The organism is Alteriqipengyuania lutimaris (genome assembly GCF_003363135.1).
Lineage (GTDB): Bacteria > Pseudomonadota > Alphaproteobacteria > Sphingomonadales > Sphingomonadaceae > Alteriqipengyuania > Alteriqipengyuania lutimaris.
In genome coordinates, this window is the sequence record NZ_QRBB01000002.1 from 1 (window position 1) to 56,510 (window position 56,510).

54 protein-coding genes are annotated in these 56,510 nt (G+C 62.7%); 28 read left to right on the plus strand and 26 right to left on the minus strand.

What is annotated here, in order from left to right:
* Window positions 1–316: 316 nt before the first annotated feature.
* Together DL238_RS13205 and DL238_RS13210 are read left to right on the plus strand one after the other, a co-directional pair.
* Entirely contained in the window at window positions 317–1,255 is a 939-nt protein-coding gene (locus tag DL238_RS13205; protein ID WP_181883956.1) for an arabinan endo-1,5-alpha-L-arabinosidase, read from the plus strand.
* On the plus strand, window positions 1,252–2,316 hold the full coding sequence (locus DL238_RS13210) for a glycoside hydrolase family 43 protein (protein ID WP_234031103.1): 1,065 nt from the start codon (window positions 1,252–1,254) through the stop codon (window positions 2,314–2,316). Before DL238_RS13205 ends, DL238_RS13210 begins: the two co-directional genes overlap by 4 nt.
* Window positions 2,317–2,333: 17 nt before the next feature.
* Here the strand turns inward: DL238_RS13210 and DL238_RS13215 are convergent, their stop codons facing one another.
* Together DL238_RS13215 and DL238_RS13220 are read right to left on the minus strand one after the other, a co-directional pair.
* On the minus strand, window positions 2,334–3,380 hold the full coding sequence (locus DL238_RS13215) for a family 43 glycosylhydrolase (RefSeq protein WP_234031104.1): 1,047 nt from the start codon (window positions 3,378–3,380) through the stop codon (window positions 2,334–2,336).
* A gap of 160 nt (window positions 3,381–3,540) precedes the next feature.
* A complete protein-coding gene (locus DL238_RS13220; protein ID WP_115492931.1) occupies window positions 3,541–4,329 on the minus strand; it encodes a 2-keto-4-pentenoate hydratase in 789 nt (262 codons plus the stop codon).
* A gap of 168 nt (window positions 4,330–4,497) precedes the next feature.
* Here DL238_RS13220 and DL238_RS13225 point away from each other — a divergent pair, with 168 nt between their 5' ends.
* The 6 genes from DL238_RS13225 to DL238_RS13250 all read left to right on the plus strand — a co-directional run bounded on the left by DL238_RS13225 (window position 4,498) and on the right by DL238_RS13250 (window position 10,502).
* Entirely contained in the window at window positions 4,498–5,523 is a 1,026-nt protein-coding gene (locus tag DL238_RS13225) for a LacI family DNA-binding transcriptional regulator (RefSeq protein ID WP_115492932.1), read from the plus strand.
* 120 nt (window positions 5,524–5,643) lie between these two features.
* Window positions 5,644–6,276, plus strand: coding sequence for an RpiB/LacA/LacB family sugar-phosphate isomerase (locus tag DL238_RS13230; protein WP_115492933.1), 633 nt, complete (start codon window positions 5,644–5,646; stop codon window positions 6,274–6,276).
* A gap of 2 nt (window positions 6,277–6,278) precedes the next feature.
* A complete protein-coding gene (kduD, locus tag DL238_RS13235) occupies window positions 6,279–7,052 on the plus strand; it encodes a 2-dehydro-3-deoxy-D-gluconate 5-dehydrogenase KduD (protein ID WP_115492934.1) in 774 nt (257 codons plus the stop codon).
* Window positions 7,037–8,074: a sugar kinase gene (locus DL238_RS13240; protein ID WP_115492935.1), complete on the plus strand. Its 1,038-nt coding sequence runs from the start codon at window positions 7,037–7,039 to the stop codon at window positions 8,072–8,074. The genes kduD and DL238_RS13240 overlap by 16 nt, the downstream gene beginning before the upstream one ends.
* A complete protein-coding gene (locus DL238_RS13245) occupies window positions 8,061–9,626 on the plus strand; it encodes a carboxylesterase/lipase family protein (RefSeq protein ID WP_115492936.1) in 1,566 nt (521 codons plus the stop codon). Before DL238_RS13240 ends, DL238_RS13245 begins: the two co-directional genes overlap by 14 nt.
* A gap of 3 nt (window positions 9,627–9,629) precedes the next feature.
* The gene (locus DL238_RS13250; protein ID WP_199798061.1) at window positions 9,630–10,502 is read left to right on the plus strand and encodes a rhamnogalacturonan acetylesterase; all 873 of its coding nucleotides are present in this window, start codon (window positions 9,630–9,632) and stop codon (window positions 10,500–10,502) included.
* Between the two features lie 6 nt (window positions 10,503–10,508).
* On the opposite strand, the gene DL238_RS13255 is transcribed toward DL238_RS13250, so the two are convergent.
* Both DL238_RS13255 and DL238_RS13260 read right to left on the minus strand, forming a co-directional pair.
* Window positions 10,509–10,859 (minus strand): cupin domain-containing protein, encoded by a 351-nt coding sequence (locus DL238_RS13255; RefSeq protein WP_234031152.1) that lies wholly within the window; start codon window positions 10,857–10,859, stop codon window positions 10,509–10,511.
* A gap of 83 nt (window positions 10,860–10,942) precedes the next feature.
* On the minus strand, window positions 10,943–12,271 hold the full coding sequence (locus DL238_RS13260) for a pectate lyase family protein (protein WP_115492939.1): 1,329 nt from the start codon (window positions 12,269–12,271) through the stop codon (window positions 10,943–10,945).
* A 234-nt stretch (window positions 12,272–12,505) separates the two neighbouring features.
* Here DL238_RS13260 and DL238_RS13265 point away from each other — a divergent pair, with 234 nt between their 5' ends.
* From DL238_RS13265 to DL238_RS13290, 6 genes are all read left to right on the plus strand, one after another.
* On the plus strand, window positions 12,506–15,199 hold the full coding sequence (locus DL238_RS13265) for a TonB-dependent receptor (RefSeq protein WP_234031105.1): 2,694 nt from the start codon (window positions 12,506–12,508) through the stop codon (window positions 15,197–15,199).
* A gap of 31 nt (window positions 15,200–15,230) precedes the next feature.
* On the plus strand, window positions 15,231–16,232 hold the full coding sequence (locus tag DL238_RS13270; RefSeq protein WP_115492941.1) for an alpha/beta hydrolase: 1,002 nt from the start codon (window positions 15,231–15,233) through the stop codon (window positions 16,230–16,232).
* On the plus strand, window positions 16,229–17,845 hold the full coding sequence (locus tag DL238_RS13275) for a family 43 glycosylhydrolase (RefSeq protein WP_115492942.1): 1,617 nt from the start codon (window positions 16,229–16,231) through the stop codon (window positions 17,843–17,845). The genes DL238_RS13270 and DL238_RS13275 overlap by 4 nt, the downstream gene beginning before the upstream one ends.
* 121 nt (window positions 17,846–17,966) lie before the next feature.
* On the plus strand, window positions 17,967–18,881 hold the full coding sequence (locus tag DL238_RS13280) for a TRAP transporter substrate-binding protein (protein WP_234031106.1): 915 nt from the start codon (window positions 17,967–17,969) through the stop codon (window positions 18,879–18,881).
* A gap of 2 nt (window positions 18,882–18,883) precedes the next feature.
* A complete protein-coding gene (locus DL238_RS13285; protein ID WP_234031107.1) occupies window positions 18,884–19,363 on the plus strand; it encodes a TRAP transporter small permease in 480 nt (159 codons plus the stop codon).
* Entirely contained in the window at window positions 19,363–20,646 is a 1,284-nt protein-coding gene (locus DL238_RS13290; RefSeq protein WP_115492945.1) for a TRAP transporter large permease, read from the plus strand. The genes DL238_RS13285 and DL238_RS13290 overlap by 1 nt, the downstream gene beginning before the upstream one ends.
* Here the strand turns inward: DL238_RS13290 and DL238_RS13295 are convergent, their stop codons facing one another.
* Window positions 20,647–22,176, minus strand: a complete 1,530-nt coding sequence (locus DL238_RS13295; protein ID WP_115492946.1) for a UxaA family hydrolase — start codon at window positions 22,174–22,176, stop codon at window positions 20,647–20,649.
* Window positions 22,177–22,331: 155 nt separating this feature from the next.
* Here DL238_RS13295 and uxaC point away from each other — a divergent pair, with 155 nt between their 5' ends.
* The 3 genes from uxaC to kdgD all read left to right on the plus strand — a co-directional run bounded on the left by uxaC (window position 22,332) and on the right by kdgD (window position 26,025).
* Window positions 22,332–23,732: a glucuronate isomerase gene (gene uxaC / locus DL238_RS13300; protein ID WP_115492947.1), complete on the plus strand. Its 1,401-nt coding sequence runs from the start codon at window positions 22,332–22,334 to the stop codon at window positions 23,730–23,732.
* Between the two features lie 83 nt (window positions 23,733–23,815).
* On the plus strand, window positions 23,816–25,093 hold the full coding sequence (locus DL238_RS13305; protein WP_234031108.1) for a mannitol dehydrogenase family protein: 1,278 nt from the start codon (window positions 23,816–23,818) through the stop codon (window positions 25,091–25,093).
* An 8-nt stretch (window positions 25,094–25,101) separates the two neighbouring features.
* Window positions 25,102–26,025: a 5-dehydro-4-deoxyglucarate dehydratase gene (kdgD, locus tag DL238_RS13310; RefSeq protein ID WP_115492949.1), complete on the plus strand. Its 924-nt coding sequence runs from the start codon at window positions 25,102–25,104 to the stop codon at window positions 26,023–26,025.
* Window positions 26,026–26,332: 307 nt separating this feature from the next.
* Here the strand turns inward: kdgD and DL238_RS13315 are convergent, their stop codons facing one another.
* Window positions 26,333–26,713 carry a GFA family protein gene (locus DL238_RS13315; RefSeq protein WP_234031153.1) on the minus strand — a complete coding sequence of 127 codons (381 nt, stop codon included), beginning with the start codon at window positions 26,711–26,713 and terminating at the stop codon, window positions 26,333–26,335.
* Between DL238_RS13315 and DL238_RS16405 the strand changes: the two genes are divergently transcribed.
* Window positions 26,606–26,977: a hypothetical protein gene (locus DL238_RS16405; protein ID WP_234031155.1), complete on the plus strand. Its 372-nt coding sequence runs from the start codon at window positions 26,606–26,608 to the stop codon at window positions 26,975–26,977. The two genes, DL238_RS13315 and DL238_RS16405, sit on opposite strands and share 108 nt — an antisense overlap.
* Here DL238_RS16405 and DL238_RS16600 read toward each other — a convergent pair.
* The gene (locus DL238_RS16600) at window positions 26,905–27,123 is read right to left on the minus strand and encodes a helix-turn-helix domain-containing protein (protein WP_115492951.1); all 219 of its coding nucleotides are present in this window, start codon (window positions 27,121–27,123) and stop codon (window positions 26,905–26,907) included. The genes DL238_RS16405 and DL238_RS16600 overlap by 73 nt on opposite strands.
* Window positions 27,124–27,372: 249 nt before the next feature.
* Here DL238_RS16600 and DL238_RS13325 point away from each other — a divergent pair, with 249 nt between their 5' ends.
* The 3 genes from DL238_RS13325 (at window position 27,373) to DL238_RS13335 (ending at window position 29,807) form a co-directional block, all read left to right on the plus strand.
* Window positions 27,373–27,642: a hypothetical protein gene (locus tag DL238_RS13325; protein ID WP_115492952.1), complete on the plus strand. Its 270-nt coding sequence runs from the start codon at window positions 27,373–27,375 to the stop codon at window positions 27,640–27,642.
* A 249-nt stretch (window positions 27,643–27,891) separates the two neighbouring features.
* Window positions 27,892–28,785 (plus strand): LysR family transcriptional regulator, encoded by an 894-nt coding sequence (locus tag DL238_RS13330; protein WP_115492953.1) that lies wholly within the window; start codon window positions 27,892–27,894, stop codon window positions 28,783–28,785.
* A gap of 116 nt (window positions 28,786–28,901) precedes the next feature.
* Window positions 28,902–29,807 (plus strand): alpha/beta hydrolase, encoded by a 906-nt coding sequence (locus DL238_RS13335; protein WP_181883957.1) that lies wholly within the window; start codon window positions 28,902–28,904, stop codon window positions 29,805–29,807.
* Window positions 29,808–30,125: 318 nt separating this feature from the next.
* On the opposite strand, the gene DL238_RS13340 is transcribed toward DL238_RS13335, so the two are convergent.
* Entirely contained in the window at window positions 30,126–30,881 is a 756-nt protein-coding gene (locus DL238_RS13340; protein WP_115493373.1) for an SDR family NAD(P)-dependent oxidoreductase, read from the minus strand.
* Window positions 30,882–30,884: 3 nt separating this feature from the next.
* Here DL238_RS13340 and DL238_RS13345 point away from each other — a divergent pair, with 3 nt between their 5' ends.
* Window positions 30,885–31,925: an AraC family transcriptional regulator gene (locus DL238_RS13345; protein WP_234031109.1), complete on the plus strand. Its 1,041-nt coding sequence runs from the start codon at window positions 30,885–30,887 to the stop codon at window positions 31,923–31,925.
* Window positions 31,926–32,104: 179 nt separating this feature from the next.
* Here DL238_RS13345 and DL238_RS13350 read toward each other — a convergent pair whose 3' ends face one another.
* The gene (locus tag DL238_RS13350; protein ID WP_234031110.1) at window positions 32,105–32,512 is read right to left on the minus strand and encodes a LysR family transcriptional regulator; all 408 of its coding nucleotides are present in this window, start codon (window positions 32,510–32,512) and stop codon (window positions 32,105–32,107) included.
* Between the two features lie 116 nt (window positions 32,513–32,628).
* Between DL238_RS13350 and DL238_RS13355 the strand changes: the two genes are divergently transcribed.
* A complete protein-coding gene (locus tag DL238_RS13355) occupies window positions 32,629–33,492 on the plus strand; it encodes an SDR family oxidoreductase (RefSeq protein ID WP_115492955.1) in 864 nt (287 codons plus the stop codon).
* A 29-nt stretch (window positions 33,493–33,521) separates the two neighbouring features.
* Entirely contained in the window at window positions 33,522–34,268 is a 747-nt protein-coding gene (locus DL238_RS13360) for an SDR family oxidoreductase (RefSeq protein WP_115492956.1), read from the plus strand.
* Between the two features lie 282 nt (window positions 34,269–34,550).
* On the opposite strand, the gene DL238_RS13365 is transcribed toward DL238_RS13360, so the two are convergent.
* The 7 genes from DL238_RS13365 to kdpF all read right to left on the minus strand — a co-directional run bounded on the left by DL238_RS13365 (window position 34,551) and on the right by kdpF (window position 43,012).
* The gene (locus DL238_RS13365) at window positions 34,551–35,183 is read right to left on the minus strand and encodes a tyrosine-type recombinase/integrase (protein WP_115492957.1); all 633 of its coding nucleotides are present in this window, start codon (window positions 35,181–35,183) and stop codon (window positions 34,551–34,553) included.
* 104 nt (window positions 35,184–35,287) lie between these two features.
* Window positions 35,288–35,986: a response regulator transcription factor gene (locus DL238_RS13370; RefSeq protein ID WP_115492958.1), complete on the minus strand. Its 699-nt coding sequence runs from the start codon at window positions 35,984–35,986 to the stop codon at window positions 35,288–35,290.
* A complete protein-coding gene (locus DL238_RS13375; protein WP_234031111.1) occupies window positions 35,979–38,624 on the minus strand; it encodes a sensor histidine kinase in 2,646 nt (881 codons plus the stop codon). Before DL238_RS13375 ends, DL238_RS13370 begins: the two co-directional genes overlap by 8 nt.
* Window positions 38,625–38,636: 12 nt before the next feature.
* Window positions 38,637–39,191 carry a potassium-transporting ATPase subunit KdpC gene (gene kdpC / locus DL238_RS13380; protein WP_115492959.1) on the minus strand — a complete coding sequence of 185 codons (555 nt, stop codon included), beginning with the start codon at window positions 39,189–39,191 and terminating at the stop codon, window positions 38,637–38,639.
* Between the two features lie 28 nt (window positions 39,192–39,219).
* On the minus strand, window positions 39,220–40,878 hold the full coding sequence (gene kdpA / locus DL238_RS13385; protein ID WP_181883958.1) for a potassium-transporting ATPase subunit KdpA: 1,659 nt from the start codon (window positions 40,876–40,878) through the stop codon (window positions 39,220–39,222).
* Window positions 40,879–40,898: 20 nt separating this feature from the next.
* Window positions 40,899–42,923, minus strand: coding sequence for a potassium-transporting ATPase subunit KdpB (gene kdpB, locus DL238_RS13390; protein WP_115492960.1), 2,025 nt, complete (start codon window positions 42,921–42,923; stop codon window positions 40,899–40,901).
* Window positions 42,923–43,012: a K(+)-transporting ATPase subunit F gene (gene kdpF / locus DL238_RS13395; RefSeq protein WP_115492961.1), complete on the minus strand. Its 90-nt coding sequence runs from the start codon at window positions 43,010–43,012 to the stop codon at window positions 42,923–42,925. Before kdpF ends, kdpB begins: the two co-directional genes overlap by 1 nt.
* Window positions 43,013–43,250: 238 nt before the next feature.
* Between kdpF and DL238_RS13400 the strand changes: the two genes are divergently transcribed.
* A complete protein-coding gene (locus DL238_RS13400) occupies window positions 43,251–44,009 on the plus strand; it encodes a TorF family putative porin (RefSeq protein WP_115492962.1) in 759 nt (252 codons plus the stop codon).
* A 582-nt stretch (window positions 44,010–44,591) separates the two neighbouring features.
* Here the strand turns inward: DL238_RS13400 and DL238_RS13410 are convergent.
* The 4 genes from DL238_RS13410 to DL238_RS13425 all read right to left on the minus strand — a co-directional run bounded on the left by DL238_RS13410 (window position 44,592) and on the right by DL238_RS13425 (window position 47,275).
* Window positions 44,592–45,584: a hypothetical protein gene (locus DL238_RS13410; protein ID WP_115492964.1), complete on the minus strand. Its 993-nt coding sequence runs from the start codon at window positions 45,582–45,584 to the stop codon at window positions 44,592–44,594.
* A 68-nt stretch (window positions 45,585–45,652) separates the two neighbouring features.
* Window positions 45,653–46,432: an SDR family oxidoreductase gene (locus DL238_RS13415; RefSeq protein WP_115492965.1), complete on the minus strand. Its 780-nt coding sequence runs from the start codon at window positions 46,430–46,432 to the stop codon at window positions 45,653–45,655.
* On the minus strand, window positions 46,429–46,758 hold the full coding sequence (locus DL238_RS13420; RefSeq protein WP_115492966.1) for a nuclear transport factor 2 family protein: 330 nt from the start codon (window positions 46,756–46,758) through the stop codon (window positions 46,429–46,431). The genes DL238_RS13415 and DL238_RS13420 overlap by 4 nt, the downstream gene beginning before the upstream one ends.
* Window positions 46,759–46,804: 46 nt before the next feature.
* A complete protein-coding gene (locus tag DL238_RS13425; RefSeq protein WP_115492967.1) occupies window positions 46,805–47,275 on the minus strand; it encodes a hypothetical protein in 471 nt (156 codons plus the stop codon).
* A gap of 98 nt (window positions 47,276–47,373) precedes the next feature.
* On the opposite strand from DL238_RS13425, the gene DL238_RS13430 reads away from it, so the two are divergent.
* On the plus strand, window positions 47,374–48,282 hold the full coding sequence (locus DL238_RS13430) for a LysR family transcriptional regulator (RefSeq protein ID WP_115492968.1): 909 nt from the start codon (window positions 47,374–47,376) through the stop codon (window positions 48,280–48,282).
* Between the two features lie 10 nt (window positions 48,283–48,292).
* Here the strand turns inward: DL238_RS13430 and DL238_RS13435 are convergent, their stop codons facing one another.
* The 6 genes from DL238_RS13435 to DL238_RS13460 all read right to left on the minus strand — a co-directional run bounded on the left by DL238_RS13435 (window position 48,293) and on the right by DL238_RS13460 (window position 53,030).
* Entirely contained in the window at window positions 48,293–48,859 is a 567-nt protein-coding gene (locus tag DL238_RS13435) for a DNA-3-methyladenine glycosylase I (protein ID WP_115492969.1), read from the minus strand.
* A 30-nt stretch (window positions 48,860–48,889) separates the two neighbouring features.
* Entirely contained in the window at window positions 48,890–49,720 is an 831-nt protein-coding gene (locus tag DL238_RS13440; protein ID WP_115492970.1) for an alpha/beta fold hydrolase, read from the minus strand.
* 77 nt (window positions 49,721–49,797) lie between these two features.
* A complete protein-coding gene (locus DL238_RS13445) occupies window positions 49,798–50,577 on the minus strand; it encodes an anti-sigma factor family protein (RefSeq protein WP_115492971.1) in 780 nt (259 codons plus the stop codon).
* Entirely contained in the window at window positions 50,574–51,095 is a 522-nt protein-coding gene (locus DL238_RS13450) for an RNA polymerase sigma factor (protein WP_115492972.1), read from the minus strand. Before DL238_RS13450 ends, DL238_RS13445 begins: the two co-directional genes overlap by 4 nt.
* A 34-nt stretch (window positions 51,096–51,129) precedes the next feature.
* Window positions 51,130–52,593 (minus strand): YncE family protein, encoded by a 1,464-nt coding sequence (locus DL238_RS13455; protein WP_115492973.1) that lies wholly within the window; start codon window positions 52,591–52,593, stop codon window positions 51,130–51,132.
* Between the two features lie 2 nt (window positions 52,594–52,595).
* The gene (locus tag DL238_RS13460; protein ID WP_234031112.1) at window positions 52,596–53,030 is read right to left on the minus strand and encodes a DUF305 domain-containing protein; all 435 of its coding nucleotides are present in this window, start codon (window positions 53,028–53,030) and stop codon (window positions 52,596–52,598) included.
* A 201-nt stretch (window positions 53,031–53,231) separates the two neighbouring features.
* Between DL238_RS13460 and DL238_RS13465 the strand changes: the two genes are divergently transcribed.
* Together DL238_RS13465 and DL238_RS13470 are read left to right on the plus strand one after the other, a co-directional pair.
* Window positions 53,232–53,993 (plus strand): alpha/beta fold hydrolase, encoded by a 762-nt coding sequence (locus tag DL238_RS13465; RefSeq protein ID WP_234031113.1) that lies wholly within the window; start codon window positions 53,232–53,234, stop codon window positions 53,991–53,993.
* A gap of 104 nt (window positions 53,994–54,097) precedes the next feature.
* Complete coding sequence (locus tag DL238_RS13470) at window positions 54,098–55,714, plus strand: GMC family oxidoreductase (RefSeq protein ID WP_115492976.1); 1,617 nt, start codon at window positions 54,098–54,100, stop codon at window positions 55,712–55,714.
* Window positions 55,715–56,510 lie beyond the last annotated feature (796 nt).

Consider the following 56,510-nt stretch of genomic DNA (forward strand, 5'->3'; position numbering starts at 1 on the left):
ATCTTGGAATGCGAAAACTCACTTCTCGCCTTTCGTCCGGTTGATGCCGTTATGGCCATTCTAATCTCCGTATTTGCCGATCCTAGCAGCATGCCCATCAGGAGCAATGCATAGCCTCCCTTGCTCTCCTCAATTGCGGCGTTATTGTCCGACAATATAAGCGCTCACGACCCAGGACGACCGGTCAGTGATGTGCGTCATGGGAGACGACGTGATGTTCAGGGCATTCGGATTGATGGGCGCGGCCCTTATCGCAACTTCTTGCGGAAGCGATGGCAGCACATTGGGTTCGGCGCCATTCCCAGGGCCTTCGTCCGTGGCGGACGCCGGCTCGCCCGAGCCACTGGCAACGATCCACGACCCGGTTCTGATGGCCGAGGATGGCAGCTACTATCTCTATTCCACCGGCAGTCCCGATCATTCTCCCCTGAGGGCGCATCGCTCGCCAGACCTTGTCAACTGGACCGCCCTTCCTGCCCCCTTCCCCCTGCCCGAATGGACCACGCAGGCGGTGCCGGGCGCGCGCGGAGCGTGGGCTCCAGATATCTCGCGCTACGATGGCGGCTATCGTCTCTATTACTCGGTATCGACCTTCGGCTCGCAGGTGTCCGCGATGGGGCTGGCCACCTCCCCCACGCTCGATCCCGACGCGTCCGATTACGCCTGGACCGATCATGGACCGGTCGTCACCTCGACCCAGGGCGATCCCTATAATGCGATCGATCCCAACTTCGTGACCGATCGCGATGGCCGGGCCTGGCTCTCCTTCGGCAGCTTCTGGGGTGGCTTGATGCTGGTGGAACTCGACCCGGCAACCGGGCTGCGCAAGCCGGGCGCGCCGGTCACCAATATAGCGCGCCGGCCCGACAACGCCGAGAATGCGATCGAGGCGCCGTTCATTTTCGAGCGCGACGGCTGGTACTACCTGCTCGCCTCATTCGACCGCTGCTGCAACGGCGTCGAGAGTACCTACAAGACGGTGATCGGGCGTTCGCGCGCCATCGACGGACCATATGTTGACCGCAGCGGACGTTCGATGCTTGACGGAGGAGGGACGATCATTGCCGCGGCGGAACCGGACGACCGGTTCCGGGGGCCGGGCCATCCGGGCCATTTCCGCGATTCCGAGGGCCGAGATATCCTGGTCTTCCATGCCTACGATGCCGAAAATGACGGACGGCCCACTCTCCGGATCGGCGAACTCACGTGGACGTCCGGCTGGCCCGAACTCGAAATGCTGGAGCTACCGCAGTGACCTTTCCTTCCTTCGACAGGCGCGCAATCCTCCGCGCCTCGATCCTTGCGACCGCAACCGCCGCCGCTCCCGCCGCGCTCCGCGCCGCCTCTCAATGCGAGACCGAAACCTTGCTCAACCCGATCATCTTCCAGCGCGCCGACCCGCAGATCCTGCGTCACGGCGAGGATACCTACTACTTCACCGCCTCGGTCCCGGAATACGACCGGATCATCCTGCGCCATGCCTCCTCGATTGGCGGCCTGTCGAACGCAGAGGAGAGGACGCTCTGGCGACGGCCGGAGGAAGGCGTGATGGGGGGCCATATCTGGGCACCCGAAATCCACCGGATCGACGGACGATGGCTAATCTACTTCGCCGCCGGCAACAGCGACGATGTGTTCCATATCCGCACCTATGTGCTGGCGTGCGAGGGCGACGATCCTATGGCCGACCACTGGTCGGTGCTGGGCCAGCTCGAAACGCCTTGGGACACGTTCAACCTCGATGCGACCAGCTTCCACCATTGCGGCGTCGACTACCTGTGCTGGGCGCAACGCGAGCCGGGGATCGAGACCAATTCCAACCTCTACCTTGCCCCCCTTGCCTCGCCAACGAGCTTTGCGGCCGCCCCCGTCCGGCTGACCGTGCCGACGCTCGACTGGGAGATCCAGGGCTTCAAGGTCAACGAAGGCGCGGCTTTTCTGGCGCATGGGGACAAGGTCTTCCTGACCTACTCGGCCAGCGCGACCGACGATCGCTATGCGATGGGCCTGCTATGGGCACTGGCCGATGCCGATCTCATGAACCCGGAAAGCTGGACCAAGGCGCTGGGACCGGTGTTCCAGAGCGCGCCCGAACATTGCATTTTCGGCCCTGGCCACAACAGCTTCACAACCGACAAATGCGGGCGCGACGTGCTTGTCTACCACGCCCGCGACTATCAGGACATCGAAGGCGATCCGCTCTACGATCCCAACCGCCATGCACGGGTGCAGCGCTTCGGTTACGACGACAACGGCGTTCCTGTCTTCGGCAAGCCGGTGCGCAGCGGGCCTCTTCGGCAGGACGATCAGACCTGAGCTGATCGCCCTGTAAACTATTCGTCGAAGGGCGTGCCCTCCTGGCAGGGAGGGATCGACACGCCTTCGACGGTCTGCACGATCGGTTTCAGCCCATCGTCTTCGTCGTAGAGCAGGTGTTCCACTGTGACCGCGCGGCGATATTCAGAGCCTTCGACCCCGTCGATCGTCAGCGCGCCGTTATGGTAGAAGAAATACCACTGTCCGTTGAACTTCTCGACCCCCGGGTGGATCGTAAAGCTGTTCTTCGCCGCGCCGGTCAGCTCGCCGCGATAGGTCCAGGGGCCCTCCATGCTCGGCGCGGTGGCGTAGGAGATATGCTCGGCTTCCTGCTCGCCTTCGACGAAGGAAGCATAGGTCATGTAATAGAGGTTGCCGCGCCGGTGCAGCCATGGCCCTTCAAGGAAATTGGTCAGGTGCAGTTCCTGCACCTCGCCATCCAGCTCGATCATGTTGGGCTTCAGGCGGACGAGGTAGAGGTTGGAATTGCCCCACGCCATCCAGTGCGTGCCGTCCGCATCCACGATGACCGTCGGGTCGATATCGCTCCAAGCGCGCCATGTGTCGGGATTGTCGCGGACCAGCGCCGATCCTCGCGCATCGCGGCACGGGCCAACCGGCGTATCGCACTCGGCGACGCCGATCGCCTTTCCGGGATGCGTGTCGTCGTGCTCGACCGTGGTGTAGAAATAGAACCGGCCCTTGTGCTCGACCATCTGCGAAGCCCATGCCTCGCCCTCCGCCCAGGCGAAATCGGTCGGTCGCATGAGGATGCCGTGGTCGGTCCAGGTCTCCATGTCCTTGGTGGAATAGACGACCCACTCGTCTATCCGGAAGCCCTCGTCACCTTCATCGTGCCCGGCGTAGAGGTAGAGTGTATCACCCACGGTCAGCGGCGCCGGGTCGGCAGTGAACCGATTTCGGATGATAGGGTTGCCTCCCTCCCCGCCAATTCGTGCATCGCGTAGCGGCTGCGCCGGCAATTCGATCAGTGACTGCGCCGAAACAGGCACCGCGCTCGCGACGGACAGTGCGGCCATCATGGAAAATTTTGAATGGGTCATGCGGTTCCTCTCAACCACCGCATGCTTTTGTCAGACAAAGCCGTCAAGGGGTCGTGTAACTGACGTCCCTCGGCTTCGTCCTATGAACGGCCTCCCGGAAAATGCATTGCAGCCAAACGACGAATTGACCGGCAAGTCGAACACCAAGGATGACCAGCGATCAGACCGGAGCGGCGTCTACCCGCACAGATATGCTGCCGATATTCTCGAAATTCGCAGTCGCCATGCCACCGGGCGCGATCTCATGGACTCCAGTTATGGCACCGCTGGAAACCCACCAGCCCGCACGAGGCTCGATCTGGCGTTCGGCCAGGTTCCGAAGGAGGAAAGACACCGCTCCGAACGCTCCGTCGAGCATCGTTGCGGTCGTGGCCCTGCCCACTTCGTCACCCTCGATATCGAGCGAAACTTCGATTTCGCCGAGCATTCCCCATTGCGCCCGGTCCACGCGCTTGCCGATCAGGAGGCCGGCGTTGTTTCCATGATCGGAAACGGTGACGCACGGACCATCGGCATTGATCCGGGCATAGGGTGAAGAGGCGATCTCGATCCCGATCCGCACTTCATCCACCCAGTCCATCGCTTCCTGCCGGTCACGCGGCAACGGTCCGCCAGGCGGCGCCAGGCGGAGCATGAATTCGGCTTCGACTGCTGCAAACCCGCCGTCGAAAATCCGGAACGCATTCCCATCCTCATTCTCGAACTGGATGGTATCTTCGAAGACCGGGCCTATCAGGCGATTTGCGCCCAGTTCGTCACTCGCCGGCGGATTGATTTTGCCCACTTTCCAGCCGCCGATCTGGCGCTGCCAGATCGAAATTGCCTCATCCTGGATCTGATATGCACTGGCAAGGTCGGCGGGAGGGGGTCCCGGATAGGACAAAACCGATTTCCATGACCGACGTGCGTCGACAAACGCGTACGCAATCTGGCCCGATACGGAATTCATCGCCTTTCCCCTTTCGAGAATGCCCTTGATCTCCAGCCTTTGACGAAAAAGGAAACCGGTGTCAAAGCGATTTGCGTCTCACGGATGCGGATAGAGCAAGGCCGGACACTCCCCTTCCACAGCAGCTCGGCTATAGGTGTGCACAACGATCGAGAAGGGTTGCACGGAATGCCTAAATCCGGTTCGGCGCCGACAATCAACGATGTTGCCCGCATTGCGGGCGTATCGAAGAAGACCGTCAGCAGAGTGATCAATCGATCGCCCCTGCTCAAGGAAGCGACCCAGAAAAAAGTTCAGAAGGTCATTGCCGATCTCGGCTATATTCCCAATCCGCAGGCCCGCGCTCTTGCGCTGCGGCGCAACTTCCTGCTCGGATTGCTGCACGACAATCCCAATGCGCAGACCGTCCTGAATTTTCAGGAAGGCGTGCTCGACGCGATACGCGACACCGAGTTTGCCCTCGTGGTGCGACCGGTCGATCGCCACTCGCCCGACATGCTGGAAGATATCCGAAGCTTTCTCGAGCTGCAGAGGCTTTACGGCGTGCTCTTGCTGCCCCCTATTTCCGAGAACGACGACTTGGCCAAACTCTGCCGCGACATGGGTTGCGGCTATGTTCGGATGGGATCGGCGGCGCTCGACGAAGCCGAACACCTCGTCCAGTCAAACGACCGGGAAATGGTGGAATCCGTGATCGATTATCTGGTCGGTATCGGGCATCGCCGGATCGCGATTATCGAAGGACCAGCCGGATTTCGCTCGGCCGCAGAGCGACGGGATGGGTTCCTGGCGGCAATGAAACGCCACGGTCTCGAAGTGCCGGCCGCTGCTATCGCTCGCGGCACTTACCGGTTCAACTCGGGAATCGAAGCGGCGACGCAGCTGCTGGCGAGCGATGCTAGCATCTCTGCGATCTTCGCCAGCAATGACGAGATGGCGGCAGGCGCCTATCACGCGGCGCGGGAAAGGGGCATCAAGGTCCCAGATCAATTGTCGATCATAGGGTTCGACAACTCCCCGATCGCCGCGCATATTTGGCCCCCGATGACCACCGTCGGGTGGCCGATCCGGGAAATGGCTAAGGCCGCTGCGCTGAAACTGATCGCCCCGGATTCGGAAGAGGCCCTGCCGTCAACCTTTCCAGCAAGTCTCGTAACCAGGGACTCGGTAGCTCCGCCACCCGATGGAAGATGAAGCGAAGGTTGAAATGCCGCCCCAGTTCGGTCTACACCTCGCAATGACACCGGTTTCCTCGAGCCGCGATTCGAGGATGACTGCGAACGAAACACTTCTGTACCGAGCGAGGAAACGCCCATGAAAATCGCCCTCATCAACGAGAACAGCCAAGCCGCAAAGAACGGCATGATCCACGACGCACTCACGACGGTCGCGGGGGAGCTTGGCCATGAAGTGCACAATTACGGCATGTATACCGCCGACGACGCGGCGCAGGTGACCTATCCGATGGTCGGCCTGCTGACGGGCATCCTGCTCAATTCGCGCGCCGCCGACTTCGTGGTGACCGGCTGCGGCACGGGTTCGGGCTCGATGCTCGCCGCCAACGCCATGCCCGGCGTTTTCTGCGGGCTGGTGATCGACCCAACCGACGCCTTCCTGTTCGCTCAGATCAACGATGGGAACGCCATCGCGATGCCCTATGCCAAGGGCTTCGGCTGGGCGGCCGAGCTCAACCTGCAGGATTGCTACCGCAAGCTGTTCGAGGGCGAGAGCGGGGTAGGCTATCCGAAGGAACGCGCCGAGATCATGGCCAAGAACCGCAGCGTTCTCGCCGATCTCAAGGCTAAGACCTGCCACGACATGCTGAGCGTGCTAAAGAATGTCGACCAAGACCTGCTCAAGAGCGCAATCGCGGGCGAGAAGTTCGGCGAGCTGTTCTATGCCAATTCGCAGGACGAAGAGATCAGCAACTACCTGCGCGGGCTGTAATCGTGGCTGGCCAGGCGTTCGATCTATCGGGCAAGGTTGCGCTGGTAACCGGCGCCAACACCGGCATCGGGCAGGGCATCGCCGTCGCGCTCGCCAAGGCGGGGGCGGATGTTGCGCTGATCGCACGGCGCAGCCCGGACGAGACCAGGGCGATGGTGGATGCCGAGGGCGTACGTGCGCACGTCGTGATCGCAGACCTTTCCTCCATCGAACCGTGCGAGCGGATCGTGAATGAAACGACCGCGGCGCTGGGGCGGATCGACATCCTCGTGAACAATGCCGGCATCATCCGGCGCGAGGATGCGCTCGATTTCTCGGAGGAAGACTGGGACGCGGTGATGGACGTGAACCTCAAGGTTCTGTTCTTCCTGAGCCAGGCCGTCGCGCGGCACATGACCGGGTGGTCATCGCAGGACGGAGCGCGGGGCAAGATCGTCAATATCGCCTCGATGCTGACCTTTCAGGGCGGCATCCGCGTGCCAAGCTACACCGCCTCGAAAAGCGGCGTCGGCGGACTGACCAAGCTGATGGCTAACGAATGGGCACCCAAGGGCATCAACGTGAACGCGATAGCGCCCGGCTATATCGCAACGAACAACACCGCAGCCTTGCAGGCCGACGAAACCCGCAATCGCCAGATTCTCGAGCGGATACCCGAAGGGCGCTGGGGTGATCCGGCCGATATCGGGGGCGCGGCGGTGTTTCTGTCGAGCAGCGCGGCGGACTACGTGCAAGGGCATATCCTCGCGGTCGATGGCGGATGGCTGGCCCGGTGAACGCCGCGCCGAAAGTGGGACCGACGGTCTGTTTCGGCGAAATGCTGCTGCGCCTGTCACCGCGGCCGGGCACGCCATTGGCATCGGCGAACTGCCTTGATCTTGCAGTCGGCGGAGCGGAAGCGAATGTAGCGGTCGCGCTGGCGGGCCTGGGCTGGCCGACCCGCATGGTGACCGCCCTGCCCGACAATCCTCTGGCACGTCGGGCAATCGGCCAGCTTCGTTCCGCAGGCGTCGATTGCGGCTTCATTGCGCAAGCCGAGGGCCGCATCGGCCTCTATTTCTTCGAACCGCCCAGCGGCCCGATCGGCGGACGGGTGACCTATGATCGCGCGGGAAGCGCGTTTTGCGACAGTCCGCCGGCGGCTTTCGACTTCGCCGCCGCACTGGAGGGCGCATCGCTGTTCCACATGTCGGGGATCACGGCCGCTCTCGGCCCGGCAGGAGTCGAACTGGCACGTGCAGCCCTTGCGGCAGCGAGCGATGCCGGAGTGCCGATTTGCTTCGACGGCAATTACCGCGCCAACCTGTGGGATGCGTGGGACAGCGATCCAAGAGCGACCCTGACCGAACTTGTCGGAAACGCGCATATTCTAATCGGCAATCACCGCGATATCTCACTGTTGCTGGGGAAGACCTTCTCCGGCGATGGACCCGACCGGCGGCGGGAAGCGGCGGAGGCTGCGTTTGCCGCGTTCCCAAACCTCGAAGTGATCGCATCGACCGCGCGCCATATCGAAAGCGCGACTGCTAACCGGTTGGCTGCGCGGGTGGATCTGCAGGAAAGCCACTGGCAGACGGACGAGGTCCGGATCGCGCCGATCGTCGATCGCATCGGCACGGGCGATGCGTTTGCGGCAGGCGTGCTCTTACGCTGGCTCGAAGGACACTCTGCCCAGGAAATGGCCAAGACCGGGCTGGCGCTTGCGGCGATGAAACACGGCGTTCCGGGTGACAGCATCTGCGTCACCCGCAGCGAGATGGAAGCGTTCAATCCCGCCGGGTCCGATGTCAGCCGGTAAGGGGTTAAGTCGGCGCGCTGCGATGGGTGGGGCCTTGGCCGGGGCCGCATTCCTCGGGTCGCCAGCCCTGAGCGCTGCATTGGGCAAGTCGGACCCCCGCGTGCTGAACTATCGCGGTTTCATCGACCGCGGCGTTCCGGCATTCTGGGGCATTCGCTATGCCCGGGCGCGGCGGTTCGACCGTCCGGTTCGCGAGCCTCTGCCCGGGGGCGAGACCTCTGCCACGCACTTCGGCCCGCTGTGCCCGCAACGCAATCCGATGACGGCGGAGATGAGCGAGGATTGCCTCTTCCTCAATATCTGGTCGCCCGATCCCAGCCCGGCGGCTCGCCGTCCCGTGATGGTCTATTTCCATGGCGGAGCCTATAACTGGGGGTCGGTTACCGATCCCATTACCCAAGGTCCCCACCTCGCCGCCGAAGGCGATGTGGTGGTCGTGAGCGTCAACCACCGGATCAACCTGTTCGGTTACGGCTGGCTCCATCCTTTCGGGGAAAGATTTCGCCACAGCGGCAATGCCGGCCAGCTCGACCTCATCTGCGCGCTGGAATGGATCCGCGACCACATTGGCGCCTTCGGAGGCGATCCGGATCGGGTGATGGTGTTCGGCCAGTCCGGAGGGGGAGCGAAGATCGCGACCCTGATGGCGATGCCTGCGGCAAGCGGCCTGTTCCATTCCGCGGCCACGATGAGCGGCCAGCAAGTCACCGCCCAAGGCCCGGGCAATGCGTGGCAACGCACGCGCGCCCTGATGCACGAGCTCGGCCTGGGCGAGCACGATTTCGCTGCTTTGCTGACATTGCCGCACGAACGACTTGTCGAGGGGCTCTCTGCCATCGATCCCGTGCTTGGCGGCGGAATCTATTTCGGTCCGGTACTCGACATGGTTCACCTGCATCGTCATCCCTTCTGGCCCGATGCTGCTGCGCAATCGCTCGATATTCCCATGATCCTGGGTAACACGAGCGACGAAACACGGGCCTTCATCCGTACGGATGGGCCCGTCGTCCATGGTCTCGACTGGTCCAACATTGCCGCGCGGCTCGCCCCGCAGATCAAGATCGACCTGCGCCCCGACTGGGTTGTCGCCCAGTACCGCGCTCGCTTCCCGCACTGGAGTGCGCAGGACGTGTTCTACGCCGCGACGACCGCCGGGCGAAGCTGGCCGGGACAGGTGATCGAAGCGGATCGGCGCGCCGAAGCGGGAGCGCAGTCGACCTGGGTCTACCAGCTGGACAGGGAGAGCCCGCTCGATCCCGCTCGCGGCGCTGCCCATACCGACGATCTGCCCTATGTCTTCGGCACGCTGGACGCGCCGGGCAGCTATTCCGGCACCGGTGCGCGAGCGCGAGAAATCAGCAATGCGATGATCGCAGCCTTTGCAGGCATGGCGCACAACGGGAGACCGGGCCTCGCGGATTGGCTGCCCTATCGATTGCCCGATCGAGCGACACTGATGATCGCGCAAGACCGTATCGCGGTGGAAGACGATCCGCGTCGCTGGCAGCGCGAATTGTGGGCCAAAGCACCTTATATCCAACCCGGGAGCTGAACCGTGAAACGATCAATCCTCCTGCTTGCCACCGGCGGCCTCATGGCGGGGTTGGCCCTGCCCGCTTATGCGCAAAGCGGCCCGCCGCCTTCGGTCACCTCGACTGAGACGAGCAGTGTCGAGGGAATCAACAAGATCATTCTCGTCGGCGATTCAACCACGGCGACGGGAAATGGCTGGGGCCCTATGTTCTGCGCCCACCACACAACCCACCCCACCGCGTGTCTGAACCTCGCTCGCAATGGGAGAAGCAGCGGGTCCTACCGGGCAGAGGGGCTGTGGGATGTCGCGTTGCGGGAAATGCGGGTCGAGGGATATCGCGATGTGTTCGTGCTGATCGGCTTTGGTCATAACGACCAGCCGGGCAAGCCCGGGCGGTCGACCGATCTCGAAACCGAATTCCCTGCGAACATGCATCGCTACGTGGAGGAAATCCGTGCGGCCGGGGCAACCCCGATCCTGTTCACCCCGCTCACGCGGCGCCTGTTCGAAGAGGGGAACGTCGCGCGCGATCTGGACCCGTGGGCAGCGGCCGTTCGCCGGATCGCCCGCGAAACCGACACACCGCTGGTCGATCTCAACGAGCGGAGCCGCGACATAGTGCAAGCGCTTGGCCCGTCGGTTCAGAACATGATGGCCGAACGCCCGCCCAGCCCCGAAGTATCGGCAGCGGCTGCGATCGACGGTGAGACGCTGCCTGCCGAAACCGGAAGGCCAGACATGCCAGACACCCCTGAAGACCTGCGCATCGCCAAGATGAATTCTCGTTTCGACTACACGCACCTGGGGGAGTACGGCGCGAAGCTGTTCGCATCGGTCGTGGCGGCCGAGGTCGTCAAGGCAGAACCGAATATCCGCCCGCTCATCCGTCCCTAGAGGCGGCTAGTCCTCGCCGGACACCGGATAGGCAATGATGATCGAAAGCGGCTCCGATCCGGTCTGCCGAATTCCGACGATGGCACCTTCATAAAGGTAGGCCGCCATGCCCGGGGTAAGCTCCGCTTCCACACCGTCGGAGATCACCACACCGCGACCCGCGGTGACGTAATAGACCTCGTCATGCGCGATCGGATGTTCGCCGACCGCCGCCCCCGGATCGAGGACACGGCGGCGAAACTCCATCTTGCGCGGTTGCGGCGCGGCGTCGCTGATCCGGTAGGCGGTGGACATTCCGATGGCGCCGTGCGGGGGTGCTTCGCGCACCATCACATCGGTTTCGCTTACGACGACCATCTGCGGGGCCGAGATGGTTTGCGGCCGATCCGCACCCGCGCATCCTGCCAGTAGCAAGCCCACCGTCAGTCCAGCCGCCCCCCTCATTCTCCCGTTTCCCGCATCTCGCGATCGCGCGGCGAGAGATGCTCCTGCGCGCCCTCCTTCTGGCCCGGCCAGCGCCCCGATCGCGGGGTTAGGGTTAAGAGATCCCATGCGCTCTCGTCGAACCGGGCCGTCGTGGCGTCGAAGGTGGGATAACCGCCGACTTCGTCTTCGGAATCGATGACTTCGCCCCTCCCCTCGGCGATGAAGAAGAGCACGCGGGTTTCCATCTCGCTGCGGTCCCACGGACGCGCGCCAGCGGTTGCGAGCAGCGTGGTTTCCACATTTCTGGCGGGCAGTATTTCGTAACCGGACAGGTCAGCCAGCGGTTGGTCTTGCACGACGATCTCGGCATCGGTCACGCCGTAGCGGCCGAACATGGGCAGATCATCGCCGAACCGGTCGACCGCGATGTTGTCCCGCCCGTAATAGAGCAGATCACCCACCCCACCGATCATCAGGAATGGAAGCCCTTCGTCGGTGCTGTTGCCCCCGCGCATGACATTGCCGATCGCGGTCAGTTCGCCGTCCACCGCCGGATGCCCCGCCCATTCCAAGTCCATCAGGTTGTAATGGACCGCGCGCAGCTGCGGATCGTAGATCAGGTTGTTGATCATCAGCGCCTGCGCGCCGCCCTTGAGCAGCGGCGAGCGCTCGACGTTATGGGCCCAGATGTTGCGCTCGAACACGATACCGGTCGCATTGTCGTGAATCAGGGAGCCCTTCGAATGCTCGCCTTTTGGATGGGTCGAATCCGCCAGACCTTCGGCGGCGAGATTGAGTCGGAAAACGATATCGCGGCTCGTGCCCGCGCGCCATTCTTCTACCGTGTCCCCGGTAAACCGCGGCCCGGACGCCGACATGTTCTCGTCGATCGCCCAGAAGAAGCTGTTGTTTTCGACCAGCACCCGGTGCGCCGAACGTGTGGAAAAGGCGTCAGCCTCCCACCCGTGGCGCTTGGGCAGCCCATCGCCGCCGACGACAACGCGCAGGTGCTGCAGCTTCACGTCGTGCGTGTTGACGTCGATCCCACCACGGATGAGCGTGATCCCCGGTGAGGGAGCGGTCTGCCCGGCGATCGTGATGTAAGGTTCCGAGATCGTCAGGCTGGATCGTTCGAGATCGATGACCCCGCCGACTTCGAAGACGACAATTCGCGGTCCCCGTGTCGCCAGAGCCTCGGAAATACTGCCCGGCCCATCCTTCTCCAAGGTTGTGACGCGAATGATCTCCCCCCCCGCTCCCCCGATGGTGGGATCGGGCGACTGGGCGCTCGCCGACGCCGACAATACCACAAAAAACGCGATTTTGAGCAATAGGTGCTTCATTCAGGTGTCCTCTCTCCGACAAGCTTCTTGACACTACGCCGAGTGCGGTGCAAGAGAAGATGACACCGGTTACCAAAAACCGGGTCTAGGGAATGCAGGACTGTCTGAGGCCGTCACGCAGCAACACTTCGCTGTTGCCGTGCTCCTCAAAAAGACACCGGTGCCATTTGGGAGGAGTTTGGAATGCGTGTTCTTCTGTCGGGAGCAAAATATGCTCTTCTCGCGAGTACCGCGATGGCAATTCCGACGACGGCCTTCGCGCAAGATAGCGGGAATGACGTCGCGGACGCCGCGACGATAAGCGACGAAGTCGTCGAAGACGAGAATGTCATTGTCGTTTCCGGCTTCAGGGAATCGCTTAACGCCGCGGTCCAGGCCAAGCGCGAGGCGGTAGGCCAGGTCGACGTCATCGTGGCCGAGGATATCGGCAAGTTCCCCGATACGAACCTCGCCGAATCACTTCAGCGCATTCCGGGCGTCGCGATCGAACGCGATGCCGGCGAAGGCCGCCAGATCACCGTCCGCGGGCTCGGCGCGCAGTTCACCAGGGTCCGTGTGAATGGTATGGAAACCATTGCCACCTCGGTCGATGGCGCATCCTCGAACCGCGATCGCGCATTCGATTTCAACGTCTTCGCATCGGAGCTGTTCAATTCCATCGTGGTCCACAAAACGGCCTCCGCCCAGTTGGACGAAGGCTCGCTCGGTGCTGTGATCGATCTCAACACCGGCAATCCGTTGGCCTATGGCGCTGGCTTGAAGCTCGTCGCCTCGGCGCAGGGCCGGTACAACGATCTCAACGAAGAAATCGCTCCGCGCGTTGCTGGCCTCGTTGCATGGAACAATGCGGATGAAACCTTCGGTGTCTCGGCCTCGGTCGCCTGGACCAAATATGAGACGCCGGAGCTGGGCAACAACACTGTTCGTTGGGCGCAGGCCGAGTTCAATTCGGTCGACGGCGTAAACTGCCCGGCCAATCCCACCGACGCGGGCTGCCTCGAAGTGGCCGACGCGTTTCATCCGCGCATTCCGCGCTACGGCCTCGTCAATCACGAGCGCGAGCGGCTTGGCGCGACGGGGGCCATCCAGTTCCGCCCGACGGATAGCACGGATATCGAAATCAGCGGCCTCTATTCGAACTTCAAGGAAGACCGCGACGAGTATTGGGGCGAAGTGCTCCTGCGCTCGAACGAGGACGATATCGACGTCACCAACTATCAGATCGACGGCGACAACAACCTCATCAGCGCCGATCTGGAAAACGCGTGGATCCGGAACGAACGCTATCACCGCGAGAGCGAAACCGACTTCTACCAGATCTCCGGTCGTCTCGAGCAGCGTTTCGGGGACTTTTTCACCGCGCGCCTTCTGGGAGGCATCTCGGAATCCGATGCCCAGATCCCGGTCGAAACGACGATCATCTTCGACGATCGCGATGGCACCTACAGCTACGACTACACCGACATGGCCTTCCCGGTCCTGGCCTTCGGAACGGACGTTACCGATCCGACCAACTTCCAGCTGGCCGAGTTCCGCGACCGGCCGAGCCTGGTCAACAACAAGTTCCGCACAGTCAAACTGGACCTCGAATATGCGCCGGTCGACGGGCTGCGCATCTCGGCCGGTCCGTTCTATCGCAAGTTCGAATTCTTCACCACGGGCGCCCGGCGTGACAGCCAGTACTGCTCCGCCTTCACCTGTGCTCCGGGCACATACGGCGCGCCGGTGACCGCGGATCTCGCCGAATTGTTCGAGCTCGGCAATGCCGGGCAGCCCGCCGGCAACACCAATGCCTGGGTCGTGCCCAACCTCGACGCGGCGACAGCCTTCCTAAATCTGTACGATATCCCCGCGGTAACCCAGCAGGGGGACGAGCGAGGCGTTACCGAGGAAGTCAAGGGCGGCTTCTTCCAGACCGACTTCGAACTCGATGTAGGCCTGCGGATGACCGGCAATTTCGGTATGCGCTACGCGCACACGGACCAGACGTCGCAAGGCTTCAACAGCGGTCAGTTCGTAACCGTGGAGCGGTCTTACGACGATATGCTGCCGGCGGTGAACCTGAACGTCTTCCCGGCCGAGGATTTCATCGTCCGCGGAGCGGTGGCACGGGTCATCACCCGACCGACTCTCGGATCGCTGACGCCGGGCGGATCGGTCGACCAGTTCAATTTCCGCATCTCCAGCGGCAACCCGTTCCTCGAGCCATATCGGGCCTGGAACTACGACGTGTCACTCGAATGGTACTTCGCACCCGGCGCGATCATCTCGCTCGCCGGTTTCATCAAGGACATCGAGAGCTTCCCGGTCTCGAGTTCCACGCAGATCACCTATGCGCAGAGCGGACTGCCCACCGCGCTGCTGACTTCGGGCACGCCGGCGTACGACGCGATCGTCAATGGTACGGATCCCAACCGACAGTTTGAATTTCGCGCGGTGGGCAATGGCGAAGGCGCGACGATCAAGGGCGTCGAGTTGGGCATGAACCTGCCATTTTCCGCGTTCACTTCGGGTATGCTCGCTGACTTCGGCGTCCTCGGAAACGTGACCTATGTGGACAGCAACCAGGATGTGAATTTCGGTGGCTCGATCATCGAGACAACGTTCCCGGGTGTGTCAGAGTATTCCGCCAATGGTACGGCGTACTACGATAATGGCACGCTTTCGGTACGCGTTTCCGCTGCCTATCGCAGCGATTACAACACGGGGAACAGCGGCAACGGAAACTTCCTCGAAGGGTTCGGGGAATCGTTCAATCTCGATGCCGCGATCCGCTACCGGGTCACCGATTACCTCGAACTGACTCTCGACGGAAACAACCTGACCGACGACTACCGCTATCGCTGGACCGATGATCCCACCCGTCGGAACTACGAGAACAACCACTTTGGCCGGATCATCATGGCTGGTGTTCGCGTCGAACTTTGACGAATCGACTGAACGGGCAGGAGCCTGCGGCATGAGAAGCGATCGAAGATCACTGCTTGCCGCAGGCTTCCTGCTGTCGATCCTGCCGATGGGCCGGGCGACAGGTCAGACGTTGCCGCCGGTTGCGCCGGACGGACTTGTGCCCGGGCTGCCGCAACCGACCGAAACGCTCGATCTGTGGCCCGATGGCGCTCCCGGTTTGCCCGACACACCGCCGGTCGAACGAACCGTAGAGCGATCGCAAGATCGGCTGGTCACCGACCGGGCGGTTTCGGGAATTGCCGTCCCGCGCCTCGTCGTCTTCCGCCCCGCCCGGCCCAATGGGGCCGCCGTGCTGCTAACCCCCGGAGGTGGTTACAAGCACGTAGTGGTCGACAAGGAAGGATATGAAATGGCCCGCTGGCTCGCAGCCCGCGGGGTTACCGCCTTCGTGCTTTTCTATCGCCTGCCGGGCGATGGGTGGGAAGCCGGACCCGATGTGGCGTTGAGCGACGCCCAGCGCGCGATGCGCCTGATCAGGCATCGTGCGCGCGACTACGCGATCGAGCCGGAGAGGGTCGCAGCGATGGGATTTTCGGCGGGCGGGCACTTGTGTGCCGATCTCGCCACCCGCTTCGCTGCACATACCTATACGCCGGTCGACGCTGCAGACACACTCTCCGCCAAGCCTTTTTGTGCAGCGCCGATCTACCCTGTCGTCAGCATGACGCCGGGAGTGGCCCATGCTGGCTCGCGCGATTTGCTGATCGGCGCCGATGCAGGGCCAAGCCTTGAGAAAGCCCATTCGCCCGATCGCAACGTGCCCGCCGATGCACCCCCATTCTTCCTGCTGCATGCCGAAGACGACGACGCGGTTCCGGTCGAGAACAGCGTCCTTTTGCGCGCCGCGCTGAAAGCGCAGGGCATCCCGGTCGAGACACATCTGTTCGAACATGGCGGCCACGGCTTCGGGCTACGCAAGGCCATCGGCAAACCGGTCGAAGCGTGGCCCGAGCTCTGGCTTGCCTGGGCGCGAACGAGGAGCTTCGTATGAATATCCCTCGCAGGCATGTGCTGCTTGGTGCGGGCGCCGCCGGCGTGGGGTCACTGCTGCCCCTTTCGCTGCGGGCGGTCGAGCAGGAGCGTGTCGAACGATCCGAAGCGCGCAGCTATCGTCGCGGCTACGATAACCAGCGCATTCCGGATCAGGGCGATGGGACCTTCCTGAACCCCGTCGTCTCGGGAGATCGGCCGGACCCGGCGATCCTCAAGGACGGCGAAGACTATTACATGACCTTCTCCACCTTCGACGCCTATCCCGGCCTGACCATCTGGCATTCACGCGACCTGGTGAACTGGGAGCCGCTGGAAGCGGCGCTCACCCGCAACATCGGGGCCGTGTGGGCGCCCAGCCTGCACAAGGACAAGGGGCGTTACCTGCTTTACATCCCGGTGAAGGCGCAGCCGACCAACGACATCTTCGTGACCTGGGCCGACAACATCACCGGGCCGTGGAGCGATCCTGTCCCGCTGGGCCTGCCCCGCCACATCGACCCGTGCCACGCGATCGCCGAAGACGGCAGTCGCTGGCTGTTCCTTTCGGGCGGAGACCGTGTACGCCTGTCGGACGACAATCTCTCGCTCGCGGGAGAGGTGGAGCATGTCTACGACCCGTGGCGCTATCCCTCCGACTGGATCGTCGAGGGCTTTTCACCCGAAGGCCCGAAAATCCATCTCATCAATGGCTGGTTCTACATGATCACCGCAGTCGGGGGGACCGCGGGCCCGCCGACCGGCCACATGGTCATCGCGGCGCGATCACGATCGCTGCATGGCCCGTGGGAACACCACCCTGGCAACCCGCTGGTCCGCACCACCAGTATCGACGAGGCCTGGTGGTCGCGCGGCCACGCGTCGCTCGTTGAGGCTCCCGATGGCAGTTGGGGGTCGTTCTACCACGGATATGAAAACGGCTACTGGACGCTGGGGCGCCAATGCCTGCTCGATCCGGTGGAATTCACGCCGGATGGCTGGTTTCGCATGACCGGGGGCGATCTCTCCTCGCCCATTCTGAAGCCCCGGGGAGGCACGGCGGTGAGGCATGGCATGGCACTGTCCGACGATTTCGCTGGTCCGCTCGCCCTTGGCAAGAAATGGGCATTCTTCAAGCCGGAGGATGACGAGGCAGCCCGGGTGGACTGCGGCGGCGGGGTGTTGCGCTTCGCCGGGAAGGGAGTTGCCCCTTCCAGCGGCTCGCCGCTCTTGTTGACCGCGGGCGATCGCTCCTACCGGTTCGAATGCGATATCGAGTTGTCACCGGGCGGAACCGCCGGTCTCGTCCTCTTCTACGACGACAAGCTCTACTGCGGCCTGGGCTTCGACGAGGATCGGTTCGTAACCCACCAATACGGTCGCGAACGCGCACGACCGACGAACCCCCACGGTCGCAGCATGAGGATGCGCGTGACCAACCGGAGGCATATCGTGGTGTACGACACGAGCAGCGACGGCGGGCGCACCTGGCACCGCTTCGACCGCGGCATGGAAGTGTCGGGATACCACCATAACGTGCGCGGCGATTTCCTGATGCTGCGTCCGGGCCTGTATGCGGCGGGCCCCGGCGAGGCGAAATTCCGCAATTTCCGGTTCACGGCACTGGACGACTGACCGCACTATGGAGAGGAGCAAAGAACCCCGGGCGTTGCCTGCACTGCTGTCGAGGAGGTCCGTCCTGGCCGGATCGCTCGTGGTTGGGGCCGGCGTGCTCATTTCGGGGTGCAAGCCGGGCATGTCCGGATTGTTGACCGGCGCGGATGCGCATCCCGGCGATTACCCGACGGTGCGCGCCGTCGAATTCATGGGCCGCTACCTTGCGCAAAAGACGGGCGGCAGGCTTGGCATCAAGGTCTTCGCCGGTGGTCAGCTGGGCAGCGAAACCGATACGCTGGAGATCACGAGCTTTGGCGGGATCGACTTCAGCCGCGTCAATTTCGCTCCGCTCAACAGCATGGAGCCGCTGACGCTGCCCTTCTGTCTGCCCTTCGTGTTCGATTCCGTTTCGCACATGCGCCGGGTGGTCGACAGCGAAGTGGGTGACGAGGTGATGGCGTCGCTCGAACCGCACAATCTCATCGGGCTGTGCATCTACGATTCGGGGGCGCGCAGCTTTTACAATGTCCGCCGGCCGATCGCGGCGCCATCCGACATGCGGGGCCTGAAGATCCGCGTTCCCGCGTCCGACCTATACATCTCGATGGTCAATGCGCTGGGGGCGAACGCGGTGCCCATTCCCTTCGGGGAAATATACCAGTCGCTTGCGCAAGGGGTGATCGACGGGGCGGAGAACAACTGGCCGACTTTCGTGGGCGAACGCCATTACGAGGTGGCGGAGTACCTGAGTTTGACACGGCACCTGCTGACCCCAGAGGCGCTGGTCATGAGCAAGGCGAGCTGGGATCGCCTCCCGCCACCGGACCAGAACCTCGTGCGCGAGGCTGCCAAAGCTTCGGTCGTCGAAATGCGGCGCCTGTGGGACGCCCGTGTCGAGGAAGCTAAGGCTGCGGTCGAAGCATCGAGTGTTGAGGTGAACGAGGTCGACATACAGCCTTTCGCCGATCTCATGCGGCCGGTCTGGGACGAATACATCACCACTCCGGCCCAGCAACATATCGTCCGGCGCATAATCGAAATGAAGGAAGAATGATCATGGCCGCTGCCATTTCGCGCCTGTTGATCGGGTTTGGTTCGGTTGGACTGATCGCGATGACGGCCATCATCGGGTGGCAGGTGTTCGGACGCTTCGTGCTCAATTCCAGTCCGTCGTGGACCGAGCAGGCGTCGCTGATCCTGATGATCTGGTATGTCATGTTCGCGGCGGCCGCCGGCGTTTACGAAGGGTTCCACATTCGCATCGCCCTGCTCGAGGAAAAATTCGGCGAGCGGGCACGACCTCTCCTGCGATTCGTGGCGATGGTTATCGCTGTCATAGGCCTCGTCCTGCTGGTCTACGGTGCGCAGCTGTGCTGGGCCGTCCGCGCGAACGTGGTGCCATCGCTCGGGATAAGCCGGGCGGTTGCCTATGTGCCTCTGCCCGTGTCGGGCGCGCTCATGGCGTTGTTCGCCCTGCCGCAGATGCTCACCGGTCGGCATCCGGGTGACGATTCGCGCGAAATGAAGCCCGAATAATGGAACTTCTCGTCCTCTTCGGCGTGCTCTTCCTCCTGCTTGTCCTGGGGGTGCCGGTCGCCTTCTCGCTGCTCGCTGCCGCCCTCGCCTGTTTCCTCGCGATGGACATCCCTCCGATCGTTGCCGTGCAGCGGGTCGCGTCGGGCATCAGCATCTTCACCCTCATGGCGATCCCCTTCTTCATCTTCGCCGGCGATCTCATGTACCGGGCGGGCATCGCCGAACGGCTCGTGCGCGTCGCGGATGCAGCCGTCGGCCGCGTCCGGGGCGGCCTGGGCATCGTCGACGTGGGCGCATCGATGATGTTCGGTGCCGTATCGGGCTCGGCGATCGCGAGCGCGTCGGCGATCGGATCGACCATGGTCCCGTTGATGAAAGACAAGGGTTATCCGGGCGACTACGCGGTCAACGTCACCGTTACCGCCGCCATCGTCGGCCTGCTGATTCCCCCGTCGCACAACATGATCATCTACTCCGCCGCATCGGGCATCGGTGTCTCGATCGGCGATCTGTTCCTGGCAGGCATCCTCCCCGGGCTGCTGACCGGGATGATGCTCATGCTGGTAGCATGGCTGGTCGCACGCAGCGGCAAGCTGCCGACCGGTCGCTTCCCCGGCTGGCGCGAATTCATTCTTGCAACGGCCTATGCGATCCCGGGGTTGATGACCGCGGTCATCATCATGGGCGGGATCCTGAGCGGGTTCTTCACGCCGACCGAAAGCTCTGCGATCGCCGTGATCTACACGATGCTGATCGGGACCTTCGTCTATCGCAGCCTGGGCTGGAAAGGCATGTGGGAGGCGGCGGCGAAGTCGGTCCGCACGGCCTCGATGGTGCTTTTCATCATCGCAGCGGCGACCGCCTTCGGCTTTGCGCTGGCATTGCTCGAAGTACCGGCGGCGTTGGGCGCGCTGATAGGGGTGATGACGGACAATCCGATCCTGACTCTGATTATCATCAATCTGATGCTGCTGGCGCTCGGCACCTTCATGGACATGGCTCCGCTTATCGTGATCACCACACCGATCTTCCTCCCGGTGGCGATGGGTGTCGGCGTCGATCCGGTCCACTTCGGCATCATCATGATGCTCAATCTGGGCATCGGCCTCGTCACGCCGCCCGTCGGATCGGTTCTCTTCGTCGGGTCCGCGGTGGGAAAGATACCGGTCACTTCGCTCGTGAAGACGATCTGGCCGTTTTACCTCACTCTGGTCGCCGCGCTGATCGTCATCACCTTCGTACCGTCGCTCTCGCTCTGGCTGCCGACGGTGTTCGCCGGCTGATCAAAGCGTAACGCCGCGTTTCCAGATGGAGATCACGCGCTGGCCGGTACGCTCGGCCTGCGTCGGTCGTCCTCCGGCCACCGCATTGACATAGTCGGCGAAGGCATGATCGATCGCGTCTTGTCCTTCGGTCAGGACGCGCCCTGCATCGAAATCGATCCAGCCCGGCTTCGAGGCAGCAAGCCGGGAATTCGAGGACACCTTGACGGTCGGCACAGGGAAGCCGAGCGGGGTTCCGCGACCGGTCGTGAACAAGATCATCGTGGCGCCCGCCGCGGCCAGCGCGGTCGAGGAAACGGCGTCGTTCCCCGGCGCTTCGAGCAAGGTTAACCCCGGAAGCTCCGCTGTGCCGCCATAATCGACGACATCCACCAGCGGTGCGCGTCCGCCCTTCTGCACCGCGCCAAGGGACTTTTCTTCGAGCGTAGTAATCCCGCCAGCAATGTTTCCCGGCGATGGATTTTCGGAGACAGGCAGTCCTTGGTCAAGGAAATAACGCTTGAACCGGTTCACCAGTTCGCCGCCCGCAGAAAACACCGCGGGCGAAGAAGAACGCGCCAGCAGAGCGTCTTCCGCGCCGAATATCTCGGGTATCTCGGTCAAGAGCAGCTTGCCGCTAGCCGCGGCCAGGGCATCGCTGAACCGGCCGAGTAGGGGATTGGCCGTCAGGCCTGAAAGCGCGTCCGAACCACCACACTTCAGCCCCACAGTCAGCGCGCTTGCCGGCGCTCTCTCGCGCTCCAGTGGAGCCAGCATTTCGACCAGTTCGCCGATGATTGAGAGAAGCTGTTCCCGTTCGTCGCCTGCCTCCTGCGCACGCATCGTGCGCAGCTTGCTCCGGCTTCTGGCCGGCACCAGTGCGACCAGATCGTCGAGCTGGTTGCTTTCGCAGCCCAGCCCTACCAGCACCACACCGCCTGCATTCGGATTGTCGCACAGCGCGGCGAGCACATCTCTCGTTCCGGATAGGTCGTCGCCGAGTTGCGAACAGCCGTGCGGATGGCCGAAACCTATTATGCCGTCGAGCTTCCCGCGATGGATCTCGGCAGCTTCCCTGGCCACCATTTCCACCAGCGGTGCTACGCAGCCCACCGTCGGCAGGAGCCAGATTTCGTTCCGCGTCGCAAATCGCCCGTCCGCGCGGCGATAGCCCTGCCAGTCAGCCAGCGCCCCGCGTTCGATCGCCCCCGAAGCCGCAGGTGCAGGCTCGAAAGCGCCATAATCGAGTTCGCCAGACAATGCGGACGCGAGATTATGCGAATGGACGTGCTGACCAATCGCGATTGCCCGGCTCGCCTTCCCTATCGGCGCCCCATAGCGGATCACCTCATCGTCGCTTGCGTGCTCCTTGAGGGCGAACTTGTGCCCCGCGGGAATTGCGTCGAGGAGCTGGACGGATGCGCCGGAAATGGCGACGTCCTCCCCCTTTTCGAGGTCGCGCATGGCGATCCCCACGCTGTCGTCCCGGTGGCAGTGCCAGGCCACGGGTGCGCCCTCATCGATCTGAAGTGCTTGTGATATCTCGTTCATGTCCGACAAGGCTCGCCCGCAAATGTAGAGAGTTGATCTTTACGCCTCAGAGAGGCAAAAACACCCTTTGACACCGGTTACCATAATTCGCCGCGTGCCAACAATCACCAACGCTCGCCGACATAACGCGGACCGGAAATGCAAGGACTTGAAGGATGAGCAAGCCGCTGCGACTGGATGAAGACCGCTTGTTCCCTGCCGATCCAGGGGTCCGGTCCATCGCTCGCACCTTGTATGCCGAGGTTGCAGAGCTTCCCATCCTAAGCCCGCACGGCCACACCGATCCCCGATGGTTTGCGAGCAACGAGCCGTTCGGAAATGCGACCGAACTGCTCCTCCACCCCGATCATTACCTGTTCCGGATGCTCTATTCGCAGGGAATCGCGCTGAGGGCCCTTGGTATTTCTGGAAGCGGCGCGGACCCACGCGCATCCTGGCGCATACTGGCGGAAAACTACCACCTGTTTCGCGCAACACCTTCTCGCATCTGGCTCGACTGGGTATTTGCCGAGGCGTTCGGCATCGACGTCCGCCTGGATGCTTCGACTGCGGATTTCTATTTCGACACGATAACCGACAAACTGCAACAGGACGATTTCCGTCCAAGAGCGCTCTTCGACCGGTATGGACTGGAAGTTCTCGCGACTACGGAGAGCCCGCTCGACACGCTCGAACATCACAGGCAAATTCGGCAAAGCGGCTGGGGCGGCAGGGTTATAACGGCATACCGGCCCGATCCGGTCGTCGATCCCGAATTCGAAGGATTCATCGATAATCTTGCCCGTTTGGGAGACATTACCGGCGAAGATACGATGACCTGGTCGGGATATCTGGCTGCTCACCGCAATCGCAGGGAATATTTCGCGAGCTACGGCGCGACATCGACCGATCATGGCCATCCGACCGCCGCGACCTCGAACCTGTCTGCGGCAGAGGCCCGGGACCTGTTCGACCGCGTGAAGCGCGGCGGTGCATCGCCCGCGGATTGTGAACTGTTTCGCGGCCAGATGCTGACCGAGATGGCCGCTATGAGCATCGACGATGGGCTGGTCATGCAGATCCATCCCGGCAGCTTTCGCAATCACAACTTCAAGCTCTTCGAGCAATTCGGCCGGGACAAGGGCGCGGACATCCCGACCCGCACCGATTACGTCCACGCGCTCAAACCGTTGCTCGATCGCTTTGGTAACAATACCGACCTCTTGATCATCCTCTTCACGCTGGACGAGAGCAGCTATGCGCGCGAGCTGGCACCCCTCGCGGGGCACTACCCGTGCCTCAAGCTCGGCCCCGCATGGTGGTTTCACGACAGCCCCGAAGGCATGCGCCGCTTCAGGTCGATGACCACCGAAACGGCTAGCTTTTACAACACCGTCGGCTTCAACGACGATACGCGAGCCTTCCTCTCAATCCCGGCGAGGCACGATGTGGCACGGCGGATCGATTGCGGCTTCCTGGCGCAGCTGGTTGCCGAGCACCGCCTGGAAGATTGGGAAGCTGCCGAACTGGCACACGATCTCGCCTACAATCTCGCCAAGAGCGCTTACCGCCTGTGAGGCTAAGCCCCCAATCCCTGGCACAGCTGAGAGGCGACGTAACCCGGTTCGCTTACGACCGCGACGCTCAGAAAATCGGGATCGTGCATTTCGGGATCGGCGCTTTCCACCGGGCCCACCAGGCATGGTACACCGATCTGGCGATGAGCGCCGGAGACCGGGATTGGGCGATCTGCGGCGTCTCCATGCGGTCGCCCGCGGTTGCCAGGCAGCTCAACCCGCAGGCCGGGCTGTATACGCTGACAGAAAAAGCCGGCGAGCGCGCGAAGACGCGAGTCATCGGGTCTGTGCGGGAGGTCCTTTTTGCGTCCGAGCAGTTCGAACAGGTCGTCGAACGCCTGGCCGATCCTGCGTGCCATATCGCAAGCCTCACCGTAACGGAAAAGGGCTATGCTCGCGGCGACAGTGGCGATCTCGACCTGCGTCTTGCGAGACGGAGCTTCTATCCGATGCTTTCCGAAGCCCTGCTAAGAAGGCGCGCGACCGGCCTTGGGGGACTCACCATTATCTCGTGTGACAATCTGGCCGACAATGGGCGAGTTCTGGATGCGTTGATCAGGCAATGGCTCGGCGCCCAACTGCCTGACCTGATCGGATGGTACGAAAGCGAATGCCGGGTGCCTTCGACCATGATCGACCGGATTGTGCCCCGAACGCGGTCCGAGGACTTGGACGCGCTGGAAAAGAGGATTGGCATCACCGACGAAGGCGCAGTCTTCACGGAGGAGTTCAGCCAGTGGGTGGTCGAAGACAACTTCGCAGGCCCCCGCCCCCGCTGGGAAGATCACGGTGTAGAACTGGTCGGCGACGTGGCCCCTTTCGAAACGGCGAAGCTTCGAATGCTGAACGGTGCGCACTCCTTGCTTGCTTATTGCGGGCTACGAGCCGGCCATGAATTCGTCCATGAGGCGATTGCCGACCCGCTCCTGCGAAACTTGGCGAACACGCTTATGCGACACGAAGCCATCCCGACGATAGAGGCAACGCAAGGCCAGGATCTCCAGCAATACGCTCGCCATCTGATGAAGCGTTTTGCCGATCCGGCGCTCAGGCACCGCCTGGACCAGATTGCGATGGACGGCACACAGAAGATTCCGCAGCGCTGGCTGAATACCGCTCTGGCATCGCTGCGGCTCGGCCTCCCGTTCGATTCCATACGATCGGGCTTCGATGCATGGATCTGGCACTTGGTCGATGGGCGCTGGCTCGATGATCCGCATGGGTCGGAGCTCAGGCGAATTGCTGGCTGCGATGGACGCGCCGCGGTGATCCAATATTGTCTGCTTGGATGGGGCGCCAGAGGGCCGCTCTGGCCCGGATACGAGCTTCTGGCTGAGACACTCGCCGATCCGGTCATTTGAGGAACGATATGGACTGGTACCAAGAACTAGCGAACAAGATCGGCAAGGGACTGCTGACCTTTCCCGTCACCCATTTCGATGGTGATCTGCAATTCGACGAAGGCGCGTACCGGGCGCACTGCGATTTCCTGCTTCAGCACCCCTTCGCTGCGATATTCGCAGCCGGTGGAACGGGCGAATTTTTCTCGCTCACCCCGGCAGAGGTATCGCGTGTCGTGCGCGCGGCCGTCGGGGAAACGTCCGGGCGGGTGCCTGTCGTCGCGGGTTGCGGATACGGAACGGCGCTTGCCTGCGAAATGGCGCGCGATGCCGAAAACGCCGGAGCCGATGCGATTTTGCTCCTGCCCCCGTACCTGGTCCAGGCAAGCCAGGATGGATTGGCCCGCCATGTCGAGGCCGTTTGCCGATCCACCGGCCTAGGCGTGATCCTTTACGGGCGCGATAACTGCCGGATTGCTCCAACCACGCTGGAAGCCCTGTGCGATGCCTGTCGCAATCTCATCGGCTACAAGGACGGTATCGGCGATATCGAGCTTTTCGTAGCGCAGCAGGCGCTGATGTCCGAACGCCTGGTATATATTGGCGGCCTCCCGACAGCCGAAATGTTCGCCGCCCCTTACCTGGCGATGGGATGTTCGACCTATTCTTCGGCGATCGCCAACTTCGCACCGAAACTTGCCTTCGAGTTTTACGACGCAATTCTGTCCAACGACACACAGCGCACTTCGGGAATGCTGGAGCGTTTCGTTCTGCCCTACGTCGATATCCGGAATCGCGGTGCGGGATATGCGGTTGCGATCGTGAAGGCCGCGATGCGGATCGTAGGCCGAAACGCAGGACCTGTTCGTCCCCCGCTCGAAGACCTGCAGACCGATCATTTCCGCGAACTGGAAGCCCTCATTCTTCGCGAAATCGAGGTTTTGAAATCGTAATGGACAAGCAGTTTCGATCGGGCCCCAAGCAAGACAAGCACGAAAAACATAGAAGGATTTCCGGCTGCGGGGCCCGCCCTTTCTAGGCGAAGAAAGGACCAGTGGCGGAGAGGGTGGGATTCGCCTTGTGAAGCAATATACTTGTAAATGAGGCCTTTATATAAACAGCCATAGCCGTGCCCCCCCCCCATAGACACCCTACTTTCATTAAGAAATCGGGTCGATTTTAGAGCTGTTCTCCCAAGAGCATTCACCCCACTTTCGCCCCAAGCCTGTTGCATTCAGCGCGTCCGCGAGCGGTGCGGTTCTAGCCGCCCAGTGCGGCCGCGAATTCCTGCGGCGTGAGCGAGGTCTCGAAGCTGGGAGTGTCCGCTCCGATCTTCAGCCAAGGCTGCTTGCTGCGGGTCCAGATGTGGATGGCTGGCGCGACGTCGCCGCTGCGATCGAGTGTGTCGACGCGCAGCACGAGCATGCCCGGCAGAGCGGGATTGCGATTGGCGACCCGTGTCAGGCAGGAAGCACATCCGAAATGGTCGGATGGCATCGATTCCTGTCCTTCGGGGAGACGAAACACGTGCACATGATCACCAATAGTGAGCGCATCATCTACTACGATGGCGTGCAGCGCGAACGCACTACCGCTCCAGGTCTGACAGTCGGCGCAGTGACAGGCATAGGACAGCGGCATATCTTCGGATGCCAATTCGTATCGTACCGCACCGCAGCGGCACCCACCTTTCAAACTCATTCAGTTGCCCTTTCACATTCACGCTGCGCGCAGGCAATTCGACGCAAAACAGACTTCTCACGGTCGAATTCGTTAGGTGCCGAGCGTATCGACGGCCCGCATGATACCGTGGGGGAAGCATGGGCATATATTCAACCCGAACGCCTCGGTGAATGCACGAAAGTCCTTTTATACGCGAAACCGAACGCGCTCTGGGAAGAATAGCCGACTTGGCGGGCGACCCGCTCGACACTGGCATGGGTCTGATCAAGCAGCCGCCGCGCAAGCATCATGCGCCACCGCCGACGGTAATCGAGCGGCGGTCGGCCGACACGGCACGGAAAACGTTCCGAAATCGCCGAACGCGACATGCCGACTGCAGACGCAAGGAGCGGATCGATCCCATCGCCACGACGTATGTGCGTAGAGAAGTCGGAGCGCGTTTCCCGTTTGGCGATCTCCCAGCGTGCCGATCGATCCAAGACAGAGCAATCCCGCCGTCGCAATGAAGGCGCGGCCCCCTTCGATCAACAGCAGTTCGGGTGGGGCCACTTGCGAACTGAGGATCATCGGTTAACACGTTACGGTTCGCAATCAGGGCAGGCATCCACAACTACACCGTGTCGCTCCGCGCCGTAGTCAAGGGCCAGGTCGAGGTAATCGAGATCGCCCCGCCGGCGCTCCGCACAACGCTGACCCTTGGCCAGGAGAACAACGGGCGCTTCATGGAGCCCGAGCTGTTCGTCGACCAGGTGATGGAGCTGCTGCAGCGCGACCCGACGCCGGCCGAGGTGCTGGTCGAGGAAGTCGACTCCATGCGCCGCGCCGAGATGGAAGATCGCTTCGAGGAGACTGTTGCCAAGATCAATCTCTTCCTCGCCAACCGCTGATCGAGGGTCTTGGCGCGCGCGCCTGCCCCGCCCCTTCCATCCGGCGCGCGTCCGTTCCCTCCGCCCGGCGATCCGCAATGTGAGCCGGCGGGCTGGCCAATTTGGGATTGAAGCGGGAACACAGACTTCGTCTGTGACGACCTGCCTCCCGAGAATTCTGTCTGAACACGGCGTGATAGTCAGACGTTGACTGTTTCGCTCTTGGGGCGGATGAGGGCTGTCACTGCCTTATCGTTCCTCAGGTGAAACATGGATCTCGTCGCGCTCGCCGATTTCAATCTCGTCGCTCGCCATGGCGGTTTCAGCAAGGCCGCGCGCGAGGCCAACCGGCCCAAGGCCACCCTGTCGCGCCGCGTCGCGGAGTTCGAGGCCGCGTTGGGTCTGCGCCTGTTCGAGCGCGGCGGCCGTGAGCTAAAGCTCACCGAGGAAGGTCGTGCGCTCCACGAGCGCAGCGCGAAGCTGCTGACCGATCTCGACGAGACCGTAACCGCGATCGCGTCGGGCGGCGATACGCCGCGCGGTCACATGAAGATCAGCGCACCGCTGCTGTTCTGCCAGATCGCGATGGGCGAGGTCGCCGCGCGCTTCGCCGCCGCCTACCCGGATGTTCAGCTCGAGATCGTGACAGAGGACCGGGCGGTGAACATGGTTGAGGAGGGGGTCGATCTCGTCCTCCGGATCAACCCCAGTGCCGACGACAACCTCATCGGCCGCGTGGTCCTGCGCGATTACCAGGTCGTCGTCGCGCCGCCGGGTCTCAAGCGGCCGTCCGGACGCAAGAGCGTGCCAGCGATCGTGCGCAGCACCGATTGGAAGCAGACGAGCTGGCGTGTGCGTCATGGCGGGGAAGGTATCGAGACAGTGGCGATCGAACCGATTCTTTCGCTGTCTTCGCTGGTCATGGTTCGCGACGCGTTGCGCGATGCGCAAGCGGCGGCTGCGCTACCCTATTCTCTCGTCCACAACGAGGTCGAGCGCGGCAATCTCGTGATGTGGGGCGAGCTCGATATTCCGGGCACCGAACTGTGGGCGCTCTATCCCTCGCGGCGACTGTTGAGTTCGCGTGTGTCGGCATTCCTCGATCACCTCAAGGCGACCTTTCCGACCGGTTCGGCGGACGATCTGGCGGCTTTCATTCGCTAGGACAATAGGGGTCAAATTCGTCTCGCTGATGGGACGGTGCGTTCAGAACGATGCTCTGCCGCCCGGTATGGCGGAACGCTAGGTTGCTGGCAGTAACCAAGCGAAGGATTTTACACATGAGCATTATCAATCACGAAGAGGCTTTCCGCGACCGCGCCGCCATGCTGGCAATGCGCGCCATGATCGCCGTATCGGGCAGCTTCTCGATCGAGCCGGGTGCTCGCGAAGCCTACGACCAGCTGATTGCGCGGACGAAGATCGCCGAGGATGTCGAGACCGCGCAGGATCAGGTCGGCGGTGTCAGTGGATGGTGGGTCACGCCTGCCGGAACGCGGATCGAGGACGGTGCCATCCTCTACGTGCATGGCGGCGGCTATGTTCTTGGCAGCGCCGAGGCCTATCGCGGGCTCGCCAGCCAGATCGCCACGCGCGCCGGGCGCCCGGTCTTCGTCGTCGACTACGCGCTTGCGCCGGAGAACCCCTTCCCTGCCGCCTATGACGACGTCAGCAACGCCTATGTCGCGCTTGCCGACATGACCGGCGGCAAAGTCGCCCTGATGGGGGATTCCGCGGGCGGCGGCGCGGTGCTTTCGGTCGCGATGAACCGTGCCGAGGGTATCCCTGCGCCGGTCGCCTTAGTCGCCTACTCGCCGTGGGTGGATCCCGCGCTTGAGGGCGAGAGTGTCCAGACCCGAGGCGATGTCGACCCGATCCTCAACGAGGAGACGCTTTCCGGCGCGGCGCGCCAGTATCTGGCAGGGGCCGATCCGCGCGATCCGCGCGTGAACGCGCTGAAGGGCGACTTCGGGAAGCTGCCGCCGGTGCGGATCGATGTCGGCGACGACGAGATCCTGCTCGACGATGCTCTGCGCTTCGAAGCCCTTGCAGGCGAAGCCGGACGGCAGGTCGAGACGCATGTCTGGAAGGGCATGATCCATGTCTTTCCGGCCAATGTCGGCATGCTGAAGGCGTCGGGCCAAGCGCTCGACGGGACCGCCGAGTTCCTGAAGCGTCACTTCTGAAGCGAGATGTGTATTACCCGCGTCTTCTCCGCCTTCGAGCGGTAGAAGGTGCGGGTTCGGCCTTATGTGCGAGGCGCCGGACAGACTTCTGGCGGGCCGTGCGCAACCGCGAGCAATGGTTCGGGATAGGGCGCACGCATCGCGCTGGGCCGCTTTGCGAACATGGCGTACCGCTCCGCGAGCGCATCGCACTCAGGGGAGATCGGGACACCGTACAGCCCATCCGCAAATTGCAGCGGCGCCATCGCGACATAGTCCGACGGGATTGCACCCGTCGGGCACGGACCGCCGGCCCGGTGCCGGCGGCCCTTGCTTCCACTACCAGGGATAGGTCTCTTTGGCCGACCCCGTGAAGGTACCGGTTGGATCTTCGCTGCTGAGAGCGACCCGGACGGCTTCGGCGGCGCCCTGTTCGACGGTCTCGGTGCCCTCGTAATTGTTGAGCGCGGTGCTGGTGAAGCCGGGCGTTACCGCGTTGACCTTGATGCCTTCGTCTTCGAGATCGATCGCAAATGCCACGGTGATGGCATTAAGCGCGGTCTTCGATGCGGCGTAGCCGGGGTTGAAGGTCGCCCGGTAGGGATTGGGGGTGGAATTGATGGTGAGCGAGCCGAGGCTGCTCGACACGTTGACGATACGGGCGGCTTGCGACTTGCGCAGCAGCGGCACGAAGGCCTGGGTTACTGCCAGCACGCCGAAGACATTGGTCTCCCAGATGGTCCGCACCTCGTCCACGGAGATAAGCGTCGCCCGAGAGCGCTGAATGTAGTGCTCCATGGTCTCGCTTTCCTGCCCGTTGGCGCGGGAGATCGCGGCATTGTTGATGAGGATGTCGAGGCGGCCGAACTGATCTTCGACCTGTGCGACGGCGGCATCGATCGAAGCCTGATCCGTCACGTCGAGCTGGATCGGATGGACATTTCCAGAGAGGCCTTGCGCGGCCTTCTGGCCACGTTCGAGGTTGCGCGAGGCGAGCAGCACGGTGAGGCCGTTGGCAGCGAGATCGGTAGCGATCTGAAGTCCGATGCCTTGATTGGCGCCGGTGACGAGGGCGATGCGGGTGTTCTCGGTCATCATGTGATCCTGTTGTTGTTGGACGAACAGGACATGGTCACTGGCTTCTGGACGTCCTATATTTCAACGTCCAAGAAAATTTCGCATGAGTCCAGAATGACAGATCCCCTAGCGCAAATCGTCGGCCTGCTGCGGCCAGGCGCCCCATTCTCGAAATGCGTCACCGGATCGGGCCCATGGCGCGTCAGGCGGACGCAATCGCCCAACCCCTATTATGTCGCGGTGCTCGACGGGAGCTTGCGCTATTGGGACCGAAAAAGCGGGGAGGTCGCGGTCAATGCGGGCGATTTCATTCTCATCCCTTCCGCACAGAACTTCATGATGTGGAGTGCCGTGCCCAGCAGCGACAACGACCTGGTGACAGATCCGGTCATTCTGCCCGGAGGCGGCTATCGCGTTGGCCGCATTGACGGCCCGATCGATATGCGGGCGCTGGTTGGCTACTGCATCTTCCAGTCCGACGATGCGGCCTTGCTGTCGTCGCTGCTGCCTGAACTGGTGGTCGTGCGGGAAGAGCATCGCCTCACCATGCTGATGCAATTGCTGGGCGAAGAGGCTGTCGATAGTAAACCGGGACGCGAAGTGGTGTTGCGGCACTTGCTGGAGGTCCTGCTGATCGAGGCGATGCGGTCGGCCGCGGAGCTCGGCGACGACCCGGGATTGCTGCGCGCCTTGTCGGACGAGCGGCTGAGCGCGGCCATTCGGGCCATGCACGCAGAACCCGGGCGCGGCTGGACAGTGGTGGAACTGGCGCGCGAGGCGGCTCTGTCGAGATCGGGCTTTCACGACCGATTCCAGAGCGCAGTAGGGATGGCGCCGATGGAATACCTGACGGCATGGCGGCTGACGTTGGCGAAGAACCTCTTGCGCAAGCGGGAGCGGAGCGTGAGCGCAATTGCCCGGGAAGTGGGCTACAGCTCGGCAAGCACCTTTAGCGTAGCCTTCACGCGTAGCGTAGGCATGTCCCCGGCGCGTTACGCGCGCCAAGCGGACGCGTCATCGTCAGGCATGGCGGCAGAGGAATTCGAAGGCGCCATCGCCTGACGAGACTTGCACTCTGCATGGCGATTTGGAGCACCTTGGCACGCGCGGAACGCCGGGTGCCCAAGGTCCAACTTCATAAGGTTCCGTGGGTCGTCCGAAGACTACATCGCTCGTGGTCATCGTGACCGATCATATCCGACCGCGCCAGAAGGCGTCCGACCATCACGGACAAAACGGATTCATCTATTACGCCTGGCTGGCCTACGATTGGAAGCACCTCGTGCTGGCACGTCCTTCTTATAGGCGCGCCAAGCGAAACCAGTTTCCGCTTCAAGACAGGTGACGGTCTGCGAAAACAGCAGCGGCGCGCTGATCCGCAACGTTCCACGGGGCTGGTCGCCGCCCGATGCCATGGACCGGGTCGTCTCCTCCACCTCGGCCAGCAACGCGCCCGCGCGTTCAGACAGGGTCTGCCCCTCCTCGGTCAGCTTCAGGTCGCGCCGCCCGCGTTGGAACAAGCGTAGGTCGAGGCTCGCCTCCAGTTCGGCCACGCGCCGCGACAGCGTTGCCTTGGGGCAGTTCGCAGCACGGGCGGCTTTGCCGAAGCCCCCATGTCGCGCGACCAGTGTAAAGTCGGCAAGTGCCATCAAATCTATAAGTGTTCCATCTGTGAGACGGTGCGTCTCGATTGCGCGACTAGTGGACCGCATATGGATCGGTCACTTTCTCCTCGTCAACAACGCAAATCCGAGGAGACACTATCGTGACCATTCTTGTTACCGGAGCCACCGGCCGCGTCGGCCGCCATGTCGTCGATCAACTGGTGCAGCGTGGCGCACCCGTTCGCGTGCTGACCCGCGATCCCGCGAGGGCCGACTTCCCAGAGCGCGTAGAGGTGGCCGGGGGCGACCTGCTCGATCTCGATGCACTGCGTTCGGCCATGTCGGGCGTATCGACGCTGTTTCTGCTCAACGCCGTTACCGGCGACGAGTTTACGCAAGCGCTCGTCGCGCTGAACGTCGCCCGGGAGATGGGGATCGACCGGATCGTCTATCTCTCGGTCTTCGATGCCGAGGGCGCCGTGAACGTGCCGCACTTTGCGGTGAAGCGCGGGGCGGAGCGGATGTTGGAGCAGATGGGTTTCGGCGCCACGATCCTGCGACCGACCTATTTCATCGACAACGAGGTTATGGTGAAGGACGTGATCGCAAACCACGGCGTCTATCCGATGCCGATCGGTAGCAAGGGCGTCGCCATGGTCGATGCCCGCGACATTGCCGAAATCGCGGCGATCGAACTGGTTCGCCGCCACGAAGCGGATGGCCCGTTGCCGATCGAGACGATCAACGTGGTCGGCCCCGAAACCCTGACCGGCGAAGGCGTTGCCGCCATCTGGTCCGACGTCCTGGGCCGTCCGATCGCCTATGGCGGGGACGATCCCAGCGGGTTCGAGGAGAATATGGCCGGCTTCATGCCGGCCTGGCAGGCATATGAAATGCGCCTGATGGCCGAGCGTTACGTAAGTCACGGGATGATCCCCGAGCGCGGCGATACTGACCGCCTGACCGCAATCCTCGGCCGCTCCCTGCATAATTATCGTGAGACCGCCGAAGCGCTGGCGGCCTGACCCCCCGAGACCAATTGAAAGGAATCCCAATGTCCACGATACTCATCACCGGTTGTTCGTCAGGCTTCGGCCTGGCGAGCGCCACCCTCTTCGCAAATCGCGGTTGGAACGTTGTCGCCACGATGCGCGAACCACGCGAGAATGTTCTGCCGCCATCCGACCGCACCCGGGTGGTCACGCTCGACGTCACCGATCCGCAGAGTATTGCGCAGGCGGTCGACGCGGCGGGACCGATCGATGCACTGGTCAACAATGCCGGGATCGGATTGCTCGGTGCCGTAGAAGGCACGCCGATCCCGGTCGCGCGCGAGCTGTTCGAAACGAACACGTTGGGGACGATCGCGATGACGCAGGCCGTCCTGCCACAGATGCGGGAGCGCGGGGGCGGTGCGATCGTGAACGTCACCTCCTCGGTGACCTACGCCCCGCTGCCGCTGCTTTCCATCTACACTGCGAGCAAGGCGGCAGTGAATGCGTGGAGCGAGAGCGTTGCGATCGAGCTGGAACCCTTCGGCATTCGCATTCGCACCGTTCTACCGGGCCGTGCACCGGGCACCAGCTTCACCGCCAATGCGAGCGACCGCATGGATGGGGCCATTCCCGAACCCTACGCCCCGCTTGCCGAACGCGTCTTCGCAGGATGGCAGTCCGACACCGGGCCAGTCACATCGGCCGATGATGTCGCGGAAGCGGTGTGGCTAGCTGTTACCGATAATCGTGCGTCAACCCATATACCTGCGGGTGCGGACGCTATAGCGCTAGCGCAAGCCCGTTGACAAAAGTGCTGGCGACCGGTGCAGCCGCCAGCAAGTTTCTTTGCACTCAACAGCTTGGAAGGGGTCAGTTCTTCAATCTGTTCGCGGACACTTCAATTCGTTTGGATTGTAGAAGCTCTTACCGTCCTGGGCAATTATTGGGCCGTATGCAGACAGTCCGCTAATGGCTGAAATTTGTGAACAGCTGCCATTCCGCTCACGCCCCTATCTCGACCGTCCGACCTCGCCGGGCAGATGCCCCAAAGCGGCCGACCGAGGGTCCACGGCCGACCGCCCATTTAGTCAGATTTCAGTGCGCTCTGCTAGAAGAAGGGCGTCTTCGACATCGACGCCGAGATAGCGGACCGTGTTTTCGATCTTCGTGTGACCCAGCAGAATCTGGATCGCACGAATGTTGCCGGTTGCCCGATAAATCATCGCGGCTTTTGTCCGCCGAAGCGAGTGCGTTCCGTATTCGGACTTTCGAAGACCGATCGCAGTCACCCATTCATCGACGAGGCGGGCATACTGGCGCGTGCTCATATGCCCGGCATGATCGACCCTGCTAGGGAAGAGGTAATCGCCTGTCGAACCACCCCGTCGTTCCAGCCAAGCTAATAACGTCGCTCGCACATCGGCGGTGAGTTCGAACTGTACTGGTCTATTGGTCTTCTGCTGGATGACGGTCGCGCGATTGCGGATGTCACAGCCGGCGACGACGTCGCCAATCTTGATCTTCACCAAATCGCAGCCGCGCAGCTTACTGTCGATGGCGAGATCGAAGAGCGCCCTATCCCTCAACCGGCCTTCTCGATCGAGGTGAAAGCGGATCGCCCATATCTGTTTTTGCGTTAGCGGACGCTTGGTCCCGACATTTTTGCCAGCGTTCCAAGCCACGCGTCTCTGCGTGGCATGATCAAATCGTGAGTATCCCATTGTCTTTCTCCTTGGCCCTCAATGGCGAAGGGAAGAGCAACCGAAGAATATGAAAATCTCGGCCGTAAGCAGACCACCCGGTGTGCCGCTCACCTCGGATCAAATTAGTCTCGCAAACCTTGGGTTACGGCTACGCGATAGCCAACGCCGGGTTCGTTCACGATCAACCTCGGGTTACTCGCATCCTGCTCCATCTTCCGTCGAAGGGACCGGATCGCGACCCGCAGGTAGTCCAAGTCCTGGCGGTGCGCGGGCCCCCAGACCGTTTCTAGCAGGCTCTCATGCGTGACTACGCGTCCCGGGCGGTCGGCCAGCGCCCAGAGCAGATTGAACTCGCGCGGCGTCAGTTCGGCTTTCTCGCCCCGTATCGTGACGGCATGCGCCTCGCGGTCGATAGTGCCATCGGCGAATTCCCGCGAAGCGCTGTCGGCGAGCGGGCCTGCCTTACGCCGCAGCGCGGACCGAACCCGGGCGAGCAACTCCTCGCTGTCGAACGGCTTAGTGACGAAATCATCGGCACCCAGATCGAGCGCAGCGACTTTCTCTTCGGTGGCGTCGCGCGCGGTCAGGACGATGACCGCGAGGCCCAGCGAGGCAAGCTGCGGGACGATCTCCAGCCCGTCCCGATCAGGCAGGCCGAGGTCGAGCAGCGCCACCAACGGTGCCGGCTGAGCCTTTGCGAGCCGCAATGCCTCCCCCGCATTCGCCGCCTCGGCATGGCTAATGCCGCTGCGGTCGAGCGCGCTGGTGAGCAAACGCCGGATCGCGGGCTCGTCGTCGATGATCAGCACGTCGCTACGCATCGTCGGCGGTCTCCTCGGAGACGATCGTAGCCTGTGGCAGCGCGATCGCGAACACTGCGCCGCCGCCCTCGCGATTTTGCGCCGCAATGGAGCCACCCACCGCCTCGATGAAGTTCTTCGCGATCCATAGGCCAAGGCCAGAACCGCCCACGCGATCGGTTCCTTCGAGCCGCTCGAACCGATCAAACAGCGCGGCAGCGTCGGGCGGGAGGCCCGGCCCCCGGTCAAGCACTCGCAACGCCACGTCATCGTCCCTGCAGTCGAGCTCGAGCAAAACCTTGCTCGACGGCGGCGAGAATTTGAGCGCGTTGTCGATCAGGTTGATCAGCACATGGCGGACAAGCAGGGCGTCGGTGCGCACCAGCGGCCAATCGGCATCGATTGCGGTCTCGACCCGCGTATCGGGGCCGGTCTGCCGCAGATCGCGCAGGACTGCGGCGATCACGTCGGTCATGTCCACGCTCTCCATGCTGGGCCGGATCGTGCCATGCTCGATCCGCGAGGCTTCGAGCAGATCGTTCAGGAAACGCTGCAACCGGCGCGATTCGTCGCGCGCGATCAGCACTTCGCTGGCAAACGATCCCTCGGACGGGATCGCCTCGGTCGCCGCGATCACTGCGGTGAGCGGCGTGCGCAGATCGTGGGCGATGCTGCCGAGCAGGGCTCCGCGAAGCTGGTCGCGCTGCTCCAGAGCATCGACCTCGCGCGCCCGCGCTTCCAGCACGAGCCGCTCGTGCGCCAAGGCGGTCTGATCAACCAGCGAGGCGAGCAGCGTCGCGTCGTCGGGGCGGATCACGCGCTGCTGCGACGGCCGCGCGATGCCTAGCACCCCCATCATGCCGAGCGCAGTCCTCAACGGGTGGAATTGCCAGTCGGCTGCGTTCAGGGTGCCGGTGTCTCGCCCGGCAGGCTCGCCGTTTTCAAACGTCCACTTCGCCGCAGCCTGATCGACCATATCGAGTTCGCGGTAGTGCTCGTTCCCGCGCACCACCAGCCGGTCATCCTCGATCGAAACGATGATCGCCTCCACATCGAGCAGGCCGCCGATCTCGCTGCACGCGACCCGTGCAGTCTCATCCCTGTCGGAAAGCCCGCCCATCAGCCCGGCGAAGCGCGCCAGCGAGGCGTTGAGCCGGGCAACCCCCGCGCTAGTCTGCGCTTGGCGGCGCACTCGCCCGGCCAGCGCGCCCACAATGCTCGCCACCAGCGCCAGCACGCCAAAGGTGATGACGTCGGCGGGGCTGTAGATCGTGAGCGTGTGATAGGGCTCGGTGAAGAAGAAGTTGAACGCCAGCGCCGCCCAGACCGCCGACCAGATGGCCCCGCCCATGCGCAGAAGTGTGGCGGAGAATATCACCGGCAGCAGCAACAGCAGATCAACCGCGCTCGGCGAGATCCACGGCAGGGCCAGCTCGATCAGTCCGACGGTCGCGCCCACGAGAACCAGCGCCAGCATGGGATCGCGATAAGGATGCGGATCGGCGGCTCGCTGCGGCTTTTCATCCGCTTCGTCGACGGGAACGACGTGGACCGAAACGCCTTTGGCTTTACGGATGACTTCCTGCGCGATCGAGCCGTGGCGCCACTCGAACCAGCGACTGCGACGGCTCTTGCCGATCACGATCTGGCTCGCCCGCAATTCGCGTGCCTGATCGACCAGCGCTTGGCCCACATCGGTCGCCGCGACCGTCATCAGCGAGGCGCCGAGCGACGATGCGAGCGCGAGATTGTCCGCCAGTTGCTCGCGCTGCGCGCCGTAGACCGCGCGCGCGCTGCCACTTTCGATCACCACCGCAGTCCAAGGCGCATGCAGCATGTCGGCAAGGCGCTTGGCCTCGCGCACCACGCGAGCTCCGCCCTTACCGGGGCTTACCGCGACCATCAGCCGGTCGCCGGAAACGAAACCGCCCCCTTCACCGCTGAGTTCGAGTTGGTCGCTCAGCCGCCGGTCGACATTGCTCGCGGCATAGCGCAGCGCGAGCTCGCGCAAGGCGGCCAGCTTCGTGGGCGTAAAGAAGTTGGACAATGCGCGTCCGGCGGTTTCGGGCAGGTAGATCTTTCCCGCCTCGAGCCGTTCGATCAGTGCCTCGGGCGGCAGATCGACGGCGATGATTTCGGCATTCTCAAGGATGTTGTCGGGCACCGTCTCGCGGACGCGGACGTGTGTCACACCGGCCACGATATCGTTGAGGCTCTCGAGATGCTGGATATTGATGGTGGTCGCGACGTCGATGCCCGAGACGAGCAGTTCGGCGACATCCTGCCAGCGCTTGGGATGACGGCAACCGGGCGCGTTGGTGTGCGCAAGCTCGTCGACAAGGATGAGCTGCGGCCGCCGCTCCAGCGCGGCATCGATGTCGAACTCCTCCAGCCGATGGCCCTCGTGGTCGTAATGTCGGCGCGGCATCACCTCCAGCGGCTCGAGCAAGAGCGCGGTCTCGCTGCGGCCATGGGTTTCGGCGACCCCCACGACCACATCGACGCCCTCGGCCTGCCGCCGCGCCGCATCCTGCAGCATGCGGTAGGTCTTGCCGACGCCGGGTGCCGCGCCGAGATAGACCGTCAGGCGACCGCGCTCCTCGGCGCGGACCAGCCGCATGAAACGTTCGGCATCGTTGCTGGGCTGCTGGTCGACCATTGTTCGCCTCGCCTATTCTTCCAGCCGGTCGAGCGCCAGATTGAGTTGCAACACGTTCACGATACGCTCGGGTGCGAAGATCGCGCCCGGCGCGGCGGCCTCCTGCTCGATCAGGTCGCGCACCCGAGCCGGATCGAGCCCGCGCGCAGCTGCGACCCGGTTGGCCTGGTAGAGTGCCCCGTCGAGCGAGATGTGCGGGTCGAGCCCGCCGCCCGATGCCGCCACCAGGTCCGCCGGAACCGGGTTCCCGGCAGTTGCGCCGTAGCGGGCAACCGTCTCTGCGGCGCGCGCGGCGAGGTCCGCGCTGGTCGGCGACAGGTTGCTCCCTGCCGCGGCCATGCCGTCGTAATCGGCGGCCGAGGGGCGCGGCCAGAAATAGCGCGGGCTGCTGAAGTCCTGCGCAATCAGTTCGCTGCCCACGGCCTGGCCGTCCACCTCTAAGATCGAACCGTTGGCCTGGTAGGGGGCGACCGTCTGGGCGAAGGCGAGCATCAGGCCCGCGTAGCCGATGACGCAGACGAGGATCGTCACCAGCCACAGGCGGAGCGAGGGAAGAAGATAATTCATCGTTTCGTATCCTTGTCCGGTGCTGGTTTCAGCGCATGAAGGTGAGGTGTTCGGCAATGGGGCCGAGCGCCGCAGCGGGGAAGAAGGTCAGCGCGCCGAAGATCAGGATGGTGATGAACAGCATCACGCCAAATGTGCTGCTCTCCACGCTCAGCGTGCCCGCGCTTTCCGCGCTGCGGCGCTTGGCCATCAGCGAGCCGACGATGGCGAGCGGGACAATGATCGGCAGGTAGCGGCCGATCAGCATCACGAGGCCCGTGGCGATGTTCCACGGCACGGTGTTGTCGCCGAGCCCCTCGAACCCCGAGCCGTTGTTGGCGGCAGCCGAGCTGAACTCGTAGAGGATTTCGGAGAAGCCGTGCGCGCCGACATTGTTGAGCGTGTCCTTCCCCCAGGCGGTCGCCGCGAACAGCGCCGTGCCGCCGAGGATCAGCACCGGGTGACTAATCAGCGCCAGCACGGCGAGCCGCATCTCGCGCCCTTCGACCCGGTGACCGAGATACTCCGGCGTTCGTCCCACCATCATGCCCGCGACGAACACCGCGACGACAATGTAGAGGAACATGTTGATCATGCCGACGCCGACGCCGCCAAAGGTTTCGTTGAGCCACATGCCCGCCATCGGGACGAGGCCGGTCAGCGGGTTGAGGCTGTCGTGCATCGCACCGACCGAACCATTGCTGGTCGAGGTGGTCAGCACTGCCCAAAGCGGGCCGGTGGTGGCACCAAGCCGCAGTTCCTTGCCTTCGAGGTTGCCGACGTCCTGCGCCACCGGCAGGTCCATGAAGGCCTGCGTGGGGGCGGTCTCGAAGCCGACCGACGCGACGAGCTTGATCAGTAGCAGCGCCGCCATCACACCGAATACGACCATGGCATGTTTGGGCCTGCCGATGATCCGGCCAAACATCCACACGCACGCCATCGGGATCAGGATGATCGCAACCATCTGGAACGCGTTCGACCAGAAGGTCGGGTTTTCCAGCGGGTGGGTCGAATTGGGGCCGAAGAAGCCGCCGCCATTGGTGCCCAGCTGCTTGATCGCCACGAAGGCGGCGGCCGGCCCGCGCGAGATGGTCTGCGCCACGCCTTCGAGCGTGGTGACCTGCGCCGCACCCTGCAGGGTCATCGGCACACCGTTCAAGGCGATCACCGCCGCGACGATGATCGCCAGCGGCAGCAGCACGCAGAATGAGGCGCGCTGCACGTCTACGAAGAAGTTACCCATCGTGGTCTTACCGCCGATGCCCCGCGCCAATGCAGCCAGCGCGGCAATACCGGTCGCCGCAGAGACGAACTGCAGCCACATCAACCCGCCGATCTGGGCTAGGTAGCTCCAGGTGCTCTCGCCCGAATAGTGCTGCAGGTTGGTGTTGGTGGTAAAACTGGCCGCAGTGTTGAACACGAGGTCCAGCGTGGCCGCGCCTTGGCCGTCGGGGTTGAACGGCAGCATGTGCTGCGTCGCCAGGAGCGTGAAGACGAAGGCGAACATCACGATGTTGAAGGCGATCAGGGCAAGCGAATACTGCTTCCAGTCCTGCTCGGGCGCGCCGCCGACCGTGCGGGCGAACAGTCCGTCAGCGCTTGCGAAACGGCCCGAGAAGAGCCCGGCCATATATTTGCCGAGCGGCCACGCCAGCAGCGCTGTGCCGCCGACGATCAGAATGATGGTGAGAATGGCGGAAAGCATGGAAATGTCCTTTCGCGGGCTTACGCGAGGCCGAGGCCGGCAACGGCGAGATCGATGAGTTTGATGCCGACGAAGGGGGCGATCACGCCGCCGACGCCGTAGATGCCGAGATTGCGCAGCAGCTGGCTGGCGGCGGGCATCGGGCGATACGCGACACCCTTCAGCGCCAATGGCACGAGCAGCGGGATGATGATCGCGTTGAAGATGATCGCCGAGAGGATCGCGCTCTGGGGGCTCGCCAGCCCCATCACGTTGAGCGCACCGAGCGCGGGGTAGAGCACCACGAAGATCGCGGGGAGGATGGCGAAATACTTCGCGACGTCGTTGGCGATCGAGAAGGTGGTGAGGCTGCCGCGCGTCATCAGCAGCTGCTTGCCAATGCCGACGACCTCGATCAGCTTGGTTGGGTCGCTGTCGAGATCGACCATGTTGCCCGCCTCCCGGGCGGCCTGCGTGCCAGTGTTCATCGCCACGCCGACATCGGACTGTGCGAGCGCAGGCGCATCGTTGGTTCCGTCGCCACACATGGCGACCAACTTGCCCTCGGCCTGTTCTTTGCGGATATAGGCGAGCTTGTCTTCGGGCGTCGCCTCGGCGAGGAAGTCGTCGACGCCAGCCTCGGCGGCAATGGCCGCAGCGGTCAGCGGGTTGTCGCCGGTGATCATCACCGTGCGGATCCCCATCCGGCGCAGTTCGACGAACCGCTCGCGAATTCCCGCCTTGATGATGTCCTTCAGATGGATTGCACCGAGCAGGCGGCCGTTCTCGACCACGGCGAGCGGCGTGCCTCCGGCCTGCGCGATCCGATCGGTGATCTTCTTCAGCGCCAGCGCGATGTCTTCGGGATAGTCGCCAAGCTTGAGGACCGCATCGACCGCGCCCTTGCGGATGCTGCGGCCAGGCAAGTCGACCCCGCTCACGCGGGTCTGCGCGGTGAAGGCGACCGGTTCCGCATAGCCCGGCAGCACTTCCTCGCCCCCCGCCAGCGCAACGATCGAGCGACCCTCAGGGGTCGTGTCGGCGAGGCTGGAAAGACGCGCCGCCTCGATCAGGTCGGTCTCGGCGATACCGGGCAGGGTCACAAACTCGCTCGCCTGCCGGTCGCCGATCGTGATCGTCCCCGTCTTGTCGAGCAGCAGCGTGCCGACATCGCCTGCCGCCTCGACAGCGCGGCCCGACTTGGCGAGCACGTTGAAACGGATCAGCCGGTCCATCCCGGCAATGCCAATCGCTGAGAGAAGTGCCGAGATGGTCGTCGGGATCAGCGCCACGAACAGTGCGATCAGTACCGGCACGGCAATCACGCCCCCGGCGAACTGCGCAAACGCTGGCAGCGTGCCGACCGCGACGAGGAAGATCAGCGTGAGGCCCGTCAGCAGGATCGTGAGCGCGATCTCGTTCGGCGTCTTCTGCCGGCTCGCGCCTTCGACCAGGGCGATCATCCGGTCGAGGAAGCCGCTGCCCGGCTCGGCGGTCACCTTCACCCGGATTTCGTCCGAGATCACGGTCGTCCCCGCGGTCACCGCTGATCGGTCACCGCCCGCCTCGCGGATCACCGGCGCGCTTTCGCCGGTGATCGCCGCTTCGTTGACCGACGCGACTCCGGCGACAACTTCGCCATCGGCGGGGATCTGCTGACCCTCGCAGACCAGCACGATGTCACCGTAGCGCAGCTGCGTCGCGGGGATCTTCTCGGTGTCGCCGTTCTTTCCGACCCTGAGCGCCACCAGGCTCTCCTTGGTGTCGCGCAGCGCCCTCGCCTGCGCCTTGCCGCGCCCTTCGGCGAGCGCCTCGGCGAAATTGCCGAATAGCACGGTCAGCCACAGCCAGAAGACCAACTGGGCCTGGAAGCCGATATCCTCGGCCCCGGTGGCAATCCCCCGCAGCAGGATTACCGTCGCAGTTGCCGCGACGATCGCGGTGACGAACATTACCGGGTTGCGCACCAGCGTGCGCGGATCGAGCTTCACGAAGGAGTCGCGGATCGCGGGGACGACAAGCTCTCGCTGGAAGAGCCCCGTCTGGCTTGAGGTAACGCGCGCCATCAGAAGCGCTCCGGCCGCAGGAGGACTGTGGTAAGGTAGCCCAGCAGCCCGAGCGCCACGAGCCCCACGAGAATGAGATCGAATGTCATGCGAAACAGCTCCCTTGTTCGGCAGCTGCTCTGGACTTCGCGCGCATGAAAATTCGCCGGGGGATCGCCCGCCAGCGCATTAAATCTGCGTGAAAACTGGCTTGGCAGGCCACGCCTTCATGCGGATTTCACAAGCCTTCCCCGCGATCCGCATGGCGTTTTTACGGGCAGTGGGAGGAGAGACCTTGCGCATGGCGCGGCGATGGTCGTCGCCCTTTGATCAAGGACAGTTTTTTCGATGCGCATGTTCTACCTCGCCGTGCTTGCGGCTTCGTTCGCCACGCCCGTTTTCGCTCAGGACATGCAGGAGGAGGCCGAACAGACCGAGGCCGACGCTGTTACGGTCTCGGGCGGAACGGCGCTGGTCTCCTCCTATCGATTTCGCGGGATCGACCTGTCGGACGAAAAAGTGGCAGCGCAGGGCTGGGTTAACGTCACCCACAAGAGCGGCCTCTATGTCGGCACTTGGGCTTCGAGCGTCGACGGCTTCGGTGAGCTCGGCGGCTCCAATCTCGAGCTTGACCTTTACGCCGGCTACAAGACCGCGCTTGCCGATGGCGTCACGCTAGATGGCGGTCTGATTTACTATGCCTACCCAGGTTCGACCGGCGGCAATTTCGAATTCTTCGAACCCTATGCCAAGCTCGGCCTCGAGGCAGGTCCCGCCGCGTTGACGCTGGGCGTCGCCTATGCTCCGGCGCAGGATGCAATCGGGAACAACGACAACCTTTATATCTCAGCCGACGCAACCCTGCCGATCGAGGGCACTCCGTTTGCGCTGGACGCGCATGTCGGCCGGTCGGAGGGCAAGACCACGCTGACGCTAGGCGAGGGCTATACCGACTGGTCGCTGGGCGCGAGCGCGAGCTGGAAGGCGCTCACCGCGCGCGTCGCCTATGTGGACACCGACATCTCGGATTTCAGCGCGCTCGCGGCTGGTGCCACACCTGAGATTGTCGACGACACCGTGGTCTTCTCGCTGACGGCCGCCTTTTGAACTCGATCCACGTGGTGAAGCACGGCGATCCGCGCAGAGCGGATCGTCCTATCCTATGCAGCGCTTATCTATTCAGCATCAATCGCACATGAGAGGCCGATCACACCAGACATCGGGATGGCAACGCCGACGGCTTCCGGCGGTGACCTCGTGACCCTCGCACTTCTGGCAACTGGCCGCTCTGACGACAGGTGGGCCGAAAGCCGACTGGCAGATCTTGGAGCCAGAAGTCCGTAAAGCTGACGTCTCAGCGATGCCTCGCGGTGGTCAATGATCGACAAGATAACGGACCTTCGCGAGCGAGGGAACGAGCAACTCAGTAATTTGAACGACCGTGAGCGCGTTGTGAAAATGGTCCTCTACGCCCGCGAGAGCGCGCTTTTGGAGGCCTTGGAATTTGTATGCCGAAAATTAGAGAATCTGACAAAAGCGAAGTGGAGGACATTGAGGGATTTGGCCCCCGAAAATCGGAGAGAGAATATTGACGACTCTAGTGCGTGAACTTGTCGCATTCACGACATAGATACGCGGGCTTTATCGATTAATTCTCGTGTAGAGTATCGGCCACTTATCGCACGACTGCTAGCGCTTTCCGGACGCTCGGGTCCTCGGATAGGTATCCGCGCAATTTTGTTCATACTGCGCAAGGAAGGTCAGTACTTGGGCGAAGCGCAGTCGGACGGGTGCTGCCTCCAGGGGCGCATATGCACTCACGGGCAAGCCTTCTCTGTCCCGCACCGTCAGGTTGAGTCGTTGCCCCTGAAGCGCTTGCAGCTGCTGCCAGGCAAACAGTTCGGCCAAATCCTCCGACGCGGCCGTCGTGGAGTAAAAGGACACGAAGGGACTGTGGCTCAACGACTGGTAGTATGCTGGAGCATGGCGGGCAGGGACACGGGGATGCCGCCGGAAGGGCGTGTGTACTGCTAGGCTGTCCGCATGCGGCTTGGCTAGTGTCTGTTGGTTCTCCCAGATGCCCGCTCTGAAGCGATTTGCCGGGTTGGCTGATAACTGAAGGACTTGGTCGACGACATGGCTGGTCTCGTGCAGCAATATGTAAGTCAGCGCATCGCGGTCACCGGCGTCGAACCCGACCGAGAACCCCGAGCCGTCGTCTTCGAAAAGTCGGCGTTCCTTGGTGTTGAGGAAGTCCGTCAGGTTGTCGTGCAGCAAGCTGGCCTTCAGGGTGATGTCGAATTGCAGACTTGCGTCGCCCGGATTCACGACCCGGGTTAACGCCGAACCTGAGCCGGGCTGCAGATCGAGGAAGCTCAGCCGGCGCAAGTGGCGGTGCAGGATGTCGCGGTGCAATTGCGGGAGATTCGCCAGTGCTTCGCGCAGAACCGCGCTCTCCGACGGTGTAAGCCGATGATCGGTAATGTCCGATGCGCCGACACCAGCGAAGATATCCACGACTGGCTGATCAGCCGGGGCGATCCGTCCCATCAACGCATCGACCCCCGCGCCTTGCACGGTGAGACAGGCTACCGGTTGCGGCGCGGGCTGCGTTAGTTGCGCAGGCGTCTGTCCCGATAGAGCCAGGGCAAATAGCGCGGCAAAGTCTGCGAACAAATCCATATCTCCAGCGATAGGGCCCCCATCGAAGAAACCTATGGTGTAGCCAAGATTGATTGCACCCAGATGTTTCAAGCGGTGGGCATCGTGCCCCCGTCGATGACGTATTCTGTGCCGGTGATTGTCCCGGCAAGGTCAGAAGAAAGGAACGCGATCAGGTTGGCGATTTCCGCAGGCTTGGATGGACGCCCGATGGGAATTCCGCCTAGCGAATCCATGATCATCTGCTTTCCCTGTTCAACGTCCGCATCGTGCTCCGCCGCCAGACGCTGGGCGAGCTCAACGGAGGCTTCGGTTTCGATCCAGCCAGGCGACACGCGGATGACGCGAACACCTTTGGGCGAGACCTGCTTTGACAGGCTTTTGCTGTAGGTGGACAGAGCCGCCTTGGCCGCCGCATAGGCTGTCGTCGCTTCCGGGAGTGGCAGCTCGCGCTGGATCGAGGTGACATGGATCACCACGCCGGCCCCTTGCGCTTCCATTGCCGGCAGCAAATGCCGGTCAAGGCGCACGGCAGGGAAGAGGTTGAGGTCGAGCTCCTTCCGCCACTCGTCGTCATCAAGCGCGGCATAGCCGCCCGCTGGTGCCGACGATCCTCCGAGCATGTGCACCACAATATCGACACCGCCCAGCCGGTCCTGCACGGTGGAAGCAACCGTCTCGCATCCGACCGTGGTGGTGAGGTCTGCTGCGACGAAAATCTCGTCCGGTATGGCTGCGGGCTGCGAGCGCGCCGTCGTCAGCACCCTGGCTCCGAGCTGCCGGAACAGGGCGACCGTAGCCGCTCCGGCACCGCGGGTGCCGGAAGTGATGAGCGCGCGTTTCCCATTCAGTGTCAGCAGTTCCGTCATGGCACGATTTCCAGTTCGGCAATCTCGTCCCCGTCGAGGACGAAGAGGTAGCGCAGGTCGACAGGGCTGCCGGGGAAATTGCCGACCAGGTGACTGGTTACCACCGTGCGGTCGCCATCCTGCGCGATTGCGAAAGGCTCCACCGTATAGGTGTACTGGGTGGAAGCATTCGCCATCCATTGGCGGATCGCGTCGCGTCCGGTGTAGGTATTGCCCTCGTCGATCACCTTGGCATCTTGCGTGAAGCACTCGGAGATCGCTTGGGCATTGCCCCCCTTATCGGCGGAAAAATAGGCTGCGATCGGTGCAGGCAGCTCGATGGACATCTCGTGTCTCCTTGTTCTGGATTTGCAAATTACGCGCGCGCCGGGATCAGCGGCGGCTGCTGATGGCGCCGCTTGAGCTCTTGGTCCGACTGGAAATCTCAGCCTTTGGCACGAAGGTCAGCGCAGCCACGGCGTCGACTTCCTCGGGCGGCAGGCTGGCGCCGCGGCCTCCGAAGGATGCGTCGAGCAGGATTCGCAGCGAGCGGTTGGGTTCCATCGGCAGGAAAGAGATCATGCAAACCTCTTCGAGGGCAGCCGTTTCAGCCACCTCGACCAGCTCTTCCTTCAAGTCCTCGCGGGTGTAGCTAATGATGTAGTTATAATCCTGTTCGAGCGTGAAAAGCTTGTGTTCGCGCATGCCTTCAGGAACGTCACTATCTTTGAAGTTCCATAGGAATTTGGCCGGACCACCGACCACGGGACCGCCGAAGACAAGTTGCTTGGCAATCAGCGCGTCAAGGATGCGGTGAGCCTGAACGGTCTGTTCGGCACTGATGAACACCTGATAATATTGCATTTGCTGTACTCCATTGCCCCTCCGGCAGAAATCTAGGCCATTGCCTCGATCCCGATAAGCAGGATAAATCTGGACGTGATGTTCGGAGAATCAGGATAATGCGGAATTACAACCTCTCCGACTTCGATGCGGTGCTGGCGATCAGCCGCAAGGGGTCGTTCCGCGCCGCCGCGCTCGAACTGGGCATGTCCACCAGCGCGCTGAGCAACGCGATCGCTAAGCTGGAGGGGCAGCTGGGAGTGCGCTTGTTCAACCGGACCACCCGCAGCGTTTCGCTGACGGAGGCCGGACGCAGGTTCGTCGATCAGGTGACGCCTGCGCTGACGGATATCCACCATGCGCTCGATACGGTCCGCTCGCAGCAGGAGACTCCTTCGGGAACGCTGCGCATCAACACCTTCGCTACGGCGGGGAGGGAAATGCTTGCGCCGCTTGTAATCGCATACACGCGCCGCTTTCCCGATGTGCACATCGATGTCGTGACGGAAGGAAACCTTGTCGATGTGGTGGCGGAGGGTTTCGACTTTGGCGTGCGCAGCCAGAAGCTAGTTCCCTCCGATATGATCGCGATCCCTATCGGCCCGGCACGGCGCATTGCCGTCGTCGCCACGCCCACATACTTGGCTGGGCGACAGACCCCCGCCGTCCCTGCCGACTTGCTTGCCCATGCCTGCATTCGCACACGCCTGCCTAACGGTGCGCTCTATCGGTGGCAGTTCGAAGCCGAAGGGCAGCCAGTGCAGGTGGATGTCCAAGGACCAATAACCTTGGACGAGGCCAGCCTTGCGCGCATCGCAGTGCTGGAGTCCGTGGGTATCGGTTATTTCATGGAATCCGATGTGTGGCGGGACATGGAGGAGGGGCGGCTGGTGCGCATGCTGGAAGACTGGACACCACCGCTATCGCCGCTGTGCCTTTATTATCCGAGCAGGCGCAATCCGCCTGCTGCCTTCAAGGTGTTCGTGGATCTGGCGCGCGAGCTTGCCCGATCAGCCCGGGACAGATGAGCGGACGCGCCTACACCTGATCGCGGCGAAAGCAGTCTCGCGCATGGTCATTGACGATGCCGACAGCCTGCAGCCAGGCATAGACGATCTTCGGCCCGACAAATTTGAAGCCGCGCCGTTTCAGCTCTGTCGATATCGCCTCGGAAAGGGGCGAACTGGCGATCCATTCCGTGCCCAGATTGGTGATCACCTTGCCGTCGGTGAACGACCAGCAGAACGCATCGAAGCTTTCGCCCCGATCGCGCATGTCGCAGTAGATTTGCGCGCCTGCGATCGTAGCGCGGATCTTCGCTTGCGCACGCACGATGCCCGGATTCTCCATCAGCTTTGCGAAATCGGCTTCATCGAAGGCAGCGACCTTTGCCGGGTCGAACCCGGCAAAGGCTTCGCGAAATGCCGCCCGCTTGCGGAGGATAGTCACCCACGCCAGCCCGGCCTGGAACCCTTCCAGCATCAGCATCTCCCACAACATGCGCGGATCGTGCTGGGGAACGCCCCATTCGCTGTCGTGATAGCGGCGCAGGTCCGCATCGCTGGCCGCCCACTCGCAACGCGAGAGGCGATTGCTGTCAGACATCGGTAATGCCTCGGCTTTTACGTCCGGAGATCACCCCTGGATGAAGGCCAGCAGGTCTGCATTGATGACGTCCGCATTGACGGTTGCCATGCCGTGCGAAAGGTCCTGATAGACCTTCAGTTCGCCATTGCTCAGGAGGTCGATCGCGAGCCTCGCGCTGTTGTCGATCGGGACGATCTGGTCATCGTCGCCGTGCATGATCAGCGTCGGCACTTCGATTGCCTTGAGGTCCTCGGTGAAGTCGGTCTCCGAAAATGCCTTGATCCCGTCGTAATGCGCTTTGGCGCCGCCCATCATGCCCTGCCGCCACCAGTTGTCGATCACTGCCTCGAGCGCCTGCACATCGGGGCGGTTGAAGCCATAGAAGGGCCCTTCGGCGACTTCGCGATAGAAGCTGGCGCGATCGGCAGCGAGCGAGGTGCGAAACCCGTCGAACACGTCCATCGGCAGTCCGCCGGGATAATCGTCCGTCTTGACCATGATCGGAGGAACGGCACCGATCAGGACCGCCTTGCTCACCCGGCCCCGCTCGGCGCGCGCCACATAGCGGGCGACCTCGCCGCCGCCGGTCGAATGGCCGACATGGATCACGTTGGTCAGATCGAGCGCATTGATGACGGCGGCAACGTCCGCCGAATAATGATCCATATCGTGGCCGTGAGAAACTTGCGAGGATCGTCCATGGCCCCGCCGGTCGTGAGCGATGACGCGGTAGCCCTTGTTCACAAAGAAGATGAGTTGCGCATCCCAGTCGTCCGAACTGAGCGGCCAGCCGTGATGGAACATGATGGCCTGGGCGTCCTTCGGCCCCCAGTCCTTATAGAAGATTTCGACGCCATCATCAGTTGTCACGAAAGTCATCTTTTGCGCTCCGTTGATTGAAAGTTACGATTTTGAAATCCAAACAGGCTGCGCATCGCGACAGGCGGTGCGCAGCATCATGTGCTCGCCAAAAGTTGCCGGCGTGCTTCATCGGCGATCGGATGCAGGACGTCGGCAACGTCGAGACCGCCGACGAGGCTGTAACCCATGCCGTCGTCTGCCCAGGCGTACCCTACCACGTCGCCTTCGCGATGCTTTGCCATGGGCGCATTCTCGTCGCGTCGCACCATCGGCCGCATCATGATGGCGATGCGCGTGCCTTCCGCGTCATCATACATCAGGAGGCCAGCGGGCCCGTTCCGCGTGGCGACGACCCGGCCGCCGATGAACCGGTAACCGGCCCCTGACAGGTCCGGCAACGAGACCGGTTCGGATAGGCGCGTCTCGACCCAGCCCAGCAACGCATCACTCTCGGTTGCCGCGATCTCGACAGGACGGCCGCTATCCGAACCGAAGACCGCGTAGGCATAGGATGCCTCCTGAGCGACCGCGTCGATGCCAGTGGTCTGTTCCATGCCTATGCCGCGAAGCATCCAGCCGCTGCTTCCTCCGGCCAGCAGGAGGAGGCAGGCTGCCGCGGCGCCTTGCCAGGCCGGCCGGGTTGGGCGGTGGCGAGTGGCCACCAGGTGATGCAGATTGAGGTTCGGCGGCACCGGCTCGGCCGCAATGGGGTCGAACGCCGCGCGGAGCGCTTCGCGTTGTACGCCGAACTGCGCATACCGTTCGGCCACCTCTGGATTGCTTTCGAGATAGGCTTCTACTTCCGCGCGGCGGCTGTCGGACAATGCGCCGTCCACGAAGGCGTGAAGATCGTCCTCTGAGATTGGACGGCTCATTTGACGCTCCTCAGTGCTGTGCCCACGGTAGCGGATTGGCCCGGACCATCATCCATCAACCTCGCAAGGCGATGACGGGCGCGAGAAAGCCGGGACATTACGGTCCCGATCGGAATGTCGAGCACCGACGCCGTCTCCGCATAGGAAAGGTCCTCGACCGAGACGAGGAGCAACACGCTGCGCTGGTCTTCGGGCAGCAAGGACAGCGCATCGAGGATCGCACCATGATGCAACCGCTCTTCCTGCGCGGGTGGCGTCGCGAATGCGGCTTCATCGACGTTTTCCACCGCGAGGTGGACTCCGCGGCGCGCCGACTGCTTGAGACGGTTGATCGCAAGATTATGCAGAATGGTGAAGACCCACGTACGCGGGTGACCATCGCTTCGGCGCTGGTGCCAACGGCTGATTACGCGCTCAAGGCAATCTTGCACCAGATCGTCGGCAGCACTCTGATCGCGCAGCAGGCTGCGCGCATAGCGCCGCAGCGAAGGGATCATTGGTTCGACAAGAGCCATCATATCCTGCACGGCCTTTCTCCCGATCGCAGCGCGGTCACGACGCGCGCGATTGTAGCTGAACAGGCGGCCCGTATTCGGTCATAGACCCGGGCACGATAACGAGGAAGCGCGATCGATCGCCCGGTGCGTCGCGAACGACCTGCCTGATCGGACCCACGGCATTGACGACAGCCGAGCCAGCCGGGTTCGTCGTGAAGCTCGCAAGTGGCTCGATCGCGCCGCTGCCATCCGGCTGCTCTGCCAACGCGAGCACATACGGCTTGCGCGGCTCCAGCCCGGCAACGGCCGCCTGCAGCACCTGCGTCAATCCTTGGTCGAAGAGTGTGACGCTGGTCGATGGCGAATCTGAGGGCGAACCGACGGCGTAAAGCGAGAGCTGAACGGATTGCGCTGCCAGGCCAGGCGGTGTCAGCCCCGCTGTGCCATCGCCTTTGGCAACAGCATTCGGGACATAGACGACAGCTTGAGGCGCTTGGCCGACCGGAATTTCCGCGACCACACGATTGCTCGAGGTGTCGATCGCGGCGATCATGTCCGCGTTCTCCAGACCGACATAGATGCGACTGCCATCGCCTGAAGGCCAAAGGCCATGCGGCAGCTTGCCGACCGGGATCGTCGCCGTTTCCTCGAAGCTGTCCGTGCTGAACACCCTGACGGCATTCAACCCGCCGACCGTGACATAGGCGAATGTCCCGGCCGCCGTCTGCGCGAAGTTGACGTGGTTGGTGAGCGGGCCGGTGTCGATCGTGTGGATTACTTTGAAGGGTGGCCGCGCATCGAAGATCATGACGCGCCCGATGTCCTTCAGTGTCAGCCAGACCTGCGTCCCGTCGGGGCTTGCTGCGATATTGGGACAGAACGGCGAGTCCTGCCGGATCCGGCCGACGATCTGATGATCGGCGAGCCTGATTGCGACCGTCTCGGCGGTGAACGATGAGCAGACATAGCCATAGTCGCCATCCGGAGAGAAAATCTGCATTCCGGGGCCCGCCGGCACGCGAATGCGCTTCGTTTCGGCAAAGGTCGTGGTGTCGATAACCGCGACATAGTCTTCGCCCCGGATCGTGACCCACAGCTCGCGTCCGTCGGGCGTAAAGAAGGCCTCATGCGGAGAGCGTCCGACATAGGTGGTGGCTTTCACCGCGTTGGTGGCGGTGTCGATGAAGGTGACCGAGTTGGAACCGATCGACACGACTGCGAGTGTCTTTCCGTCGGGTGAAAAGCCGAGACCGTGGACGAGAAGCTGGCCGCGATAGAGCGGGCTGAGATTGGCGGGCTGCGGATCGCCCAGCCGGATCACACCAAGCAGGCGGTTAGTCGCCGGATCGATAACCGATACGGTATTCGAGAATTGGTCGGCCGCATAAATCCGATCCCTCGCACTGATCGCAACATCCGGCGCTGTGGCGGAACGCGGCGGTTGTCCCGCGGTCGCCACCGACAAGGGCGCGAGGGCGGAGCCAGCCAAAAGAAGAAGGGCGTAAAAGGGGCGATTCATGGTCAGCGGCCCTGCCTGGTTGTGCTGCCGGTTGGCGACGCTGCCGGCATTGCGTGAATTCCGATCGCCAGCCGCATCGCCCGGATTTCGTCTTCTTGAGTGACGATGATTTCCTGCGCGAGACGCCTGACCGCCTCATTGCGGCTCGACCGCAGCACGGCGCGCGCCATGTCGATGGCACCCTGATGATGGGGGATCATCAGGGTGACGAAGTCCTTGTCGATGTCCCCGGTCGGGGCCACGTGCATCAACTCCATCATGCGCGCCATCGCCTGCGCGTTTTCGGCGAGGAAAGCGGCGGCATCCGGCGATATCCGACTGGTCCATTCATCCGCCATCGCGGAATGATGACCCGCTTCCTTTGCCAAGGCCGGGGTGGACGCGGCAGCCATAATGCAGATGGCCAGTACGGCGCTGGCACCTCTTTCGAATGTCATGTCATGATCACCCCATGTTTAGCCATGGTGAGTAGACAGCGACGGAGATCGATTATTCCAGCTGCCTGACAATTTTCTTTCGGTCGGCGAAACCGTGCGATTAAATTCGGGCCGAGGGAATAATTTCGCGCCTTGCTTGTCTCTCGTGGATCGCAACTACGAGAGACGTGACCTATGACTACCAGACCAATCATCGCGGCCATGCTTGCGCTTTCGGTGTCCACCGCTGCGCAATCGACAGAGAAATCCACTCAGGACGAGCCCCATAGTCAATCGCGCAACGTGGTTCTCGTGCATGGTGCCTTCGCAGATGGATCGGGCTGGCGCGGTGTCTATGACGAGCTGACCGCCCGGGGATACCGCGTTACCATTGTTCAGAATCCCCTTACCTCGCTGGCCGACGATGTCGCTGCGACCAAGAGGGCCCTCGACCGGCAGGACGGTCCGGCCGTGCTGGTCGGGCACAGCTGGGGCGGAACGGTGATCACCGAAGCAGGCGTACACCCGAAAGTCAGCGCTCTCGTTTACGTTTCCGCACTTTCGCCCGATGCAGGAGAAACGACTGCGCAGCAATATGACGGCTACACCACGCCGCCCGAATTCATTATCGACACGCACACTGACGGCTTCGGTTTCATCAAGGCCGAGAACTTCCGCGCGGGCTTTGCCGCCGATGCTACCGAAGCCGACGCCGCGTTCCTGCGGGATTCACAGGTTCCTATCAACATGTCGGTGTTCGGCACCGTGCTCGAAAATGCCGCCTGGCGCAGCAAACCGAGCTGGGCGGTCATCGCCACCGATGATCGCGCGTTCGACCAGCGCATGCTGCACGACATGGCGGACCGCATCGGCGCGAAGGTAATCGAAGTCGCGGCCAGCCATGCGGTCTTCATGACCCAGCCCAGGGTGGTCGCCGACGTGATCGACGAAGCAGCCCGCCAAGCCCCGGCTGAAGCCAACTAACTTCCCCTGCCCCACGAACCACAATCCGGATGTCCAATGTGCGTCGGCGGGCTTTGCCGCCTTGCGCGCAATGGCGGAGCTATGTCCGGTCAAAGGATATCATCATGACCAATCAAGCCACCCCTACCGACATTGCCGATTTCGAACGCCGCGCTCGCGAGAACCAGCAACGGCTCAATGCCAGTTTGAAGCCGTCCTATGATTTCATCGTCTGCGGCGGGGGATCGTCCGGCTCTGTCGTGGCCCGGCGCCTCGCCGAGAACGCCGACTGCCAGGTACTCCTCATCGAAGCCGGGGGCGATGACGAGGATGAGAGTGTGCTCGATCCGGCCCTATGGCCGACCAACCTAGGCAGCGCGCGCGACTGGGGCTTTCAGGCCGAGCCAAACCCGCACCTCGACGGACGCGCGCTGTCGATGTCGATGGGTAAGGGCCTCGGCGGCGGCTCGAGCGTCAACGTGATGGTCTGGGCGCACGGCCATCGTAGCGACTGGGACGATTATGCAGCCGTATCCGGTGACCCCGAGTGGGGTGCCGATGCGGTACGGGCGATCTATCGCCGGATCGAGAATTGGCAGGGGGCGCCCGACCCGCGCTACCGGGGCACCGATGGCCCCGTCTGGGTCCAGCCCGCTGCCGATCCCAGTCCCATTGCCGGTGCGCTCCTGGACGCCGCTCAGGAACTTGGCATCCCGCGGTTCGACAGCCCTAACGGCCGCATGATGGAGGGCGAAGGTGGTGCCGCAATTTCCGACATGCTGGTGCGCGACGGCCGCCGTCACTCGCTGTATCGCGCGTATCTTCGGCCTTTCGCGAACCGTTCGAACCTGACCATTCTCACGAATACGCTAGTCCGGCGAATTCTCTTCGACGGGCGCCGGGCATCGGGTGTCGAGATTGAGCGAGAAGGAGAGATTCGATCGATCGGCGTCGGCAGCGAGGTAATCGTCTCCACTGGCGCAATAAACACGCCAAAGCTGCTCATGCTTTCAGGCCTGGGCGAGCGCGGCGAACTCGCCCGGCTCGGCATTCCTCTGGTTGAGCACATCCCTGGTGTCGGCCAGAACCTGCAGGATCACGTCGCCTTCTGCTGCACTTGGGAATACCGTCAGCCGCTGGCCCCGCGCAACAGCGGGAGCGAGGCCAAGCTGTACTGGAAATCACGGCCCGAGCTGGCCGCCCCCGACCTGCTACTGTGTCAGGTGGAGTTCCCCGTACCGAGTGAGCGCACCGCTGCCTTGGGTGTCCCAGAGCATGGCTGGACAATGTTCGGCGGGCTCGCCCATCCGAAAAGCCGAGGCCACGTGCGACTTGCTTCGAGCGATCTCCACGCGCCACCGATCGTCGATCCCAACATGCTGTCTGATCCTGCCGATGTCGAGGCCGCGAGAGCATGCGTCAAACTTTGCTGCGATCTGGGCGCAGCGACTTCATTCGCGCCATTCGTCAAGCGAGAGGCGATTCCTGGCGAGGGTAACCCGACCGACTATCGCTTCCTGCGCGACGCCGCGGTCACTTACTGGCACCAGAGCGGCACAGCACGGATGGGGCGCGACGACTTGGCGGTTGTCGACGCGGCACTTAAGGTCCGGGGCGTGGAAGGCTTGCGAGTAGCTGACGCCTCGGTCTTCCCCCAAGTCCCGACAGGTAATATCCAAGCGCCCTGCGCCATCGTCGGGGAACGGGCAGCGCAGATCATTTGCGACACCTATCGACTGTAACGTCGGCGGGCTGTGGGGACCGGGTTGCCGCCCATCCTCCAGCCTGCGGGGGGGCAACGTTCGCCGGCGCAACGTCGAGCGCATGTGCGCAGCTGCCCGATAAGGACCTCATCAGTTACGATTCTGATCCATCAATGCCCTTGATTGGAAGGCTCGTATGCCTGAACAATTCTGTCGAAATGGTGCTCGGATGCATGATTGACCACAAAGGTCGGGTCAGCCGAAACAGCGCCGTGTGAGGGGCAAACCTCCGCATTTGCTATCAATCAGGACTGTCCTCAATCATGGACAAAGGTTCGCTTTTTCCGCGTATTGGTGAACGAATGCCGACGTTAGCAAATCTGCGCACCGAAGGAGACTTTTCGGATCGTCAACCAATGCTGATGCTTCGGAGAAGATCGATCTGGTGTCCGCTTTCAGGCGATCTCCGTTCCGGGCGGAACGGCCGAAAATGGGGCGCATATCCGACGGGCAGGAACTGGGCCGGTTGCCGATCGTCCGGTTTAATTCCAATTTCATGTAAAGCTGCCGTTAGCCTAGGCGGTGCTCTGCGGCATTGACAATGCCGTAATTTGATAGATGTAGATGCGAACTGTCGAAATCTGTTGGTGCAGACTGAACCATGACTACGACCCGCGCGCTTGCTGCAGCCGCGCTTTTCCTGTCGGCCCCTGCGACAGCACAGAGCCTGGAGCAATCCTACGCCGATCAGTGCTCTGGCGGTCAGAAAACCGAAGTCTGTGACGTGCTGCGCAAGGCCCTGCTTGAAAAGCTGGCGAGCGGGAGCATGGCGTCG

What these genes read in the sequence shown, in the direction of transcription:
- DL238_RS13215 (WP_234031104.1), bottom strand. Translation starts at nt 3,380, where the DNA reads ATGACCCATTCAAAATTTTCCATGATGGCCGCACTGTCCGTCGCGAGC.
- DL238_RS13220 (WP_115492931.1), bottom strand. Translation starts at nt 4,329, where the DNA reads ATGAATTCCGTATCGGGCCAGATTGCGTACGCGTTTGTCGACGCACGT.
- DL238_RS13225 (WP_115492932.1), top strand. Translation starts at nt 4,498, where the DNA reads ATGCCTAAATCCGGTTCGGCGCCGACAATCAACGATGTTGCCCGCATT.
- DL238_RS13230 (WP_115492933.1), top strand. Translation starts at nt 5,644, where the DNA reads ATGAAAATCGCCCTCATCAACGAGAACAGCCAAGCCGCAAAGAACGGC.
- DL238_RS13240 (WP_115492935.1), top strand. Translation starts at nt 7,037, where the DNA reads ATGGCTGGCCCGGTGAACGCCGCGCCGAAAGTGGGACCGACGGTCTGT.
- DL238_RS13245 (WP_115492936.1), top strand. Translation starts at nt 8,061, where the DNA reads ATGTCAGCCGGTAAGGGGTTAAGTCGGCGCGCTGCGATGGGTGGGGCC.
- DL238_RS13255 (WP_234031152.1), bottom strand. Translation starts at nt 10,859, where the DNA reads ATGGTCGTCGTAAGCGAAACCGATGTGATGGTGCGCGAAGCACCCCCG.
- DL238_RS13260 (WP_115492939.1), bottom strand. Translation starts at nt 12,271, where the DNA reads ATGAAGCACCTATTGCTCAAAATCGCGTTTTTTGTGGTATTGTCGGCG.
- DL238_RS13265 (WP_234031105.1), top strand. Translation starts at nt 12,506, where the DNA reads ATGGCAATTCCGACGACGGCCTTCGCGCAAGATAGCGGGAATGACGTC.
- DL238_RS13270 (WP_115492941.1), top strand. Translation starts at nt 15,231, where the DNA reads ATGAGAAGCGATCGAAGATCACTGCTTGCCGCAGGCTTCCTGCTGTCG.
- DL238_RS13275 (WP_115492942.1), top strand. Translation starts at nt 16,229, where the DNA reads ATGAATATCCCTCGCAGGCATGTGCTGCTTGGTGCGGGCGCCGCCGGC.
- DL238_RS13280 (WP_234031106.1), top strand. Translation starts at nt 17,967, where the DNA reads ATGTCCGGATTGTTGACCGGCGCGGATGCGCATCCCGGCGATTACCCG.
- DL238_RS13285 (WP_234031107.1), top strand. Translation starts at nt 18,884, where the DNA reads ATGGCCGCTGCCATTTCGCGCCTGTTGATCGGGTTTGGTTCGGTTGGA.
- DL238_RS13290 (WP_115492945.1), top strand. Translation starts at nt 19,363, where the DNA reads ATGGAACTTCTCGTCCTCTTCGGCGTGCTCTTCCTCCTGCTTGTCCTG.
- DL238_RS13295 (WP_115492946.1), bottom strand. Translation starts at nt 22,176, where the DNA reads ATGAACGAGATATCACAAGCACTTCAGATCGATGAGGGCGCACCCGTG.
- uxaC (WP_115492947.1), top strand. Translation starts at nt 22,332, where the DNA reads ATGAGCAAGCCGCTGCGACTGGATGAAGACCGCTTGTTCCCTGCCGAT.
- kdgD (WP_115492949.1), top strand. Translation starts at nt 25,102, where the DNA reads ATGGACTGGTACCAAGAACTAGCGAACAAGATCGGCAAGGGACTGCTG.
- DL238_RS16405 (WP_234031155.1), top strand. Translation starts at nt 26,606, where the DNA reads ATGATCACCAATAGTGAGCGCATCATCTACTACGATGGCGTGCAGCGC.
- DL238_RS13315 (WP_234031153.1), bottom strand. Translation starts at nt 26,713, where the DNA reads ATGCCGCTGTCCTATGCCTGTCACTGCGCCGACTGTCAGACCTGGAGC.
- DL238_RS16600 (WP_115492951.1), bottom strand. Translation starts at nt 27,123, where the DNA reads ATGTCGCGTTCGGCGATTTCGGAACGTTTTCCGTGCCGTGTCGGCCGA.
- DL238_RS13330 (WP_115492953.1), top strand. Translation starts at nt 27,892, where the DNA reads ATGGATCTCGTCGCGCTCGCCGATTTCAATCTCGTCGCTCGCCATGGC.
- DL238_RS13335 (WP_181883957.1), top strand. Translation starts at nt 28,902, where the DNA reads ATGAGCATTATCAATCACGAAGAGGCTTTCCGCGACCGCGCCGCCATG.
- DL238_RS13340 (WP_115493373.1), bottom strand. Translation starts at nt 30,881, where the DNA reads ATGACCGAGAACACCCGCATCGCCCTCGTCACCGGCGCCAATCAAGGC.
- DL238_RS13350 (WP_234031110.1), bottom strand. Translation starts at nt 32,512, where the DNA reads ATGGCACTTGCCGACTTTACACTGGTCGCGCGACATGGGGGCTTCGGC.
- DL238_RS13360 (WP_115492956.1), top strand. Translation starts at nt 33,522, where the DNA reads ATGTCCACGATACTCATCACCGGTTGTTCGTCAGGCTTCGGCCTGGCG.
- DL238_RS13365 (WP_115492957.1), bottom strand. Translation starts at nt 35,183, where the DNA reads ATGGGATACTCACGATTTGATCATGCCACGCAGAGACGCGTGGCTTGG.
- DL238_RS13370 (WP_115492958.1), bottom strand. Translation starts at nt 35,986, where the DNA reads ATGCGTAGCGACGTGCTGATCATCGACGACGAGCCCGCGATCCGGCGT.
- DL238_RS13375 (WP_234031111.1), bottom strand. Translation starts at nt 38,624, where the DNA reads ATGGTCGACCAGCAGCCCAGCAACGATGCCGAACGTTTCATGCGGCTG.
- kdpC (WP_115492959.1), bottom strand. Translation starts at nt 39,191, where the DNA reads ATGAATTATCTTCTTCCCTCGCTCCGCCTGTGGCTGGTGACGATCCTC.
- kdpA (WP_181883958.1), bottom strand. Translation starts at nt 40,878, where the DNA reads ATGCTTTCCGCCATTCTCACCATCATTCTGATCGTCGGCGGCACAGCG.
- kdpB (WP_115492960.1), bottom strand. Translation starts at nt 42,923, where the DNA reads ATGGCGCGCGTTACCTCAAGCCAGACGGGGCTCTTCCAGCGAGAGCTT.
- kdpF (WP_115492961.1), bottom strand. Translation starts at nt 43,012, where the DNA reads ATGACATTCGATCTCATTCTCGTGGGGCTCGTGGCGCTCGGGCTGCTG.
- DL238_RS13400 (WP_115492962.1), top strand. Translation starts at nt 43,251, where the DNA reads ATGCGCATGTTCTACCTCGCCGTGCTTGCGGCTTCGTTCGCCACGCCC.
- DL238_RS13410 (WP_115492964.1), bottom strand. Translation starts at nt 45,584, where the DNA reads ATGGATTTGTTCGCAGACTTTGCCGCGCTATTTGCCCTGGCTCTATCG.
- DL238_RS13415 (WP_115492965.1), bottom strand. Translation starts at nt 46,432, where the DNA reads ATGACGGAACTGCTGACACTGAATGGGAAACGCGCGCTCATCACTTCC.
- DL238_RS13420 (WP_115492966.1), bottom strand. Translation starts at nt 46,758, where the DNA reads ATGTCCATCGAGCTGCCTGCACCGATCGCAGCCTATTTTTCCGCCGAT.
- DL238_RS13425 (WP_115492967.1), bottom strand. Translation starts at nt 47,275, where the DNA reads ATGCAATATTATCAGGTGTTCATCAGTGCCGAACAGACCGTTCAGGCT.
- DL238_RS13430 (WP_115492968.1), top strand. Translation starts at nt 47,374, where the DNA reads ATGCGGAATTACAACCTCTCCGACTTCGATGCGGTGCTGGCGATCAGC.
- DL238_RS13435 (WP_115492969.1), bottom strand. Translation starts at nt 48,859, where the DNA reads ATGTCTGACAGCAATCGCCTCTCGCGTTGCGAGTGGGCGGCCAGCGAT.
- DL238_RS13440 (WP_115492970.1), bottom strand. Translation starts at nt 49,720, where the DNA reads ATGACTTTCGTGACAACTGATGATGGCGTCGAAATCTTCTATAAGGAC.
- DL238_RS13445 (WP_115492971.1), bottom strand. Translation starts at nt 50,577, where the DNA reads ATGAGCCGTCCAATCTCAGAGGACGATCTTCACGCCTTCGTGGACGGC.
- DL238_RS13450 (WP_115492972.1), bottom strand. Translation starts at nt 51,095, where the DNA reads ATGATGGCTCTTGTCGAACCAATGATCCCTTCGCTGCGGCGCTATGCG.
- DL238_RS13455 (WP_115492973.1), bottom strand. Translation starts at nt 52,593, where the DNA reads ATGAATCGCCCCTTTTACGCCCTTCTTCTTTTGGCTGGCTCCGCCCTC.
- DL238_RS13460 (WP_234031112.1), bottom strand. Translation starts at nt 53,030, where the DNA reads ATGACATTCGAAAGAGGTGCCAGCGCCGTACTGGCCATCTGCATTATG.
- DL238_RS13465 (WP_234031113.1), top strand. Translation starts at nt 53,232, where the DNA reads ATGCTTGCGCTTTCGGTGTCCACCGCTGCGCAATCGACAGAGAAATCC.
- DL238_RS13470 (WP_115492976.1), top strand. Translation starts at nt 54,098, where the DNA reads ATGACCAATCAAGCCACCCCTACCGACATTGCCGATTTCGAACGCCGC.